54 protein-coding genes and 1 tRNA gene (1 of these 55 only partly in view) are annotated in these 57,671 nt (G+C 36.7%); 49 read left to right on the forward strand and 6 right to left on the reverse strand.

Features of this window, described 5'->3' with window-relative positions:
- From IGJ49_RS04015 to ileS, 9 genes are all read left to right on the forward strand, one after another.
- Positions 1 to 813, forward strand: partial view of a cell division protein FtsQ/DivIB gene (locus tag IGJ49_RS04015; protein ID WP_169058283.1) — the 3' portion only. 363 nt of this gene lie to the left of the window's left edge; only the last 813 of its 1,176 coding nucleotides appear in the window; its start codon lies beyond the left edge, outside the window; the stop codon is at positions 811 to 813.
- 154 nt (positions 814 to 967) lie between these two features.
- Complete coding sequence (ftsA, locus tag IGJ49_RS04020; protein WP_019723318.1) at positions 968 to 2,296, forward strand: cell division protein FtsA; 1,329 nt, start codon at positions 968 to 970, stop codon at positions 2,294 to 2,296.
- A 21-nt stretch (positions 2,297 to 2,317) separates the two neighbouring features.
- Complete coding sequence (gene ftsZ / locus IGJ49_RS04025; protein ID WP_010735977.1) at positions 2,318 to 3,565, forward strand: cell division protein FtsZ; 1,248 nt, start codon at positions 2,318 to 2,320, stop codon at positions 3,563 to 3,565.
- A gap of 15 nt (positions 3,566 to 3,580) precedes the next feature.
- The gene (locus IGJ49_RS04030) at positions 3,581 to 4,267 is read left to right on the forward strand and encodes a YggS family pyridoxal phosphate-dependent enzyme (protein WP_010735976.1); all 687 of its coding nucleotides are present in this window, start codon (positions 3,581 to 3,583) and stop codon (positions 4,265 to 4,267) included.
- Complete coding sequence (locus IGJ49_RS04035; protein ID WP_438722488.1) at positions 4,267 to 4,866, forward strand: cell division protein SepF; 600 nt, start codon at positions 4,267 to 4,269, stop codon at positions 4,864 to 4,866. Before IGJ49_RS04030 ends, IGJ49_RS04035 begins: the two co-directional genes overlap by 1 nt.
- 30 nt (positions 4,867 to 4,896) lie before the next feature.
- Positions 4,897 to 5,166 (forward strand): YggT family protein, encoded by a 270-nt coding sequence (locus tag IGJ49_RS04040; RefSeq protein ID WP_010735974.1) that lies wholly within the window; start codon positions 4,897 to 4,899, stop codon positions 5,164 to 5,166.
- 33 nt (positions 5,167 to 5,199) lie between these two features.
- A complete protein-coding gene (locus IGJ49_RS04045; protein WP_438722490.1) occupies positions 5,200 to 5,982 on the forward strand; it encodes an RNA-binding protein in 783 nt (260 codons plus the stop codon).
- 20 nt (positions 5,983 to 6,002) lie between these two features.
- The gene (locus IGJ49_RS04050) at positions 6,003 to 6,710 is read left to right on the forward strand and encodes a DivIVA domain-containing protein (protein ID WP_010735972.1); all 708 of its coding nucleotides are present in this window, start codon (positions 6,003 to 6,005) and stop codon (positions 6,708 to 6,710) included.
- Positions 6,711 to 6,954: 244 nt separating this feature from the next.
- Complete coding sequence (gene ileS / locus IGJ49_RS04055; RefSeq protein ID WP_438722492.1) at positions 6,955 to 9,747, forward strand: isoleucine--tRNA ligase; 2,793 nt, start codon at positions 6,955 to 6,957, stop codon at positions 9,745 to 9,747.
- Positions 9,748 to 9,838: 91 nt separating this feature from the next.
- Here ileS and zwf read toward each other — a convergent pair whose 3' ends face one another.
- The 3 genes from zwf to IGJ49_RS04070 all read right to left on the reverse strand — a co-directional run bounded on the left by zwf (position 9,839) and on the right by IGJ49_RS04070 (position 12,748).
- The gene (gene zwf, locus IGJ49_RS04060; RefSeq protein ID WP_194179777.1) at positions 9,839 to 11,362 is read right to left on the reverse strand and encodes a glucose-6-phosphate dehydrogenase; all 1,524 of its coding nucleotides are present in this window, start codon (positions 11,360 to 11,362) and stop codon (positions 9,839 to 9,841) included.
- A gap of 14 nt (positions 11,363 to 11,376) precedes the next feature.
- A complete protein-coding gene (locus IGJ49_RS04065) occupies positions 11,377 to 12,024 on the reverse strand; it encodes a metal-dependent transcriptional regulator (RefSeq protein WP_010735969.1) in 648 nt (215 codons plus the stop codon).
- 379 nt (positions 12,025 to 12,403) lie between these two features.
- Complete coding sequence (locus IGJ49_RS04070; RefSeq protein ID WP_010735968.1) at positions 12,404 to 12,748, reverse strand: DUF4828 domain-containing protein; 345 nt, start codon at positions 12,746 to 12,748, stop codon at positions 12,404 to 12,406.
- 173 nt (positions 12,749 to 12,921) lie between these two features.
- Between IGJ49_RS04070 and sfsA the strand changes: the two genes are divergently transcribed.
- The 12 genes from sfsA (at position 12,922) to IGJ49_RS04130 (ending at position 23,799) form a co-directional block, all read left to right on the forward strand.
- Entirely contained in the window at positions 12,922 to 13,650 is a 729-nt protein-coding gene (gene sfsA, locus IGJ49_RS04075; RefSeq protein ID WP_019722912.1) for a DNA/RNA nuclease SfsA, read from the forward strand.
- A 15-nt stretch (positions 13,651 to 13,665) separates the two neighbouring features.
- Complete coding sequence (locus IGJ49_RS04080) at positions 13,666 to 14,679, forward strand: Gfo/Idh/MocA family protein (RefSeq protein ID WP_010735966.1); 1,014 nt, start codon at positions 13,666 to 13,668, stop codon at positions 14,677 to 14,679.
- Positions 14,679 to 15,947 carry a DEAD/DEAH box helicase gene (locus IGJ49_RS04085; RefSeq protein ID WP_438722496.1) on the forward strand — a complete coding sequence of 423 codons (1,269 nt, stop codon included), beginning with the start codon at positions 14,679 to 14,681 and terminating at the stop codon, positions 15,945 to 15,947. The genes IGJ49_RS04080 and IGJ49_RS04085 overlap by 1 nt, the downstream gene beginning before the upstream one ends.
- Positions 15,948 to 16,009: 62 nt before the next feature.
- A complete protein-coding gene (locus IGJ49_RS04090) occupies positions 16,010 to 18,712 on the forward strand; it encodes a sigma 54-interacting transcriptional regulator (protein ID WP_438722498.1) in 2,703 nt (900 codons plus the stop codon).
- A gap of 151 nt (positions 18,713 to 18,863) precedes the next feature.
- Complete coding sequence (locus IGJ49_RS04095) at positions 18,864 to 19,181, forward strand: PTS sugar transporter subunit IIB (RefSeq protein ID WP_010735963.1); 318 nt, start codon at positions 18,864 to 18,866, stop codon at positions 19,179 to 19,181.
- A 26-nt stretch (positions 19,182 to 19,207) separates the two neighbouring features.
- Positions 19,208 to 19,528 (forward strand): PTS lactose/cellobiose transporter subunit IIA, encoded by a 321-nt coding sequence (locus IGJ49_RS04100; RefSeq protein WP_010735962.1) that lies wholly within the window; start codon positions 19,208 to 19,210, stop codon positions 19,526 to 19,528.
- A 109-nt stretch (positions 19,529 to 19,637) separates the two neighbouring features.
- Entirely contained in the window at positions 19,638 to 21,098 is a 1,461-nt protein-coding gene (locus IGJ49_RS04105; protein ID WP_010735961.1) for a PTS sugar transporter subunit IIC, read from the forward strand.
- 108 nt (positions 21,099 to 21,206) lie between these two features.
- On the forward strand, positions 21,207 to 21,428 hold the full coding sequence (locus IGJ49_RS04110; RefSeq protein ID WP_010735960.1) for a hypothetical protein: 222 nt from the start codon (positions 21,207 to 21,209) through the stop codon (positions 21,426 to 21,428).
- A 23-nt stretch (positions 21,429 to 21,451) separates the two neighbouring features.
- Entirely contained in the window at positions 21,452 to 21,634 is a 183-nt protein-coding gene (locus IGJ49_RS04115) for a DUF3188 domain-containing protein (RefSeq protein ID WP_010735959.1), read from the forward strand.
- Complete coding sequence (locus IGJ49_RS04120; RefSeq protein WP_010735958.1) at positions 21,634 to 22,047, forward strand: DUF3284 domain-containing protein; 414 nt, start codon at positions 21,634 to 21,636, stop codon at positions 22,045 to 22,047. The genes IGJ49_RS04115 and IGJ49_RS04120 overlap by 1 nt, the downstream gene beginning before the upstream one ends.
- 260 nt (positions 22,048 to 22,307) lie before the next feature.
- Positions 22,308 to 23,486, forward strand: coding sequence for a GNAT family N-acetyltransferase (locus tag IGJ49_RS04125; RefSeq protein ID WP_023519360.1), 1,179 nt, complete (start codon positions 22,308 to 22,310; stop codon positions 23,484 to 23,486).
- A 34-nt stretch (positions 23,487 to 23,520) separates the two neighbouring features.
- Positions 23,521 to 23,799, forward strand: coding sequence for a zinc ribbon domain-containing protein (locus tag IGJ49_RS04130; protein ID WP_438722503.1), 279 nt, complete (start codon positions 23,521 to 23,523; stop codon positions 23,797 to 23,799).
- Positions 23,800 to 24,090: 291 nt separating this feature from the next.
- Here IGJ49_RS04130 and IGJ49_RS04135 read toward each other — a convergent pair.
- A tRNA-Arg gene (locus IGJ49_RS04135) sits at positions 24,091 to 24,164 on the reverse strand.
- A 122-nt stretch (positions 24,165 to 24,286) separates the two neighbouring features.
- Between IGJ49_RS04135 and IGJ49_RS04140 the strand changes: the two genes are divergently transcribed.
- The gene (locus IGJ49_RS04140) at positions 24,287 to 24,451 is read left to right on the forward strand and encodes a hypothetical protein (RefSeq protein ID WP_010735955.1); all 165 of its coding nucleotides are present in this window, start codon (positions 24,287 to 24,289) and stop codon (positions 24,449 to 24,451) included.
- Positions 24,452 to 24,511: 60 nt separating this feature from the next.
- Here IGJ49_RS04140 and IGJ49_RS04145 read toward each other — a convergent pair whose 3' ends face one another.
- Positions 24,512 to 25,744 carry an aminopeptidase gene (locus tag IGJ49_RS04145; protein WP_438722505.1) on the reverse strand — a complete coding sequence of 411 codons (1,233 nt, stop codon included), beginning with the start codon at positions 25,742 to 25,744 and terminating at the stop codon, positions 24,512 to 24,514.
- A gap of 260 nt (positions 25,745 to 26,004) precedes the next feature.
- Here IGJ49_RS04145 and IGJ49_RS04150 point away from each other — a divergent pair, with 260 nt between their 5' ends.
- Positions 26,005 to 26,574: a TetR/AcrR family transcriptional regulator gene (locus IGJ49_RS04150; protein WP_010735953.1), complete on the forward strand. Its 570-nt coding sequence runs from the start codon at positions 26,005 to 26,007 to the stop codon at positions 26,572 to 26,574.
- Positions 26,575 to 26,687: 113 nt separating this feature from the next.
- On the opposite strand, the gene IGJ49_RS04155 is transcribed toward IGJ49_RS04150, so the two are convergent.
- Positions 26,688 to 27,131, reverse strand: a complete 444-nt coding sequence (locus tag IGJ49_RS04155; RefSeq protein WP_010735952.1) for a flavodoxin — start codon at positions 27,129 to 27,131, stop codon at positions 26,688 to 26,690.
- Between the two features lie 162 nt (positions 27,132 to 27,293).
- On the opposite strand from IGJ49_RS04155, the gene map reads away from it, so the two are divergent.
- The 26 genes from map to IGJ49_RS04285 all read left to right on the forward strand — a co-directional run bounded on the left by map (position 27,294) and on the right by IGJ49_RS04285 (position 57,595).
- Positions 27,294 to 28,058 (forward strand): type I methionyl aminopeptidase, encoded by a 765-nt coding sequence (map, locus tag IGJ49_RS04160; protein WP_019722607.1) that lies wholly within the window; start codon positions 27,294 to 27,296, stop codon positions 28,056 to 28,058.
- A 572-nt stretch (positions 28,059 to 28,630) separates the two neighbouring features.
- Entirely contained in the window at positions 28,631 to 29,554 is a 924-nt protein-coding gene (locus tag IGJ49_RS04165) for a YihY/virulence factor BrkB family protein (protein WP_010735950.1), read from the forward strand.
- A gap of 77 nt (positions 29,555 to 29,631) precedes the next feature.
- Complete coding sequence (locus IGJ49_RS04170) at positions 29,632 to 30,762, forward strand: MraY family glycosyltransferase (protein WP_010735949.1); 1,131 nt, start codon at positions 29,632 to 29,634, stop codon at positions 30,760 to 30,762.
- Positions 30,762 to 31,562 (forward strand): glycosyltransferase, encoded by an 801-nt coding sequence (locus IGJ49_RS04175; protein WP_010735948.1) that lies wholly within the window; start codon positions 30,762 to 30,764, stop codon positions 31,560 to 31,562. The genes IGJ49_RS04170 and IGJ49_RS04175 overlap by 1 nt, the downstream gene beginning before the upstream one ends.
- On the forward strand, positions 31,562 to 32,389 hold the full coding sequence (locus IGJ49_RS04180; protein ID WP_023519363.1) for a glycosyltransferase: 828 nt from the start codon (positions 31,562 to 31,564) through the stop codon (positions 32,387 to 32,389). Before IGJ49_RS04175 ends, IGJ49_RS04180 begins: the two co-directional genes overlap by 1 nt.
- Positions 32,390 to 32,393: 4 nt before the next feature.
- Positions 32,394 to 33,104, forward strand: coding sequence for a glycosyltransferase family 2 protein (locus IGJ49_RS04185; RefSeq protein WP_023519364.1), 711 nt, complete (start codon positions 32,394 to 32,396; stop codon positions 33,102 to 33,104).
- A 98-nt stretch (positions 33,105 to 33,202) separates the two neighbouring features.
- Positions 33,203 to 34,069, forward strand: a complete 867-nt coding sequence (gene rfbA, locus IGJ49_RS04190; RefSeq protein WP_010735945.1) for a glucose-1-phosphate thymidylyltransferase RfbA — start codon at positions 33,203 to 33,205, stop codon at positions 34,067 to 34,069.
- A 13-nt stretch (positions 34,070 to 34,082) separates the two neighbouring features.
- The gene (rfbC, locus tag IGJ49_RS04195) at positions 34,083 to 34,655 is read left to right on the forward strand and encodes a dTDP-4-dehydrorhamnose 3,5-epimerase (RefSeq protein WP_010735944.1); all 573 of its coding nucleotides are present in this window, start codon (positions 34,083 to 34,085) and stop codon (positions 34,653 to 34,655) included.
- Positions 34,656 to 34,678: 23 nt separating this feature from the next.
- Positions 34,679 to 35,707, forward strand: a complete 1,029-nt coding sequence (rfbB, locus tag IGJ49_RS04200; RefSeq protein ID WP_010735943.1) for a dTDP-glucose 4,6-dehydratase — start codon at positions 34,679 to 34,681, stop codon at positions 35,705 to 35,707.
- A gap of 451 nt (positions 35,708 to 36,158) precedes the next feature.
- Positions 36,159 to 37,010, forward strand: a complete 852-nt coding sequence (gene rfbD / locus IGJ49_RS04205) for a dTDP-4-dehydrorhamnose reductase (protein ID WP_023519366.1) — start codon at positions 36,159 to 36,161, stop codon at positions 37,008 to 37,010.
- Between the two features lie 46 nt (positions 37,011 to 37,056).
- Entirely contained in the window at positions 37,057 to 39,072 is a 2,016-nt protein-coding gene (locus IGJ49_RS04210) for a DUF7657 domain-containing protein (RefSeq protein WP_349520085.1), read from the forward strand.
- A 118-nt stretch (positions 39,073 to 39,190) separates the two neighbouring features.
- Positions 39,191 to 40,420, forward strand: a complete 1,230-nt coding sequence (locus tag IGJ49_RS04215) for an EpaQ family protein (RefSeq protein WP_143352709.1) — start codon at positions 39,191 to 39,193, stop codon at positions 40,418 to 40,420.
- Positions 40,421 to 40,758: 338 nt separating this feature from the next.
- On the forward strand, positions 40,759 to 41,565 hold the full coding sequence (locus tag IGJ49_RS04220; RefSeq protein ID WP_019722596.1) for an ABC transporter permease: 807 nt from the start codon (positions 40,759 to 40,761) through the stop codon (positions 41,563 to 41,565).
- An 11-nt stretch (positions 41,566 to 41,576) separates the two neighbouring features.
- Positions 41,577 to 42,797: an ABC transporter ATP-binding protein gene (locus tag IGJ49_RS04225; RefSeq protein ID WP_010735938.1), complete on the forward strand. Its 1,221-nt coding sequence runs from the start codon at positions 41,577 to 41,579 to the stop codon at positions 42,795 to 42,797.
- Entirely contained in the window at positions 42,787 to 44,373 is a 1,587-nt protein-coding gene (locus IGJ49_RS04230) for a class I SAM-dependent methyltransferase (RefSeq protein ID WP_226076859.1), read from the forward strand. Before IGJ49_RS04225 ends, IGJ49_RS04230 begins: the two co-directional genes overlap by 11 nt.
- A 31-nt stretch (positions 44,374 to 44,404) precedes the next feature.
- Positions 44,405 to 46,543, forward strand: a complete 2,139-nt coding sequence (locus IGJ49_RS04235) for a glycosyltransferase family 2 protein (RefSeq protein WP_023519370.1) — start codon at positions 44,405 to 44,407, stop codon at positions 46,541 to 46,543.
- A 212-nt stretch (positions 46,544 to 46,755) separates the two neighbouring features.
- Positions 46,756 to 48,147, forward strand: coding sequence for a sugar transferase (locus IGJ49_RS04240; RefSeq protein WP_010735935.1), 1,392 nt, complete (start codon positions 46,756 to 46,758; stop codon positions 48,145 to 48,147).
- A gap of 17 nt (positions 48,148 to 48,164) precedes the next feature.
- Positions 48,165 to 49,205: a glycosyltransferase family 2 protein gene (locus IGJ49_RS04245; protein WP_104775517.1), complete on the forward strand. Its 1,041-nt coding sequence runs from the start codon at positions 48,165 to 48,167 to the stop codon at positions 49,203 to 49,205.
- Between the two features lie 44 nt (positions 49,206 to 49,249).
- The gene (locus IGJ49_RS04250; RefSeq protein ID WP_010735933.1) at positions 49,250 to 49,966 is read left to right on the forward strand and encodes an IspD/TarI family cytidylyltransferase; all 717 of its coding nucleotides are present in this window, start codon (positions 49,250 to 49,252) and stop codon (positions 49,964 to 49,966) included.
- Between the two features lie 13 nt (positions 49,967 to 49,979).
- Positions 49,980 to 51,041 (forward strand): NAD-dependent epimerase/dehydratase family protein, encoded by a 1,062-nt coding sequence (locus IGJ49_RS04255; protein WP_438722515.1) that lies wholly within the window; start codon positions 49,980 to 49,982, stop codon positions 51,039 to 51,041.
- 62 nt (positions 51,042 to 51,103) lie between these two features.
- Positions 51,104 to 52,186 (forward strand): glycosyltransferase family 1 protein, encoded by a 1,083-nt coding sequence (locus IGJ49_RS04260; protein ID WP_034691703.1) that lies wholly within the window; start codon positions 51,104 to 51,106, stop codon positions 52,184 to 52,186.
- Between the two features lie 12 nt (positions 52,187 to 52,198).
- Entirely contained in the window at positions 52,199 to 53,014 is an 816-nt protein-coding gene (locus tag IGJ49_RS04265) for a LicD family protein (RefSeq protein WP_438722517.1), read from the forward strand.
- A gap of 11 nt (positions 53,015 to 53,025) precedes the next feature.
- On the forward strand, positions 53,026 to 54,009 hold the full coding sequence (locus IGJ49_RS04270) for a glycosyltransferase (protein ID WP_010735929.1): 984 nt from the start codon (positions 53,026 to 53,028) through the stop codon (positions 54,007 to 54,009).
- Between the two features lie 17 nt (positions 54,010 to 54,026).
- Positions 54,027 to 54,977, forward strand: coding sequence for a hypothetical protein (locus tag IGJ49_RS04275; protein ID WP_010735928.1), 951 nt, complete (start codon positions 54,027 to 54,029; stop codon positions 54,975 to 54,977).
- An 11-nt stretch (positions 54,978 to 54,988) separates the two neighbouring features.
- Positions 54,989 to 56,050 (forward strand): EpsG family protein, encoded by a 1,062-nt coding sequence (locus IGJ49_RS04280; RefSeq protein ID WP_010735927.1) that lies wholly within the window; start codon positions 54,989 to 54,991, stop codon positions 56,048 to 56,050.
- Between the two features lie 120 nt (positions 56,051 to 56,170).
- Positions 56,171 to 57,595, forward strand: coding sequence for a lipopolysaccharide biosynthesis protein (locus IGJ49_RS04285; protein WP_010735926.1), 1,425 nt, complete (start codon positions 56,171 to 56,173; stop codon positions 57,593 to 57,595).
- Positions 57,596 to 57,671 lie beyond the last annotated feature (76 nt).

The raw sequence follows: 57,671 nt of genomic DNA on the forward strand, positions 1-57,671 counted from the left end.
TTATTTTTGATTTATTATGTTTCCCCGTTGAGCAAATTAGAGGGCGTTTCTGTTTCCGGAAATGAAGTTGTTTCGAAAGAAGAAATATTGAAGGATACGCAATTAGCATTGAATCAGCATATTTGGGGACAGTATTGGCAGCGCCAAAGTTACATCGATCATTTGAAAAAAGAGCAGCCTCGAATAAAATCTGCTACGATCGGTTTTAGTAGTGTCAATACATTTGATCTGTCTGTCACTGAATATAAAGAGATTGCTTTGATTTTAACGGACGGAAAATATAGCCCTGTGATCGAAGATGGAACAGTGTTGGATGAAATAGTTGAAAGTCCAACAAAAAATCTGCCGATCCTAGAAGGATTTACTGACTCAACAAAAATCAAAGATTTAGCAAAAGAATATAATAAATTATCTCCAGAGTTACAAAAAGCCATTTCGGAAATCAAATATACGCCTCGTAATACGAATCAAAATTTGATCCAGCTGAATATGAACGATGGGAACCAAGTGATCGTCAATATTACTAACTTAGCAACGCAAATGAATTTTTATGCGCAAGTAGCTAGCGAAATGGAAGAAAATGGTGTGATCGACATGGAAGTAGGGATTTTTTCTTACCCTTACTCAAATAATAGCGAAGAAGCGCAAGAAGATGGATCAGAAGAAAGTACAGAGGCAAGTGCGCAAAGTGCGGATCAAACTTCTACTTCAGAAACGGGCGTTGATGAGCCTCAAATAAGTGAGAATCAAGGCGAAATGAATCCAACAAATGAAAATACGACCCCATCTTCGTCAAGTTTAGATGAAAATTAAGAAAACCACTGTAAAATGTGATAATCTACTTTCTAAAAACTGGTAATTTATGGTAAAATTGGAAACAGTGAATATATCTATTAAGTATATTTTTAAAACGGACGTTATTGGTTCGCATGTATATGGAATAGTTAAGTAGGAGGGAATCCCATTCATGGCAAAAACAGGAATGTACGTAGGCCTTGATATTGGAACGACATCTGTCAAAGTTGTCGTGGCTGAATATATCGACAGCCAAATGAATATTATTGGAGTAGGGAACGCAAAATCAGAAGGGATTAACCGAGGCATCATCGTTGATATCGATAAAACAGTACAAGCGATACAGCGAGCAGTGCGTCAGGCAGAAGAAAAAGCCGGCATTCAAATCAAAAGTGTAAGCGTGGGTCTACCAGCAAACATGCTTGAAGTAGAAAACTGCCAAGGGATGATTGCAGTAAACGGAGATTCAAAAGAAATCACCGATGAAGATGTCCGCAATGTGGCTTCAGCTGCACTGGTTCGTTCAATACCTCCTGAACGTCAAATCGTGTCAATTTTACCACAGGACTTTACGGTAGATGGATTCGAAGGCATCAAAGATCCTCGTGGGATGATCGGTGTCAGATTAGAAATGTATGGTCTATTATTTACTGGACCAAAAACAATCATTCATAACATTCGTAAATGTGTTGAAAATGCGGGATTGATCGTCAATGAATTAGTGATCACACCTTTAGCGTTGACTGAATCAATTCTTTCGGATGGAGAAAAAGATTTTGGTACAATCGTTATCGATATGGGTGGCGGACAAACAACAACAGCTGTCATGCATGACAAACAGTTGAAATTCACGAGCCTAGATCAAGAAGGTGGCGAATTTGTCACAAAAGATATCTCCATTGTTTTAAATACTTCCTTCAACAATGCAGAAGCATTAAAAATAAATTACGGGGATGCATATCCAGAACGTACCTCAGAGCAAGAAGAATTTCCGGTAGATGTGATCGGCCAAACAGAACCTGTTCGAGTAGATGAACATTACCTATCAGAAGTAATCTCTGCTCGAATGGAACAAATCTTCAATAAAGCAAAAGAAGCGTTAGATCAAATCGAAGCGTTAGAGCTGCCTGGCGGTATCGTCTTAACTGGTGGGGCAGCAAGCCTTCCAGGTGTCGTTGATTTGGCACAGGAAATATTTGGCGTAAATGTGAAGCTTTATGTACCAAATCAAATGGGTCTAAGAAATCCAGTATTTACAAACGTGATCAGTATCGTTGATTACTCTGCGAATTTAAGTGAAGTATACCAATTAGCTAAAATCGCTGTTATGGGGGAATCAGCACCTGTTCATTATACAACCAATGAGCCGGAAGCTCACACATCTTATGAACAATACGATGTGGCAGAAGAAACAACGTATAACGAAGAACCAGAAGAAAAAAATTCTGGCGAAAACGTAACAAGTAAAATCAAAGGATTTTTTACCAATATATTTGATTAATCATCGTGGGAGGAAAAAAACATGGAATTCTCAATTGATAATAACATCAATGACGGCGCAGTCATCAAAGTAATCGGCGTCGGTGGCGGAGGCGGAAACGCTGTAAACCGCATGATTGAAGAAAACGTTAAAGGTGTTGAATTTATCACTGCCAACACAGACGTCCAAGCATTAAAAAATTCAAAAGCTGAAACAGTGATCCAATTAGGACCTAAATACACACGTGGTTTAGGTGCAGGTTCACAACCAGAAGTTGGCCAAAAAGCAGCTGAAGAGAGTGAACAATCTCTACGTGAAGCATTAGAAGGCGCAGACATGATCTTCATCACTGCTGGTATGGGTGGTGGAACTGGTACTGGTGCTGCACCGATCGTTGCTGGAATTGCTAGAGAATTGGGTGCATTGACAGTAGGTGTTGTCACTCGTCCATTTACATTTGAAGGACCAAAACGTGGCCGTTTTGCTGCGGAAGGTATCGCACGTTTGAAAGAAAACGTAGATACATTATTGATCATCTCAAACAACCGACTTCTTGAAGTCGTTGATAAAAAGACACCAATGCTTGAAGCATTCCGCGAGGCAGATAATGTCTTACGCCAAGGTGTGCAAGGTATCTCTGATCTAATCACTGCACCAGGTTACGTAAACTTGGATTTTGCTGATGTGAAAACAGTGATGGCAAACCAAGGTACTGCTTTGATGGGTATCGGAGTAGCAAGCGGTGAAGAACGCGTGATCGAAGCAACGAAGAAAGCAATCTCTTCTCCATTATTAGAAACATCGATCGATGGGGCAGAACAAGTCCTATTGAACATCACTGGTGGCTTGGATATGACGTTATTCGAAGCACAAGATGCTTCAGATATCGTAGCAAATGCAGCAACTGGCGATGTAAATATCATCTTAGGGACATCGATCAATGAAGAAATGGGCGATGAAATCCGTGTAACGGTCATTGCTACAGGTATTGATGAAACAAAAAAGGAACGGAAGTCTAGTCGTCCAGCTAGACAAACGTCAACTCAAACGCAATCTTCTGCTCAAAGCAATCGATTAGACATGGACCAAGCAAAACCAATTACTGCTGAGGATGAAAGCAGTTTTGGTGATTGGGACATCCGCCGCGAACAAAATGTTCGTCCAAAAGTGGATGAGTCTAATTACGAAACTATTGAGAAAAAAGAATTTGATACATTCAATCGTGAAGAAACAAAAACAAAAGGTGACGACGAATTGAATACACCGCCGTTTTTCCGTCGTAAAAAATAAAAGGAGGAAGAGCACATGATTGCTGACAACTTGCAGAATATCAAGCAAGACATTCAGGATTCGTGTGCTCTTGTTCATCGTGACCCGAAAGAAGTGACATTAGTAGCTGTTACAAAATCTGTAGAGTCACTCCAAGCTGAAGAATTAATCAATGCTGGAGTCACACATTGTGCAGAAAATCGTGTCGATAAATTGTTGCAAAAAAAACAAGATTTGCTTAAATATTCTGAAGTGAAGTGGCATTTAATTGGTAATTTACAACGCAGAAAGGTAAAATTGATTGTAAATGAAATTGATTACTTTCATGCGTTAGACAGTTTGAAATTAGCAGAAGAAATCCAAAAAAGATTAGAAAAACAGCTAGCTTGTTTTGTGGAAGTCAATGTGTCTGGTGAAGTATCGAAACACGGTATCTCACCAGCGGAGCTTCTGCCTTTCTTAGAATCTTTAGCAGCCTATCCAAATATACAGGTAGTGGGACTTATGACTATGGCACCGAAGGACGCTTCTGCTGAACAAATTCATAAAGTATTTGAAACGCTGAGAGAATTGCGTGATCTTGCCCAATCAAAACAATACACACATGCACCATGTACCGAACTGAGCATGGGGATGAGCCAAGATTTTCAACTTGCAATTGAAGAAGGAGCTACATTTATCCGTGTAGGAACAGCGCTATTCAAAGACGAGGAGGAAGAATAATGCCACTTTTAAACAGGGGAGCAATTGCTAATTTTTTCGGATTAGCGGATGAAGAAGAGTACGAATACGAAGATTATCCTGAACAACAACAGGTTGCCAAGCAACCAACTAAATCAAACACACAGTATCAACAACATTCTCCAGCTGTTTCACAGCCGATTGAAAAAAAACAACGTCCAGCGACGACATCTCGTCCGGTTAGTCTTGAGAAGGCGCCGATGAACGAAACAAAAAAAGTCATTGAATTACATCAAACTTCTACAAAAAATACGCAAAAAGACCAACGACAAACGAGACCATCTGTTCAACCTAACACACAGTTAGCAGGAAAAATCACAGTGATGGAACCTCGTGCCTACTCTGAAGCGATGACGATTGCTAAAAGGATCATTGCGGGAGAAGCAACATTAGTCAATTTTCGATTAGTAGAAGAAAAGCAGGCTCGACGTATCGTGGATTTCCTAACAGGGACAGTCTATGCGTTAGACGGCGATATCAAACGAGTAGGTGATGAGATTTTCCTTTGCACACCTGCTGGTCTGGAAATCGATAGTTCAACGGCTCAATCTTTCGCAGATGGCAGTATGTTTGATCTGTAAAGAGGAGGAGTAAACATTTATATTCTTTTTATGTTACTTAATTTAATTTCACGTGCTGCATACTTTTACAGCATGATTCTAGTAGTTTATGCGTTACTATCTTGGTTTCCTGGAGGGTACCAATCTAGTCTTGGACGTATATTAGCAAAGATTTGTGAACCATATATCAGCCTATTTGATCGTTTGCCATTAAGATTTGGACCAATTGATTTTACGATCTTAGCATCGATTTTGATTTTGAATCTTGCCGTACAAGGATTGCAGCATATCGTTTTATGGATGATTACGTTCGCTATTTAGCGTAGAATAAACAGGGAGATAGGAGGGGATCAAGTGGATGCGAATGTATATCAACATTTCCGAGTAGATGAACGTTCTTTTATCGACTCTGTCGGAGATTGGATTGAACAGGTCCAGAGTCAGTATGCACCATATCTGACAGAATTTCTTGATCCGAGACAGTGCTACATCTTAGAGACCCTGATACGTCAAAATAGTGACTTGCGTTTTCAGTTATATGGTGGGTATGAGCAAGCGGAACGGAAAAGATGCTTGATTTTCCCAGACTATTATGAGCCTGTTGATGAAGATTTTGAAATGTCATTATATGAAGTCCATTATCCCAGTAAATTTGCCAGTTTAAGCCATGGGAAGATCCTAGGTACATTAGTTGGTACAGGGATAAAACGTTCATATTTTGGTGATATTATTTCAGATGATGAACGATGGCAAGTTTTCATTGCAAATGAAGTCGACCACTTTGTCGTTAATCAAGTGACTAAGATCGGAAAAGTAGCTGTACGCTTAGAGGAAATCAAGTATACAGATATGGTCTTGCCAAAAGATAGCTGGATGCAAGAAATAGGAACGGTCACTTCACTTAGACTGGACACTGTGATATCGGAAATCTATAATATATCCAGACAACGTTCGAAGCAACTGATCGAAGCAGGTAAAGTAAAAGTCAATTGGACAGAAAATACAAAACCGGACTTTCTACTTGAGTTATTGGACATTGTTTCGATCAGAGGGTATGGTAGAATACAGATCCAAGACCTTGAGGGGAAAACGAAAAAAGAGAAATGCAGGGTGTTGTTTGGTGTATTACGTAAATAAAACAAGAAGGTGGTTTACTCATGGCTTTAACTCCATTAGATATTCAAAATAAAACATTCCCAACAAAAATGCGGGGATACAATCAAGACGAAGTAGATGATTTCTTAGATTTAGTCGTTCGTGATTACGAAGAAGTAACACAAAGAAATCGTGAATTAGAAAAAGCAGTAAAGCATTCGGAAGAAAAACTTGAGTACTTCAATGAATTGAAAGATGCGTTGAATCAATCGATCATTGTGGCACAAGATACAGCTGACAAAGTAAAAACAAGTGCAAGCAAAGAATCAGAAGTGATTGTTACTTCTGCACAAAACAAAGCGGACGAAATGGTCGCAAATGCTGAAAAACGTGCGCACCAATTAACTACAGATGCTGAAGAAAAAGCACGTCGTATCTTGACAGATGCGACTGAAAAAGCAAGACAATTAGCGACAGAAACAGAGGACTTGAAGAAGAAAACTCGTGTATTCCATCAACGAATCAGCTTGATGTTGGAATCTCAACTTGAACAAGTAAAAAGTCCAGAATGGGATGAGATCCTACAACCATTTTCTAGTTATGTAACAGATAGCCATGAAGTAATCAAAGAAGTTTTGGCAAAACAGCTTGACAATGAAAATGAAAGTGATGTACACTCTGAAACAGGAGTATACGAGTCTCCAGTGACTGCTTTTGATACGCAAGCAATCGATCTTTCGATCATTCCTGGAGAATACGAAGAAGAGTAGAACAGAAAAGCATTTTGACATTCTTAAAGCGAGCCAATGACAGTGTAAGATTGGTAAGACCCTGCAAAGTGAAAGATCCTCTACTTGATTTATTTCTGAACACTAGTAAGAAATAGTGGTTGACCTCGTTATCGGTCTTTGAGAGTTACGATCGTAACTAAATTTGGGTGGTACCACGGCATGTTCGTCCCTAGGATGAGCATGCTTTTTTGCGTTCTGTAAACTATAGTTAAGGAGTGTTTGTATGAAAATGAAAGAAACCTTACAACTAGGAAAAACAAGTTTTCCTATGCGTGGGAATTTGCCAAACCGTGAAGGTGAATGGCAAAAAGAATGGGAAGAAAATCAAATCTATCAACAAAGACAAGCGTTGAATGAAGGCAAACCAAGCTTCATTCTTCATGATGGGCCTCCGTATGCAAACGGAAATATCCATTTAGGGCATTCTTTAAATAAAATTAGTAAAGATATCATCATCCGTTCAAAATCAATGTCTGGTTTTCGTGCGCCGTACGTTCCCGGTTGGGATACGCATGGCTTGCCGATTGAGCAAGTGTTGACGAACAAAGGGATCAAAAGAAAAGAAATGACGATGGCTGAATATTTGGAAAAGTGTCGTGAATACGCCCTTTCACAAGTAGACAAACAGCGAGAAGACTTTAAACGTCTAGGTGTTGCTGGTGATTGGGAAAATCCTTATGTCACTTTAGATCCTTCCTATGAAGCTGCACAGATCCGTGTGTTTGGTAAAATGGCTGAAAAAGGATATATCTATAAAGGATTAAAACCAATTTACTGGTCACCATCTAGTGAATCCTCATTAGCTGAAGCTGAAATTGAATATAAAGATGTCAAATCTCCTTCAATCTACGTCGCCTTCACTGTGAAAGATGGCAAAGGTCTTTTGGAAGAAGATACTGCTTTCGTTATTTGGACAACTACACCATGGACATTGCCAGCTAACCAAGGGATTGCTGTAAATCCAACATTTACGTATGTCTTAGTAGAAGCTGATGGTCGCAAATTTGTCGTTGCCAAAGATTTGATGGAAACGGTACAACAAGCAATTGGCTGGGAAGCAGTCCAAGTCTTAAAAGAATTTGCAGGACAAGAGATGGAATACATGACAGCGACACATCCATTCTATGATCGTGAATCTTTAGTGATATTAGGAGATCATGTGACGCTGGATGCCGGTACTGGATTAGTTCACACTGCACCTGGACACGGGGAAGATGACTATATTGCAGGAAATCGTTACAAATTACCTGTTGTTTCTCCCGTTGATTCTAAAGGTGTATTTACTGATGAAGCTCCTGGATTCGAAGGAATCTTTTATGACAAAGCAAATCCAATGATCACGGATCTATTAAAAGAAAAAGGTGCCTTGTTGAAATTGGATTTCTTCACCCATAGTTACCCACACGACTGGCGTACTAAAAAACCTGTCATTTATCGTGCAACACCACAATGGTTTGCTTCAATCAATGATTTCCGCCAAAACATTCTTGATGAAGTGGAAAAAGTTGATTGGATCATTCCATGGGGAAAAACACGTCTTTACAATATGGTACGTGATCGCGGCGATTGGGTCATCTCACGCCAACGTGCTTGGGGCGTCCCACTACCAATCTTTTATGCTGAAAATGGTGAAGCAATCATTACACCTGAGACGATTGAACATGTCGCTGAATTATTTGCGGCCCATGGCTCAATCATTTGGTTTGAAAAAGAAGCGAAGGACTTACTACCTGAAGGCTTTACGCATCCAGGATCACCAAATGGCGAATTTACTAAAGAAACAGATATCATGGACGTATGGTTTGATTCAGGTTCTTCTCATGAAGCAGTTTTACGTCAACGCCCTGAGTTATCTTTCCCAGCAGATATGTACCTTGAAGGCTCCGATCAATACCGTGGTTGGTTCAACTCAAGTATCACAACAAGTGTCGCGATCAATGGTGTTGCGCCATACAAAGCAGTTCTATCACAAGGGTTCACGTTAGATGGAGAAGGTCGAAAAATGAGTAAATCATTAGGCAATACGATCGTTCCAGATAAAGTGATCAAACAATTTGGTGCGGATATTCTACGTCTATGGGTATCTAGTGTGGACTACGAAGCAGATGTTCGTGTGTCTATGGATATTTTAGGTCAAGTTGCTGAAGTTTATCGAAAAATCCGAAATACGATGCGTTTCCTATTAGCAAATACGGATGATTTTGACCCTAAGAAAGATGCAGTAGCGTATGAAGATCGTCGTTCAGTTGATAAATATATGACAGTTCGTTTAAATCAAGTCATCAAAGAAATCCGTGAAGAAGGATATGATAAGTATAACTTTATGCAAATCTATCGCACAGTGATGAATTTCTTAACAGTTGATCTTTCTTCTTTCTATCTTGATTTTGCAAAAGATGTTGTTTATATTGAAGCAGAAAATGATCATCAACGTCGTTGTATGCAAACTGTTTTTTATGAAACAGCTGTTTCATTAACAAAATTACTGACACCGATCATTCCTCACACAACAGAGGAAATCTGGTCCTTCTTAAAAGAAGAGGAAGCTTATGTTCAATTAAGTGAGTTACCAGGATATGTTGAATATCCTAACCAAGATGAGTTATTAGATACATGGGCGGCCTTCATGGATTTCCGTGATAAAGTCTTAAAAGCACTAGAAGAAGCAAGAAATAGTAAATTGATCGGAAAATCATTAGAAGCAAAATTAACGATCTATCCAAATCAACAGGTGAATCAATTATTGACAGCAGTTGCTGCTGACATTCCTCAATTATTGATCGTCTCACCAGACTACTTTACGGTTATGCCAGAAAACATTGAAGCGCCTGAAAATACTTTAGTCTTTGATGATGTAGCGATTTTAGTCGAAAAAGCAGAAGGTGAAACATGTGATCGTTGCCGTCAAATCCGTAAAGATGTTGGAACTGATGAAAAATTACCACACTTATGCGGACGTTGCGCACAGCTTGTTGAAGAATTCTATCCAGAAGCAGTCGCAGAAGGTTTTGAATAGAAGTTAGTAAAAAACAACCAAACACATCTTGTGTTTGGTTGTTTTTATTACATCAAAGAGTATTTTTAAGCGAATAGCAAATGATTGGTCACTAATCCAATTTACCACGTTCACGGTACCAATGATCTGGTTGCCAGATCCATTCGAACCCGTCTTTTTCTAAAAGCTCGAATGCTGCTTCAGGACCCATAGAACCAGCTTTATAATTCGGGAAATCTGGTTGTACTTGATCCCAAACTTGGCGGATCACGTCAACGATATGCCAAGATTGTGCGACTTCTTCCCAATGAGAGAAGTTGGTGCTATCACCGTTCAACGCATCTAACATAAGCTTTTCATACGCTTCAGGACTATTTTCGACCATTTCAGCACTATTGCGATATTCCAGTTTGATTGGATCGGTGGCGAAGCCTTGACCAACTTTTTTTCCATTTAATGTAAATGAAAAACCTTCTGTTGGTTGAATATAGATAGTCAAAACATTTGGTGGTAACGTTGGATCACTACAAGGTTCGTCGATCGATGTTTTAAATACATTGACAGGTACTTGTTTAAAGACAATATTGATTCGTGTACCTTTTTCAGTAAGACGTTTCCCAGTACGTACATAAAACGGTACGCCAGACCAACGGAAATTATCGATCGTGAATTTTCCAGCAACAAATGTTTCAGTTGTTGATTCTGGATCAACGTTGTCTTCTTCACGATAGCCTTTGAATGTCTGATCATCTAGTTGACCTGCAGCATATTGCCCACGTACAAAATTTTCTAAGACTTCTTTTTTTTCATAAATACGAATCGCTTTTAACGCTTTGATTTTTTCTGATCGGATTTCTTTTTCGGAAAAGGCAACGGGGGGTTCCATCGCAAGTAATGCTAATACTTGAAGGATATGATTTTGGACCATATCTTTTAACGCACCACTGTGGTCATAGTAGCCGCCACGATCTTCAACACCTAAACTCTCACCAAAAGTGATTTGGATGTTGTCAATGTAACGATTGTTCCATTGAGACTCAAAAATATTATTGGCAAAGCGAATCGCAGAGATATTTTGGATCATTTCTTTACCTAAATAATGGTCAATACGGAAAATATCGTCTTCTGGAAAGACTTGTCGAATTTTTTCATTCAATTCAAAGGCTGAATGGAAATCAGAACCAAAAGGTTTTTCGATAATCAATCGATTGAAGCCAGTTTCAGTGATGATTTTCTGAGATTTCAAATGTGAAACGATCGTACCGAAAAATTGTGGAGCCATGGCTAAATAGTACATTCGATTACCATTCAAGTGGTATTTTTCATCTAAACGATCAGATAATTCTTTTAATGTTTGGTAATGAGAAGAATCATTGACATCATGAGATTGGTAATAAAAATGGCTAGCAAATCGTTCGGCTTCTTCGGCAGAAGGATTTAATGTTTCGATTGTTCCTTTAACCACTTCACGATAGTGTTCATCACTCCAAGGACGACGTGCTGTACCGATCACAGCAAAATGTTCGCTCAAGTTGCCCTTTTTGTATAAACGAAAAAGGGAAGGATACAATTTACGTTGTGCTAAATCTCCTGTACCGCCAAATATAGTAAATAATACGTTTTTTTCATTCATTATTTGGGTAATCTCCTTTACAGTTTATCAACAAAAATTGTGCTGGCGGCTTTAAAGCTGACAGGAATTTTTTTAGTTTTATTTTGGATGGTGATTGGTCCTTCATAGGCCGCTACATCAGTGATTTCATAAGTTTCATCAATATTGACATCGATTGTGACTAAATAGTCTAATAATTCCTTTTCATCAAGGACACGAGCAATCCGAATTTTGGTACCGACTGGGTAGGATTCCAGTGTTTGACGACGCTCTTCATGGACAACCTGTTCCTTTTTAGGGATAATGCCTCCATGTGGGCAATGTTTAGGATGATTTAAATAACTTTCTAAATGATCCGCAAGCTGTTCAGAAGTCACATGCTCAAGGACCTCAGCATCGTCATGAACCTCATTCCAGTTGTAATCTAAATGTTCGACTAAAAAAACTTCCCATAATCGATGTTTACGTATCAGGCTACTTGCTTTTATCAGTCCGCTATCAGTCAATTGTACACCTTGGTAAGGAGAGTGTTCGACTAGTTTTTCTTTAACGAGTTTAGAAATCATTTCGCTTACTGAAGCAGGTGACACTGCTAGGCTAGAAACGATTTGTTTATTATTGACTTTTGTTGTGTCACCGCCTAATTCCAGAATGATTTTTAAATAATCTTCTCGGTTTGGTGTCATATGCGATCATCCTTTCATGGTAAGAAACCATCACTTGTAAGTGTAACAAAAAAAACACAAATTGACTATTTTATGAGAAAAAAATAGGACGGAAATGTCGGTTTTTTTATTTTTCGTATTCCATCGTTTGTCCATCTTTCTAAGTAGTTATTTGAGATGTGTAGTGATCAAATAGCCGCTAATTGAAAAGTACTTTGCTCTTATCATAGCATAATTTGTTCGATCGTTGTGACCTAGAGGAAATTGCATGGATGAAACTTGTAAAACGAGACAAAGGGTTTAGAAAACAGCAATTTTCTAAACCCTTTGTCTCGTTTTTATAAAAAAGAAGTACGTTAATGAAGTGATTGGCAGTGTATCATCTACTAAGCTAGGATAATCATGATTTTTTTGATAATAAATAAGCGGAATCATTTGCTTCATCGTACAATAACATGTCGTTGTAAGAAAACGTTAGGTAAAAGCCATACTGATCTCTAACTATCAATTTTTCGGAGGTAACTTCGACTAATAGTGTTCCTAAAGAACGGTCATCAAGCCAAAAAGAATAATCAGAATGGATGGTCAGTTCATGGTGTGTTTGGCTGGTATCCGTAAATGACCAAGTTCCACAGTATTTATTCAAATGATCGACCTGTGCTTCTTTCTTTTTATGATCGAGTACTTTTTTTCCAGCAAGTGTTGCGATACCGGCAAGTAGGATATAGATGATTCTTTTTTTCATTTTTTTCCACTCCTTTGTCTTCATTTATGATAAAAGCATATTTTGCTTATTGTTCCTTTTCTTATAGTTTACTAAAGAAAGTGCATGATTTCTCTAAGACTTTCGACTGGTTTTTCAAGTGTTTTTAGTAAAAATATGGTAGGATACAGTAGTAGGGAGACAGGTGATGACTATTGGACTACCAAGATGTTGAAATTGCTTACTTCATTGAACGACCAAATCGCTTTATTGCTTTTTGTTTGAACAAAAAAGGAGAAGTAGTCAAAACTCATGTTAAGAATACAGGTAGAGGCAAAGAGTTGTTGCTTCCTGGTGCAGAGGTGGCGTTAGTACACATTCCTGGAACAAAACGTAAAACTGCCTATGATCTAATTGCTGTAAAAAAAGAGCAGCAGTGGTTCAATATCGATAGTCAGTTACCAAACCGATTAGCGATTGATGGAATTTTAGATGGGACGATCCACTTACCAAATTTAAATGGTGATATTGAGTTCTACAAACGTGAAGTGACCTTTGGAAAGTCTAAATTCGATATTTATTTAGAAACAAGTTGTGGTCAAAAAGCATTTGTAGAAGTCAAAGGGATGACCCTGGAAAACAAAGCAATAGGTGCTTTTCCCGATGCACCGACCATTCGTGGACTTAAACACGTCAATGAATTGATCCGCGCGCATCAAGAAGGCTATGAGACCTATATTCTTTTTATTGCACAATTTGAACACTTGCATCAAGCAACGATCCATGAACAGATGCAACCAGAATTAGCCACTGCTTTTCGTTTTGCTCAACAAGCAGGTGTTCAAGTAATCGTATATAATTGTCAAGTAACAGAAAAACAAGTGGTATTGAAACAAGCAATCCCATTTGACCTAAATACAGTTTTTGAAGATCCTAATTTATAGAAAGAAGGCGTAAAGATGATCCATTTAGGTATAATTGGCACAAATTGGATTACCCATCAATTTGTTCAAGCAGCATTAGCGACACGTAAGTATGAATTAACAGCTGTTTATTCAAGACATTTAGAAAAAGCGCAACAATTTGGCGCAGAATATGAAGGCGATATCGCATTCGCAACAGATTTAACTGTTTTTTTTGAGTTAGAACACATGGATACGGTCTATATTGCTTCGCCAAATAGTTTGCATTTTCAGCATGCGAAGCAAGCAATTTTGGCAGGGAAAAATGTGATTGTAGAAAAACCGGCATTTAGTACACCAAAAGAAATGGAAGAGATCATTCATTTGGCAAACCAAGAGAAAGTCTTTTTCTTTGAAGCCGCGCGAAATATCCATGAAGCTGGGTTTAAAAAAATTGCAGAATTTTTACCTTTGAAAGATGAGATCATTGGCGCAAATTTCAGCTATATGAAATATTCTTCTCGTTATGATCAAGTATTAGATGGGGAAGAACCGAATATTTTCTCTCCGCGTTTTTCAGGTGGAGCAATGATGGATCTCGGCGTTTACCTTGTCTACGCAGCTGTAGGTTGGTTTGGCAAGCCGCAAGAAGTCCATTATTTCCCTAGAAAAATAGCTACAGGTGTTGATGGATTAGGTTGGGGGATCTTGCGCTATGCTACTTTTGATGTAGCAATCCAACCGGGCAAAATTGGTGATTCATATCTACCTTCCGAGATTTATTTTGATAGTGGAACAGTGATCATGAATGGCGTCAATGCAATTGAGCAAGCAGAGTACCATGATCGTAACCACGAACAAATTGAAAAATTAGAGATCGTAGCTTCTGAAAATCCAATGAGTGAAGAGGCAGAAGATTTTGCGAATGTGATCATGAACCCTAAAGATCCACAATGGGGATTACAGTATGAAGAATGGGTCGAACTTGCACGAAACGTGAATCAAGTCGTTTATGATTTGCGAATCAGTGGTGGGATCGAATTCGATGCAGATAAAGAGGGAACTGAGTAATGACTGATTTTGTAAAACATTTTCCAACTAATTGGCAAAATAAATGGGAAGAAAAAGGGTTCACTGTCCCATCGTTTATCCAACAAGAAGTATTCACTGACTTAAAAGAAGGTAAAAGCTTGATTGCTGTTTCTCCAACCGGTTCAGGTAAGACCTTAGCTTATCTATGGCCTTTACTATTGAATGTGAAAAAAGGAGAGGCAAGTACCCTATTGATCCTTGCTTCTTCGCAAGAATTGGCGATCCAAGTTGCTGAGGTCACCCGTGAATGGGCAAAAGATTTAGCAATCTCTGTCCAATCTGTTGTGGGCGGTGCAAATGTCAAACGCCAAATCGAAGGACTAAAAAAGAAACCGGAAGTATTGGTAGGCACACCAGGTCGTGTATTGGAGTTGATGAAACAAAAAAAAATAAAGGCTCATCAAATCCAAACAATCGTATTTGACGAGGCAGATCAACTTTTTGATGAAGGAAATCGACCATTTATTGATCAAATCATTCATCAAGCGCCAACCGACTACCAATTAGCTTTCTTTTCAGCAACAGCCGATCGTTCCATCCAGCAAATCGAATCATTGACAAAACAATCGCTGAAAGTGGTCGACGTTACTAAAATGGATGATTCAAGGAAAGGACTTAGTCACTATTTTATCCGTGTTCCTGCTCGAAAAACAGAGGACTATCTAAGACGATTAGCCCATGTGGAAGGTTTCCAAGGTCTTGTTTTTTTCAACCAGTTGAGTGAGTTAGGCATGATGGAAGAAAAAATGAGTTATCGAGGAATCCGCGTGGCGAGTTTAGCATCTGACCAAAACAAGCTGTTACGAAAAGCGGCATTGAATCAATTCAAAGAAGGCAAAATCAGCATGTTGTTATCAACGGATGTAGCTGCTCGTGGGCTAGATATCGCGGAACTGCCTTATGTTGTCAATGTCTACGTTCCAATGACAGAAGAAACATATTTGCATCGTGCAGGTAGAACTGGTCGAATGGGGCAAGAAGGACAAGTCATCACCTTTGTGAATGAACATACACTAAGAGACTTAAAAAAAATGGCTCGACAAACAGAAACAGAACTCACTGAATTATTTATTTATGGGGGAGGCTTACAGACAGAAGCACCTGAAAAAGCCCCAACAAAAATGCTCCCAAAAAAGAAAGAATTAGGAAAAAAAGAAGCAAGTGAAACAGTTACAAAAAAAGTTGCTTCTTCTCCTAAAACAAAACACAAAAACAAGCATAAAAATAAAGGAGCAAGGCGCAAATAAGCGCCTTTTTGTGTTATTATATTGAAAATGGAAACAGGTCGTTTGGTTAAAGGAGAGTTATCATGAACGAAAGACAGGAAGAAATCTTGGATTTACTTACGGAAAATCATAAAGGATTGACAGCAACGGATGTTGCGAAGCAATTAGAGATTGATCGTAGTAATGCAAGTCGTTATCTAAGTGATTTATATAAAGCGCATTACATCGTGAAAAGCACTGGCAGACCTGTAGTTTATTCTATGCCTCCCAAAAAAACAGCTTCAGATAAAGTTCATGTGGACGCTTCTACACAAGTCACTTTTGAAACCCTAGTAGGGGAGAATGAATCATTAAAAGTAAGTATCCAACAGGCTAAAGCAGCGATTTTATATCCGCCAAGAGGATTGCATACGATTATTTTTGGGGAGACAGGAACAGGGAAATCGATGTTTGCTGAATGTATGTACCATTTTGCAATCGATTCGGAAATGCTTTCTCCAGATGCCCCATTTATTTCATTTAATTGTGCAGATTATGCGCAAAACCCACAGTTGTTGTTTGGACATATCTTCGGAATAAAAAAAGGTGCTTATACAGGTGCAACACAAGATAGCCAAGGTTTGATGGCTAAAGCAGATGGGGGGATCTTATTTTTAGATGAGATCCATCGCTTACCTCCAGAAGGGCAAGAGATGCTCTTCACGTTTATCGACAAAGGCGTTTATCGCCCATTAGGGGAGAGCGCACAAGTCCATGAGGCGTCTGTTCAGATCATCGGAGCAACGACAGAATCATCTGAAAGTTTTTTGACGACATTTAACCGCAGGATACCGATGGCAATCACTTTGCCAAATCTGGCCTCTCGTTCATTAGATGAGCGGTATGAAATCATTTCCTTGTTTATCAAGCAAGAAGCGAATCGTTTGAATCAGCGGATCGATATTGAAAAAGAAGCGATTTTAGCTTTTATGTTATACGACGCAGAGGGAAATATCGGGCAAGTGAAACGTGACCTGAAATTAGTCTGTGCTAAGTCATTCCTTCATTATCGTATGCACCAAGAAGAAAAATTAGTCATTCGAAAAGAAGAGTTATCCCTGCAAGTCCAAAAAGGATTATTACGAATCAAAGAAGTCCCTGAACGATTAGATCGCTTCATGGATAGTAAGAGTCAATATTTGACATTTGAGCCAGGATTCGCTGATGTGGTTTGGTCTCGGGACCCAGAAAGAAACATGCAAGTGTACAATGATATTGAAGAAAAGGTGATGTCACTTTCTGAAACGGGTGGCGAAAATATTGATCTTGAGACGTTGATCTCGAAAGATGTCGATGCCTATTTTCAAACGTATGTAAAAGAATTGACGAAAAGTACGATCCCTAAAGATTTACTTCCAGAAGACATCTGGCGTTTGACAAATGAGCTATACGATGTTGCTGAGAAACGACTAGACCGAATCTATAACCAAAAAGCACGCTTTGCCTTTGCCTTACATTTGCAAAGTACATTGGATCGTGTGAAAGATGGACATATGATCGTTCATCCAGACTTGAATAATATACGAAAGAAGTTCAAAAAAGAATTTCAAGTTGCAATCGATTTGTCTACGATCATTGAAGAAGATCAACAAGTAGAGATACCATTTGATGAAATTGGCTTTATCAGTATGTTTTTATCGATCAACCTCGGAGAAAGTGAACCAGTCAAAGAAAATAAAGTCGACGTGTTAGTCTTGATGCACGGGCGACAAACCGCTTCAAGTATGTTGGAGATGGCGCAAGCTTTACTCGGAACAACGATCGGTCAAGCGTTCAATATGCCATTAGAGATGGAAGTTCAATCCATGTACGAAGAAGTATTGAAATATGTAAAGAATCGTCAAAGCAATTTAACAAATGGGTTGATTTTACTGACTGATATGGGTTCACTGAATACATTCAGCGATTTGATCTATGAAGAGACGGGGATACGTACAAAAGCAATTACGATGACCAGTACCATGATCGTCATCGAAGCAATCCGGATGGCAAATGTTGGTAGAAGCTTAGAAGATATCTACCAAAGTATCCAAATGTCTTTTGAATCGATTGTCAAAGATCAATTTAAAATCGAAAAGCAGGAAATGAACGAACGGAAAAAAGCAGTGATCGTGACTTGTTTTACTGGAGAAGGGGTGGCAGCAAAACTGTATCAACGAATTGTGCCCGTTATCAATCAGGATAAAGTTGAAGTGATCCAAATGCAGTTTTTGGAACGTGAATCATTTAAACGCCACATTGATGCGTTATTGGAAGAATATGAGATCAAGGCGATTGCCGGAACTGTTGAGGTAGATTATCAAAATATCCCATTCTTCTCTGCCTATGACGTATTCGATGATGAAAAACTCAATACATTGAAACGCATCGCAGATGACGAAGTTCCGACAGCGAAAATTGTTGATTCATTAAAAGACTCATTGAATGCGATATCATCTGTTGAGCGTTTGATTCAAGCTTTGCAAAAAGCGGTCCAACAAATCCAAACAGACTTATCGATCATCGTTGAACCAGGTGTGGATACGGGTATCGTGATCCATGTTGCTTTTTTGATTGATGGTCTAATCAAACATGAAAAATTGCGTACATTTGATGATTTCCCCATTTTTGCAAAAATGTATCGCTTAGAAATGGATATTGTTCGAACGAATTTGATCGGGATCGAACGTAAATATGGTGTGAAAATCCCAGAACATGAAATTGCTTTTATCACACAAATGTTTATAGAAAATAAAATAAAAAAATGATTGAAATTACACAGTGTACACACTAACGATTAGTGTGTACACTGTGTTTGCTTGATTAGTGTTGTGAAAACGCTATTTTACCTATTTAGTGTTTGGCATGCTTCTTGCATTATAGTTATAGTGTAAAACCAAATTTAAAGGAGTGGAAAAAATGGAGAAAAAAACAATCATGTTAGTATGTTCTGCAGGAATGAGTACAAGTTTATTAGTAACAAAAATGCAAAAAGCAGCAGAAGAAAAAGGAATGGAAGCAGATATCTTTGCGGTTTCAGCTTCAGATGCTGACAATAACCTTGAATCAAAAAATGTAGATGTTCTATTATTAGGTCCACAAGTTCGCTTTATGAAAGCACAATTTGAACAAAAATTAGCGCCAAAAGGAATTCCATTGGATGTTATCAATATGCAAGATTATGGCATGATGAACGGTGCAAAAGTACTTGAACAAGCTGAAAAATTAATGAAATAATCAATCGTGAAGCTGGAGGTAGAATAGTGGAAGATCAACAAAATCTAGAAGCCATCATGGGATTGATCATGTATGGTGGAAATGCAAAAAGCGATGCAATGGAAGCGATTTCCGCGGCGAAAAAAGGAGATTTTGATTTAGCGGAGCAAAAAATCCGCGATGCTGAAGCCTCTCTGGTAGAAGCGCATCATTCACAAACTCAAATGCTCACGCAAGAAGCACAAGGAAATCATATGCAAGTAACGCTGTTGACTGTGCATAGTCAAGATCACTTGATGACATCGATCGCATTTACAGACCTTGCAAAAGAAATCATTGATTTATATCGTAGAACTTACGTTGAATAACCATAACACTTCTTTTTTGAACGGAAGAAGAAAAAAATTTTTGAACGGATTTTTTTAATTTGGTATAAGGAGTTATTCTTTATATAAAAACTTATAGGAGGAAGTAATAATGAATGGATTAACAAGTTGGATGGAAAAATACATCCTTCCAGTTGCCGGAAGAATCGGCGCGCAAAAGCACTTAGTGGCATTGCGTGACGCTTTTATCGGTACGATGCCTGCAACAATGGCTGGATCAGTAGCTGTAATGATCAACGCAATTATTCGTGATTTACCACAGCAATTTATTAGTACGTATGCTGACAGCTTAGCAGCAGACAAAGGTTTTTTTGCTGTATTGAATGTGATCATCGGCATCAATGGGTTCGTTTGGAATGGTACCTTAGCGATCGCCGGACTGATCTTTGCCTTTTCATGGGGATATAATTTAGCCCGTGCATATGGCGTGAATGATTTAGCAGGAGGGATCGTTGGTTTAGCAACACTGATCCAAGGAATCGCTTTTGGCCCGTCATTATCAGCTGCATTGAATGTCAATGTTCCACAAAATGTGGCAGATGCGATTAATGGCTCGGAAATTGGGGCAACGATTGCTGATGGCACTCTATCAGTTGGTTTGTGGGGATGGTTGAAATTAGATCATTTAAACGGTAACGCCTACTTTACAGTAATGATCATGGGTGCAATCTCTGTTATCATTTTCTGTAAATTGATGCTTGCTAATATCACGATCAAAATGCCTGACTCAGTACCACCCGCAGTTTCTAAAGCATTTGCAGCAATCCTACCAGCAACGATTTCATTATATGTCATCGCTATCATTAATTATGTTGTTGGACGTGTGGCAGATGGTCAACTGATCATTGATTTAGTACAAAAATATATTGCAGAACCTTTCTTAGGCTTATCACAAGGTATTGGTGCTGTATTAATCGTTACGATCTTCGTTCAGATTTTCTGGTTCTTTGGTATCCATGGTCCGAACGTATTAGCACCAGTATTAGAAGGTATTTGGGGTCAAGCACAATTGATCAACATCGATATCTTCCAAAAAGGTTACAATGGCAAAACAGGAACACCTGCAGTATTAGATGCGATTGAAGATGGTAAAGCTTACATGTGGGTACGTGGCTCATTTGATGCGTTTGCATGGTTTGGTGGATCAGGTGGAACAATCGTTCTATTGATCGCTATCTTACTATTATCAAAACGTGCAGACTACTTGACTGTAGCAAAACTTTCGATTGGACCTGGTATCTTCAATATCAATGAACCAGTGATGTTTGGTTTACCAATCGTCTTGAATGCGATCATGTTTATCCCATTCTTGGTTGCGCCGGTTGTTGCAACAACAATTGGTTGGGTAGCTACTTATCTAGGATTAGTCGCACCGGTATCCCAACAAGTGACTTGGGTCGTCCCACCGTTCTTGCTATCGTTCCTTGCAACAGGGGCAGACTGGCGGGCGCCGATTGTCACATTAGTATGTATGGTTGTGACCTTCCTGATCTGGGCACCATTTGTGATGTCAGCAAATAAAATGGATCCAGCAGCAGGAGAACCTAAATAATCAGTTGAAGTAGGGGCTATGGGCGATGACGATCCGTCAAATCCTTAGCCCTCGCTTCATTCGAGTGAAACTAAAAGTAATCAATAAAAAAAGAAAAGAGGAGAACAAATGATTTCAATCGCTAGTGCTATGCAACAAGATGCAATCAAAGAATTATTAGAAGGATACAACGAAGAAGGCATGACCTTTACATTCAAAGAAAAACAAGGAATCAAATTATTCTTTGAAACAAGTGCAGAAGATAAAGAAGCAGCTGCCAAAACAGCAAAAGAATTGATCAAAGCTCAACCATGGGGCACGGTATTATATTTCCAAGCAGCAGCAGTCTAAGAAACAAGATAAGGGTGGTTCAAATGATAAAAAATGGATTGTTTTTGTGTAGTATTGGTTCACTGATCATACTATATAGTTTAAATCCGGGAACACAACAATATGACATTTATAGTATGGTCACTGGGTTGTTTTTTGCAGGACTAGGGATTTACTTCTTTTTAAAAGGTAAGAAAAAAGAAGAAGCAAAGGAGAAAAAGAACTAATGGAAATAATTAAAACACTAAACATTCCGGCATCGTTTTTCTATGATAAAGTGATGGATTCTGTTCTTTTTGATGTCCGCAAAGCCACTGGGAAATCAGTGACACGCAAACAATTAAAGAATCTTGAATACGTCAAACAATTCTCTCAAAATAATCGTGCACGCATTATCATTGAGGAAGTCATTGATAACCAATCTTATAAATTTCGTACCTCAACGACTAAAAATGATTTTGTCGTTCATTATCAAATCAAACCAATTGATGAAAAATCGTGTGAAGTCCACTATACAGAACAAATGGAATCACACGGTATGTTGCAGAAAATGAATGATATGATCTTAGGAACGATGTTGATGTATTTTAAAAAGAGACGTTTTAAAAAGATGCTAGGGATGATTGAAGAATCCTATTAAAAGAGGATGGTAAATCAAATCGTCCATCCAAGAGGATAACTAATGATCAAAATAAGAATAAGTTGTGGAAACAACGTTTGGATCAAAAAAATGAAGCGCTAAAAACCAAAATCGTTTGTTCTATTTTGGCTTTTTAGCGCTATTTTTTGTAAATCATTTTTTGAGAGATACTACTTTGTGAAAGTAATGAAGGTCCGCTTGCTATTATAAAGAAAATAATAGTACAATTGGTATAGATATTTAAAGGGAGAAGGGAAAGTATGACGAATGTTATAAAGGAATTAGGGAACCAAGCGCTAGAAGAAATGTACGCTTTAGCAACCTATGCTTTTAATTCACAAGATACAGACGAACGACGTGAACGATTTAAAATGATTGTTGAGAATTCATGGAACTACGGCTTTTTAGATCCAGAGGGCCATTTGACAAGTCAAGTAATGGCCACACCTTTTTCAGTGGATTTCTATGGAAAAAATTACTTGATGGCTGGGATTGGATACGTTGCTTCCTATCCTGAAGCGCGAGGACAGGGCGGTATCAATCGGATCATGGAAAAAATCCTTGAAGACTGTCGAGAAAGAAATGTCACGCTGTCTTATCTAGCACCATTTTCTTATCCTTTTTATCGTCGCTATGGCTACGAACAATTATTTGATCGAATCAGCTATGAGTTGGCGAGCCGTGATATGCCAGCTGTAAAGAAAACAACTGGTTATATGAAACGGACAAGTTTTGAAGAATCAGTGGATGCCATACGATCCATTTATACAAATATGCCGGAGAGTACGCGAGGCGGTTTGGTCCGAGAAGAATGGTGGTATTCCTACAAGTTTAAACAACGAAAAGAGAATCAATATGCACTGTATTACGACCGTGAGGGGAATGCTACAGGATATGTCGTTTATAAATTAGCCGCCCCTACATTTATCATCGTCGAAATGGGTTATCTGAATCATGAAGCATTGAAAGGATTGATGCGTTTCATTGGTTCGCATAGTGGCGCATTTGATTCGTTTGAGTATACATGTGGTTTTTCTGGCTACAGTAAAAATTATTTATTGGATAATCCATTTGCTAAAACCACGATCACGCCTTATATGATGGGAAGAATCGTAGATGTTGAGAAATTTATGCAGACTTATCCATTCCGACATGCAATCAACTTTTCTATCCATGTGACAGAAGATCCGTATGCAAAATGGAACGAAGGATTTTTTGATATTTCTTATGTCAATGGAGTACTTGAAGTAAAGAAAGTCCAACAGACAGAATTACCTGTGGTCAGTGGAACGATTCAAAGCTTGACACAATTATTGTTAGGATATCAAACAGTTGAAGAGCTTGATTTCCATGAAAAAATCAAAGTAGAAGGCGCATTGGTGGCTGAACTTAGTCAATCACTGCCTAATCAACAACCAATTCTCAATGATTATTTCTGAGTGAAGACAATCAGATGATAGGAGGAACATAGAAATGGAAGCAATGACGAATTGTCAAAGTTGTGGAATGTCACTTGATTCAGTTGAGATTTTAGGGACAAACAAAAACAATAGCAAGAGTGAAGAATATTGCATTTACTGCTACAAAGATGGCGCATTTTTAACTGATTGTACAATGGATGAAATGATTGAAGAGAGTGTCCAGCACATGAATGAATCAGGCATGCTGAAAGAACAAGGCAAGCCAAAGGAAGAAGCACGTGAATTCATGCATCAATTTTTCCCAGATTTAAAAAGGTGGAAACAACAATAAAGTTTATTCCAATAGCAAAAAATGGATGCTACCTCATTATCGAATAAAATGACTTCACATAATGTATTTGGTAATAAGTAAAAAATGGAATTTTATTTTTGTCGCTATTTTTTAAAGAGCAGAAATATAATAGGGGATTGTGACTTGAGGGATCTCATGATTATTAAAACTGAATAAACAGTGTCCATAAGAAATAAGCCCGTCCCCCAAAATACAAGAACAAATTTCTGGGGAGCGGGCTTATTTCTCGGAGCTGAACATCACTATCACAAACTCATGATAAGTTTAAGACGTTCCTGACTGGAATCGAACCAGCGACCTATCGCTTAGGAGGCGATCGCTCTATCCTACTGAGCTACAGGAACAAGCATCAATACTATTATTTTAGCGCTTTGAAGGCATACATGCAAGCTGATTTTTAGAGCAAAACGTTTCCAATAAAGGAATCCTGAGTGGTAGAATGAGGGTGATAAAGGGGGTTTTGATTATGTCTGATAAGCCAAAAGAAGAAGTAATTGCAGAACGTTTAGATGAAGCAAAAAGAGAACGTGAAGAAATTACGAAAGAGGCAATCCAAAAACACGAAGAAGAAAAACCTGTAGAAAAAGAAAGTCGCAAATTTACGTTTACTAAAAAAGAAGATTTATTATAAACATATCTATGGAAAAACAAAAAAAGTTCTGGGATTTCCAGATCTTTTTTTGTTTTATTATTACGCCCAGTCGCCATTTCTGAAGATCGGCACGCGTGAGCCATCTTCGCGGATACCATCAATATCCATTTTATCTGAACCAACCATGAAATCCACATGCGTCTGGCTTCGATTCAAGCCTGCAGCTGCCAATTCTTCATCGGTCATTTCTGTTCCACCTTGCACACTAAACGCATAGGCTGAACCAAGTGCTAAATGGTTTGAAGCATTTTCGTCGAATAATGTGTTATAGAAAATGATACCAGATTGTGAAATCGGTGAAGGATCAGGAACTAGAGCAACTTCGCCTAAACGACGTGCACCTTCATCGGTATCTAGTAGTTTTGCCAAGACTTCTTGTCCTTGTTCCGCTGAAAAATCAACGACTTTACCGTCTTTAAATGTAAATTTCATTCCAGTAATGGTCGTTCCTGCATAACTTAAAGGTTTCGTACTTGAGATATACCCATCCACGCGATGACTATCAGGTGCGGTGAAGACTTCTTCTGTTGGCATGTTTGCCATGAATTTTTCATCACGAGCATTATAGCTTCCAGCGCCTTCCCACAAGTGATTTTTCGGCAAGCCAATTACGATATCTGTCCCTGGGGCAGTATAATGTAAAGCTGTAAATTGTTCTTTGTTCAATTCTTCTGCTTTTGTCGCTAGTTTTTCATCGTGATTTTTCCAAGCAATTACAGGATCAGATTCATAAATGCGAGTCGTTTTGAAAATCTCATCCCATAATGCGTCGACTTGTTCTTCCCCTGGTAGATCAGGGAATACTTTTACTGCCCACTGTTTCCCAGCAGCTGCGACAACTGTCCAACTTACTTTATTTGATTGTGTCGCTTTTCTTAGATTCATCAATGCTTTTCCAACTGCTGATTGATAAGTGGCTACACGATCATTGTCAACTCCTGCGAATGCATCTGGATCAGAAGAAACAACGCTGATTCTGCTCGCACCTTTTTCAATCCAATCATCTGCTTGATCGATTTTATATTGTGGAACTGTAGAGATTCGATCATCTGCAGCGTGAGTCAAGAATTCTTTTTGAATGATATCATCTGTCCATTGAACGATCACCTCAGCTGCACCTAATTGGTAAGCCTCTTTCGTGATCAATCGGGCTAATTCCGCTTGCTCTACATTGATTTGTAAGACTACTGTGTGCCCTTTCGATACATTGACCCCTGTTTCTGCAATTAAACGGGCGTATTTTTTTAAATTAACATTAAAATCAGCTAACATAATTAAATTCCTCCTCATCGTATTTTTTGTAATTCCTCATTGTATGATAACATTTTATTAGAAGTGAAACAAATAAACATCTGATAAAATAATCATTTGTTTTTAATTAGAAAACACAAAAAAGCGTTGATATCCGAGTATAATGACAGAAAAATTTGTAAAAAATAAAAAAACAAGTTTTGCTTATTGAAAAAAAATGGTACAATAGTATTAATCAATGGTGGAAGCGCTATAAAAAATTTCAAGGAGATTAGAAAATTATGGCAAGAAAAAAAACGATAACAAAGGAGCAGATTTTGGCAGCCGCCTATGAAGTTGCTGCCAATGAAGGATTTTCAAAATTCACTGCGAGAAACATTGCAAATAAAATGAACTGTTCTACTCAACCAATCTATCTAGAGTTTAAAAATATGGATGATTTGAAACACGCGCTATTTGAGCAAATCTACGATTATCTAAAATACGAAGTCTTTCCTGTAGAACATACCGGCAATACGATTGTCGATCTAGCGTTGAATTACATCCATTTCGCAAATCGTGAAAAGAAATTATATAGCTCACTTTACTTGGAAGAGTATGGCGGCGGAAGAGAGATGCAAAATTTCTCCTATAATTACTTTATGGACGTAGTGAAAGAAGATCCAAAATACATGGACTTGTCAGATGATAAACTAGTCTCGCTTCACAATGGGACTTGGATCATTGCAACAGGTATCGCAGCTTTGATGTCATCGAATATCATCCATCCGACGGATACACAAATCGAGAAGATGATCCAAGATAGCATCAATGCCATTTTAAGCTTAAAAGATCCGATTGAAGTAGACTGATCTGCTTATTTGAAAAATTGATCGACCCCATTTGATAGTAATGCCTTGATTTACAAAACGTAATGCTTCTAAATAAAAAGAAGGATGTGGTAAACACATCCTTCTTTTTGTGATTAAGATAACATGGATACAAGAGATTTTGCGAACGCTTCAAGATTTTCAATATCTTCTTCCTCAGCGTTTAAATCAACTTTCACGCTTTCGGCACCTTTAACAGCACCAGTTTTTGCAAAGGCAGCATCAAAATCGTCCACTGACTTACAAAACTCATCATAGAAAGTATCTCCAGAGCCACACACACCGTAGATTTTTCCAGGTAATTCAAGTTCTTGTAAATCTTCATAAAAATCAACGATTTCGTCCGGTAGATCACCGTCATCGTATGTATAAGTAGCAACTACGCAAATATCTGCTTCTTGAAAGTCTTCTGCATCTACTTGTGTGCATTCATTGATTTCAACATCGATATCCATATTTTCCAGAGCCTCTGCAACAATATCGGCGATTTCTTCCGTGTTACCAGTCATACTTGCATAAACGATTTTTGCTAAAGCCATAAGGCGCCTCCTAAATTTTAATGAATAGCATTTCAACAACTACCAATTATACCAAAAGTTTGAGAAAAAGGAAGCGAGATTTATAAAGGTACTATGGGATTTGGCTAAATACTTCCTACTATGTTAAAATAAAAAGGATTTGTAAAAAGGAGACGAGAATAGATGATAACATTAAAATCAGCACGTGAGATCGAAGCAATGGCAGAGTCTGGTGCATTATTAGCAGATGTCCATAAAAATCTGCGAGACTTCATTAAACCAGGAGTAACTAGTTGGGATATCGAAGTATTTGTACGTAATTATATCGAAAGTCATGGCGGAGTCGCTGCCCAAATTGGATTTGAAGGATATGAATATGCGACGTGTATCAGTATCAATGATGAGATCTGTCATGGTTTTCCTCGGAAAAAACCACTTAAAAGTGGCGACTTAGTGAAAGTGGATATGTGTATTGACTTAAAAGGCGGAATCTCTGATTCTTGCTGGGCATATGTGGTGGGTGAATCCACACCTGAAATTGATCGATTGATGGAAGTGACAAAAAAAGCACTATATATCGGCATTGAGCAAGCGCAAGTTGGTAATCGTATTGGGGATATTGGTCATGCGATCCAAACGTACGTCGAAGGAGAAAATCTAGGAATCGTACGAGACTTTGTTGGACATGGAGTAGGACCAACGATCCATGAAGAACCAACTATTCCTCACTATGGTGAACCAGGTAAAGGATTACGTTTAAAAGAAGGTATGGTCATTACGATCGAGCCAATGGTCAATACAGGAACATGGAAAATGAAAATGGACCCAAATGGTTGGACAGCTTATACCAGAGATGGTGGATTATCTTGCCAATATGAACACACATTGGCTATCACCAAAGATGGTCCAAGAATCTTGACTTCTCAAGGTGAAGAAGGAACTTATTAAGTTCTTCTTTCAACGAACAGTTTGCAAACTGTTTAATCAAATGGAGAAAGTTGTGGATGACCTTCTTCTTCAAATAATGGATAAAAGTTGTAGGAAAGCTAGTAACTAAGATAGTAGGGTGACAATTGGAAAAATATGTCTATTATTTTCTGGTTTGCCACCCTTTTCCTCAGTGTTATTAGCTTTTTTTACAACCTAGATAAACGGTGTTCGAAAAGCTGACCTTCAACACTAAGATAAAAAATCAAAAAATATGGAGAGCTATTTTCTGATTTTCTATCTTACTGCTCAGGTCAAAGCGCTTTTCTCACAACCTATGATAAACGGTGTTCGAAAGCCAGCTCCTTCCATATCAAGGCAAAATTTGAAAAAATATGGAGAGCTATTTTCTCAAATTATGCCTTAATACTTGGAGCTAAGCAGCTTTTTCACAACCTATGATAAACGGTGTTCAAGAAGCAACACTTCAATAATAAGGCAAAAAAATCCAAAATGAAAAAGCCATTTTCGATTTTTCTGCCTTATTACTCAGTGTAGACCGCTTCTTTCACAACCTTGAACAGGAGATTACTATGAATATTTTGAATAAAATAAAACAACATAAGAATTTAATGCGTTTTATTGAGACGACGCAAAAGAGGATCGTTGATTCTGAAATGGGAACGACTTCAGTAGTTGTGGCTTATTATTTACTCTTATCTTTGTTTCCATTGATTATTGCGCTTGGAAATATTCTACCGTATCTTCAAATCGATCAAGAAACTGTCTTGACTTATATTCGCCAAGTGATTCCTGAAACGATCTATCAGTTTATTGGACCGGCGGTAAAAAATTTGTTGACACAAAGTTCTGGTAGTTTGTTGTCATTGTCAGCTATTGCAGCTTTATGGTCAGCTAGTCAGAGTATCAATGCATTACAGATTGCCATGAATAAAGCGTATGGAGTTGAAAATAGAGAAAATTTCATCATTGTCCGTTTCTTTTCCTTAATAGTTATCATCTTGTTCATGATTGCGATTAGTGGTGTCACTTTAGTGCTTGGATTAGGACAAATGATTTTAGAGGCGATTCAACCGATCTTTAAAATACCTGTAAACTTTATTGACCAATTCCAAACATTGAAATGGCCGATTACTTTGGTGGCTTTATTTGTGATCATGTTTATGATTTATTGGATTGTACCAAACGCGCAATTGAAATTTAAAGCAGTGATTCCTGGTGCTGTATTTGCAACGACTGGTTGGATGTTGTTGTCACAAGTTTTTGGAATTTATGCTCGTTATTTTGCAACGCGTGTGAGCGGTTATCAAATCATCGGAAGTTTTATCGTTTTGATGCTTTGGTTAAACTTTGCTGCGACGATCATTATTCTTGGTGGAATCATCAATGCTGTTGTGCAAGAGTACATAACAGGAAACGAAATAAAAGAACGAAGAAGCATCACATCAACATGGCTTGGTAAACTAAAAAATAAATTTTCTCAAAAAAAGAATTAGAAACACGAGTTCTTATTGTAAAATAGCGACAGTGTTTTATAATTATTAATGACTCTTTAAATAAAGTAGGTGCCCGTATGCTGGTTTCTTTTAGTATTGTAATAAAGATTTTTTTGACAATTTTATTGTCTTTGATATTGACCCCCATTTTTAAAATAATTTCAGTTCAAACTGGAATGGTCGATAAACCGAATGAACGACGAATAAACAAAGTGCCGATGCCTTCAGCTGGTGGCTTACCTATCTTTGTTTCCTTCGTGATATCTAGTTTGTTTTTATTCAAAGATATCATCCCTAAATTTTATATTCTACCTATATTATTGGCTGCGTCCGTCATCGTATTGACCGGATTACTTGATGACAAATATGAACTTTCACCTAAGCAAAAAAGTATTGGTATTTTATTAGCGGCTTTGATCATCTATTTTGTCGCTGATATCAGGATCGATTCTTTTACCTTACCGTTCTTAGGATATATCCAATTAGGTTGGCTTAGTTTTCCTGTCACCATTTTTTGGATTTTTGGGATCACTAATGCAGTCAATTTGATTGATGGTTTAGATGGCTTAGCAGCAGGGATATCTTTGATTGGCTTGATGACCATTGGTATTATTGGTTACTTTTTTTTACATGCCTCAACAGTTTATATACCTATAGTTATTTTTTGTTTAGTCGCAAGTATCATCGGCTTTTTTCCTTACAATTTTTATCCTGCCAAAATTTATTTAGGGGATACAGGTGCACTTTTCTTAGGCTTTATGATGGCGGTTTTATCATTGCAAGGATTAAAGAATGTTACTTTCGTTTCATCGATTTCTTTGTTGATCATCATGGGGGTACCTGTTACAGATACTTTTTTTGCAATCATTCGTAGAAAAGCGAATCGAGTATCATTTTCTACGGCAGATAAGAAGCATTTGCATCATCGATTGCTCGCTTTAGGCTTTACCCATAAAGGAGCTGTTTTGACGATCTACTCCATCGCTTTGATGTTTTCATTTACTGCAATGATCATGAATTATACGGGAAGTCTTGGAACGATTGCTTTGTTCTTAGTGATGCTATTTGCTGCTATTTTATTATTTGAATTGATCGGATTGATCAATGAAAAATACCAATTCATTCTAAAAACATTACGGTTTTTAGGGAATAAAGAATACCGTACACAAGTGATGCAGAAATACTTTAAGAAATGGAAAAGACCTTAATGGAGAACAATAAAAAAAAGCCGATTTTAATTAGCATTGTGACAGCAAATAGTAAAAAAATATTCCAGACATTAGATACGATCATTGCGACGATCGGTGAAGAACCGGCAATTGAATTTCAAATTTTTGATAATAACTCGACACCTGAATACCAAGAACGATTACGCGAATATTTAAAATATCCGTTCATGAATATTTATTTCAATAATGAAAACCGAGGCTTTGGATTTGGTCATAACCATACCTTGCTCCAAAGCGCTGCAAAATATGCGGTGATTTTTAATCCAGATATTTTAGTAGATGAGCAGACGGTGATCGACCTGGTTGCGCTCTTAGAAACGCATCCTGAATGTGCGATGTTGGCACCTAAAATCTTGAATGAAGATGGGACGACTCAATACTTGATTAGACAGCGTTTAGCTCTATTCGACTATGTACTACGTTTCATTCCTTTCAAATTTGTCAAAAAAATGTTTGATCGGCGATTGAATCGCTTTGAATGTCGTGATTTGCCAGAGGATCGTGATTCTTATGTGCGCATGATTTCTGGTAGTTTTATGGTAGTAGATGTTGCGAAATTTAAATCAATCAATGGGTTTGATACTCGCTACTTTATGTATTTTGAAGATAATGATCTTTGTTTAAGTTTTGAAAAAGCAAACGAAAAGATCCTTTATACGCCACGTTATAGTGCCATCCATCTATATGGAAAAGGGGCGCATCGTAACTTCAAACTTTTTCGAATATTTTTAAATTCAATGATGAAATTCTTCCATAAGTGGGGGTGGACTTTCTTCTAATGACACCAGAAATAGCAGTAGTGATCGTATTGTATCACCAAAAAATCAACCAATCGCCTTCTTACGATTATTTAAAAGCAGCTATCCAAGCTGGGACAGTGGAGTTAGTTATTTTTGATAATAGTCCTGTTGCACATGCTGATGTGCTTTATTCAGAAAAGAACGTCCATTATCATCATGATCCAGCAAATCCAGGCCTAGCGGTTGCTTACAATTATGCAATTGACCACATTTCAGATACGGTACAGACACTTATAACATTAGATCAGGACACTCAGTTAGGTACTGATTATTTGGAAACTGTAGCCGAACTCACTTGGACAAAGGAGCGAGTAGCTGCGGTCCCCTTAGTATTTTCTGGTACAAAACAAATCTCTCCGGTGTGGGCAGACCACTATATCAATCGCCACTTCGAAGTGATCGAAGAGCCAGTAGTAACACGTCAACGGATTATGGCAATCAATTCTGGCGCGGCATTCTCGCTCACATTTTTAAGAGAGATCAATGGCTATAATACAGTGTTCCCACTCGATTTTTTAGATCATTGGCTTTTTTGGCAAATCAAACAATTAAACAAAGAAATTGTAGTTTTAGCCACTAGCATGACTCATGATCTCTCAGTATTAGATTATAAAAAAGTTAACGTAACACGCTATCAGTCGATATTGGCTGCTGAGTCGATCTTTTACCAAGAATACGACCGTCAGCATTTAATGCAACATCGGAAGCAGTTAGTATTAAGAATGACAAAGCAATTTTTGACTGTCAAGAATCGTCAAATCTGGCGAATGACTTTACGTTCGTTTGTTGATAATTGGAAGGTGTGAAATGATGCGATCGGTTTGTATAGCAACCTTTAATGGTGGCGCGTATTTAAAAGAACAATTGGATAGTATCTTAAAGCAACTTTCTCCAGAAGATGAAGTGATTATTTCGGATGATGGTTCAGTCGATGATACTTGGTCGATCTTAACAGAATATGCACATAATGATCCACGTATCAAACTTTTTGAAGGTCCCAAACAAGGTTTGATCAAAAATTTTGGCTTTGCGATTGAACAAGCTCAGGGAGACCTGATATTTTTAGCAGATCAAGATGATGTATGGTTAGATGGGAAAGTAGAGAAAATCACACAATACTTTAGCCTTCATCCAAAACAACTAGTAGTTATTTCAGATTTAGTGATCGTAGATAGCCAGTTGAATGAGATCCATTCCTCATACTTTACCTTTAGGAGATCCAAAGAAGGCTGGTTGACGAATTTGATTCGTAGTAACTATATCGGTGCAGGGATGGCTTTTCGCTCTTCATTAAAAGAGACGATCTTACCGATACCTGACAATGTACCGATGCATGATATGTGGATCGGTTTGCTGGCGGGGAATCATGCGGGCTTTATTCGAGAACCGCTGACTCTTTATCGGCGACACGATTTTAATGCAAGTGAAATTGAAACGAAGAGTAGTTGGCGCCAGAAAATCACTTGGCGGATTCATTTGATCCAAGCACTCATTCAGCGGAAATGGAAAAAATATCCCTAAAAGATATTGTTAAATTCTCAAGAAATCCATGACAAATAGTAGGATTGATGAGATAATAACGAAAGTGAAAATTTAAAGAAAAAGGAGCGCTTATATTCATGAAAGGAATCATCCTTGCGGGAGGAAGCGGAACACGCTTGTATCCACTAACAAAGGCAACCTCGAAACAGTTGATGCCAGTCTACGATAAACCAATGATCTATTATCCAATGTCTATTTTGATGTTGGCAGGTATCAAGGAGATATTGATTATTTCAACACCTCAAGATACCCCACGCTTTAAAGAATTATTTGGAAATGGGCATGATCTAGGTATTCACCTTGAATATGCGGTTCAAGAGAGTCCCGATGGCCTAGCTCAAGCTTTTATCATTGGGGAAGAATTTATTGGCGATGATAGTGTTTGTCTTGTTTTAGGAGATAATATCTACTATGGTGGCGGACTATCAAAAATGTTGCAACGTGCTGCCTCTAGAGAAAGTGGAGCGACTGTTTTCGGGTATCATGTTAATGATCCGGAACGTTTTGGTGTGGTCGAATTTGATGAAAATATGCAAGCTCTCTCTATTGAAGAGAAACCAACAGAACCAAAATCAAATTATGCTGTCACAGGACTTTATTTCTACGACAACGATGTGATTTCAATTGCAAAAGAAATCAAACCATCTGAGCGTGGCGAACTAGAGATCACTGACGTCAACAAAGCATATTTAGAAAGAGGAAAACTTTCTGTAGAGATTATGGGACGTGGTTTTGCTTGGTTAGATACAGGCACGCATGAATCTTTACTTGAAGCCTCTACATTTATTGAAACGATTGAAAAGCGTCAAAACTTAAAAGTTGCTTGTTTAGAAGAGGTGGCTTATCGAATGGGCTATATCGACAAACAACAATTAGCTGTTTTGGCAGAACCACTGAAAAAAAATCAATATGGTCAATATTTATTAAGATTGGCTGCTGAATAAGGAGTTTTTAGTGATGAAAGTGACGGATACTAAATTAACAGATGTTAAAATTATCGAAATGGATGTTTTTGGGGACCATCGTGGTTTCTTTACAGAAAGCTATTCAAAAGCAAAATTTGCGGAACATGGATTAGATTTTGATTTTGTCCAAGACAATCACTCTCTATCTGCTGAAGCCGGAGTGATTCGTGGTTTGCATTTTCAAAAAGGGGCATCCGCTCAAACAAAATTGATCCGTGTCACTTCAGGAGCAGTCTTAGATGTGATCGTCGATATTCGTAAAGGTAGTCCAACCTATGGACAGTGGGAAAGTTATATCTTATCTGAACATAATCATCGTCAATTACTTGTACCCAAGGGATACGCACATGGGTTCGTGACATTGACACCAAATGTGAATTTCCTTTATAAATGCGATAATTATTATGATGCCGCAGCAGACGGTGGGATCGCATTTGACGATCCAGAGTTAGCGATTGATTGGCCAATCGATCTTTCAAAAGCGATCATGTCTGAAAAAGATCATAATCATCCTACACTGAAAGAATTTGAAGCAGAAAACCCATTTGTTTATGGTGAAATCTAACATTTGATGAGGAGAAATATTAAATGAAAAATATCATTGTTACTGGTGGAGCAGGCTTCATTGGATCAAATTTTGTACATTATGTTGTACAAAACCACCCAGAAGTACATGTGACAGTCTTAGATAAATTAACTTATGCAGGAAACAAAGAAAATCTAGCAGGATTGCCAACTGATCGTGTGGAGCTAGTTGTCGGAGATATTGCAGATGCAGAATTAGTCGATCGATTAGTGGAAAAAGCAGATGCAGTGGTTCATTATGCTGCTGAATCACATAATGATAATTCTCTTAAAGATCCGTTTCCGTTTGTACACACGAACATCATTGGTACGTATACATTGCTAGAAGCTTGCCGTAAGTACGATGTTCGTTATCATCATGTTTCTACGGATGAAGTCTATGGTGACCTACCATTACGTGAAGATTTACCAGGTCATGGAGAGGGTGAAGGTGAGAAGTTCACTGCGGAAACACCTTACAACCCGTCCAGCCCCTATTCTTCAACAAAAGCTGGTTCTGATTTATTAGTGAAAGCTTGGGTTCGTTCATTTGGACTAAAGGCGACAATCTCAAATTGTTCCAATAACTATGGACCTTATCAACACATTGAAAAATTCATTCCACGTCAAATCACCAATATTTTAAGTGGTATCCAACCTAAGTTATACGGAGAAGGAAAAAATGTTCGTGATTGGATCCATACGAATGACCACTCTTCTGCCGTATGGTTGATCCTAACCAAAGGGAATATTGGGGAAACCTATTTGATTGGCGCTGATGGCGAGGAAGACAACAAAACCGTATTGGAAATGATCTTAGAAATGATGGGTCAGCCTAAAGATGCCTATGAACATGTCAAAGATCGTGCTGGCCATGATTTGCGTTATGCGATCGACTCAACCAAGCTTCGACAAGAACTTGGTTGGCAACCAGAGTTCACTAATTTCCGTGATGGTTTAGCAGAAACTATCAAGTGGTACGAAGAGAACCAAGAATGGTGGCAAAAAGAGAAAGAAGCAGTTGAAGCAGCTTACGCTAAAAATGGACAATAAGAGGCGAGAAATCGAATTCCCTCGAACAAGCTGCGTAGATAAGAGTCAGAGACTTCCTCTTATCAGATGTTTTTCTTGCTTGAATAGATAGCTTGAGAGACTCAACCTCTTTTTAAATAGTCATTGAAGGGGCACTGCGTTTAACTGACGCTGCCCCTTTTTTCATGAAAAATTTTTTAAGAACGCTGGATGGATGCTCATCCTCTCGAAAAGCGAGAACCGATATGGTAGAATAAGCTTGGTTCTTAGAACGTGGTTGGCACATAAGTGTTCTGCCGTTGTTTGGGGATAAGGGGAAATAATGAGACCGTTATTTTTGTCCAATACTCCGAACAAACAGTTGAATGAATCGAACTTCAAAGATAAAGCGTTCATTAAAGACAACATGATAGCTAATGATATTTTTACAAAAAAAAGTTTAAAAATAAATAAATCAAGGAGCGATTGCGTTATGTTTTTATTAACAGGTGGAAATGGTCAACTTGGTACCGAGTTACGTCATTTATTAGATGAGAAAGGGTTAGATTATGTTTCGACTGACGCCCAAGAACTGGATATCACGGATGCAGAAAAAACAATGGCTTATATCACAGACTTAAAGCCTGAAGTCATCTTCCATTGTGCAGCCTATACTGCTGTCGATAAAGCAGAAGACGAAGGAAAAGAATTAGATGAAAAAATCAATGTAGACGGAACGAGAAATGTTGCATTGGCAGCGAAAGCAGTGAATGCAACATTGATTTATATCAGTACCGATTATGTCTTTGATGGTAAAAAAGAAGATGAAGAATATCTAGAAGATGATGCAACGAATCCATTGAATGAATATGGTCGTACAAAACTACTAGGCGAACAAGCAGTGCAGGAAATTTTAGAAGATTATTATATTATTCGTACGTCATGGGTATTTGGTGTATATGGTCATAACTTTGTTTATACGATGCAACGTTTGGCACAAACCCACGATCGATTAACAGTGGTCAATGACCAATTTGGACGTCCGACATGGACACGCACACTGGCTGAATTTATGGTTTATGTAATCGAAGAAAAAGTACCATATGGTGTCTATCATCTATCAAACGAGAATAGTTGTTCATGGTATGAATTCGCAAAAGAAATCTTAAAAGATACAGCAGTAGAAGTAGCTCCTGTTACTTCAGCCGAATATCCACAAAAAGCAACACGTCCACAATATTCAGTGATGAGCCTGAAGAAAACGGAAGATCTTGGTTTTGTTATTCCAACGTGGCAAGAAGCACTTGAACAAATGTTACAAGCTTCTGAAAAATTAAACAAATAAGGTTTTTCCTTAGAAAAAAGAAACAACGAAGAAATTGGAGAATTTTATGGAAAAACAAACAAGAAGTGCAAGGCGAGATAAATCACGAGAACCGGAGACAGAACAGACGAATCTATTTTTAGATATCCTATTGAAATTACGTTATGTGATTGGCTTATTGGTGATCGTTATCGTTGTGACCTTCAACTTGAATGGTAGCTCGATCGGTAGCTGGGATAACTATGTATCCCAAAGAGATGACGGGAAAAAGACGGATGTTATTTTTGGTCAAAATCGAGAAGTTCGTTCAGATGAATGGCTAGTCCAAACGCCTTTTTATTTCTCTCAAGCAGAATCGGGTTATCCGGTCATCAACGAAGATTATTCGTTGAATGGTCAAAATATGATTATTGCCTACAATTCACCAGTAAAAGATATCACTGTTATCGGTAAACCATTTAACTGGGGATTCTTCTTTTTGGGAAGGGATCGAGGATTGTCCTTTTATTGGGCAATGAAACTGGTAGTCATGGTCCTGTTAGGATTTGAACTCCTGATGATCTTAACGAAAAGAAACAAGCCACTTTCGTTGATTGGGTCATTTGCATTGACCTTCTCACCAGCTGTTCAATGGTGGTTCATGCAACACGTTGGCGATTTGATTTTCTTTACAATTGGTTTAATGGTCGCCTTTTATCATTATTTTTATCAACATGAAAAAAAGTGGCTGCGTGCATTGATGATGTTATTAGTGGTCATATTCGGTCTCGGATTTATCTTAGTTATCTATCCGGCCCATCAAGTGATGCTCGCCTATCTATTAGTTTTTTATTTTGTCGGTTTACTGATCTATTACCGCAAAAAAATACAATGGGATTGGTTTGACGCTGTATTGATTACTGCTGCGTTGTTGTTTATTGGTATTGTCATGTGGCATTTTTGGTCAATTTCTAAAGATGCGTTACTCGCCTCTTTGAATACGTTGTATCCTGGGAATCGAGTAAGTACAGGTGGTAAATGGAAATTTAGTGAATTTTTCTATTTCTTAACGAACTGGAAAATCCCATTCGAGGATATCAGTTTCTCAAATAATTCAGAAGTAGCACTATTTTACCATTTCTTCCCAACTGTCTTTTTAGCAAGTCCATTTGTCTTGTTTGGAAAAAAAGACGACGATCAAAAAAATATTGGTCGGATCTTAATGCTCTTTTGTCTCTTCGCGATTTTTTGGATCACCATTGGCTTACCTAGAACGATGGCTCAATTGACCTTGTTATCATTTGTCCCACCATTTCGTGCGATCTTAACTTTCAGCTTTGCTGCCTTTCTATTATCGATTTGGTTTATCGCGTACATTTGGAAACACGATGTCATCCCAACGTGGTATAAATTCGTCTTATTGATTGCTAATGCAGGTATCTATTACTATGCGTTACAAGGTTCCAAGATGGAAGGCTATTTCTCTGGCTTTGAGTTAATCAGTGTGATTGTTTTGGGAACACTCCTTTTAGCATTTGCACTGTTTCGACAACGCGTCTTTTTCTACCTTTCATTTAGTGCATTGATCATTGCTTCTGGTTTCTTTGTGAATCCAGTTGTCCAAGGAACAGGTGCGATTTTTGAAAAAACGTTAGCCAAGGAAATCCAAAAAATCGATCAACAGGATCCAGGTCAAGTATGGTTAACCGAAGATGAGCTCTATAATTTCACACCGGCTTTAGGGGTAAAGGCATTCAATACGGTCCGCTTTTATCCAGACAAAGCTGCATGGCAATTGATTGATCCAGAAGGGGAATATGAGCGTTTCTACAATCGTTATGCCCATACTAGAGCTTTTATTGCCAAAGAAGATACAGCCTTCAAGCTAGATCGTCCAGACATGTTCTCAGTGACTTTGAATTTTGATGATGCTGAAAAGTTAGGCATCAAATATGTCGTAACCAAGCGTCCATTAGATGACTATAATCAGCGTAATGAAGCGCAGTTCACTAAATTATATGGACCAGACGACGATGGGTACATGATCTATGAAGTAGCGTATCCAAACTATGCTACTTGGCAAACACAGTCTACTGGTCAATAAAAAACTTTTAGTTTGAAGAAGATGTGTGCAAAAAAAGAGGATATTGGATCAGTTAGAAATCATCGTGATAACGCTGATCCAATGATCCGTTTTTAAAAAGTATTATTTGGAAGAGGAGGTGGAAACCATTCAAACATTTGTCGAAAAATTCATAAATAAAATGAGTACTGGGATCTTGTTAATGATGCTAATCGCTCTTTTTTCTGTCTGGACGATCGGTATAGGCACACCAGCTACTTTATTTTTATATGAACATAGCGCACAGTTCGTCACTTTTGGTGTATTTGTCTTAACAGGACTGAATATCTATAAAGCAAGAGGATTTGACTTTTTTTATCTAGGAGCAGCAGTTGTAATCTTCGGTTTCTATACGTATTTCAGTGGAATACGAGAAGGTTCTTTGGCAGGTAATCTGTTGATCCCGATTTTGATTCTGATTGGATTGAGTGTAAAGTGGATCGAATTTGACAAAGTAGATCGGGGAATTTATTTGCTTGTCTTCTCATTTTTCCTTGCTGTGACGGTATATCGAGTATTTACAGAGATTCAAGTACCTGAAGGACAAAGTATATGGAACCAAGATAATAAATTATCCGATATTTGGATCAATACAAATACGATTGGCAGCTCGTTGATGATGCTTGGACTACTGATCAGTGGTTTCGCCAGTTCATTTGAACGTTGGTATATTCGGATCCTTGGAGTACCAGCGATCATTGCTGCATTTTTAGGAATCTGGGTATGTCAATCACGCTCGGCATTGATTGCGATCATCATTTTTGCTTTATTGGATATCTGGCCTAAAAGATTCTTTAAATTTATTCGTGCCCCTTTTATCGGCTATTTAGCTATTTTTAGCTTGGCGCTACCGATATCCTATTTAGCTGCCACTTCTGAAGAGATCAATCTCTTCACTGGAAGAGAGGGCATATGGCTGAAATTTTATCAAACGATTTCCGAGAGTACAGAGCAACTACTGGTTGGAATGAAGCCTTTTCTTTATTTTCGTGGGAATGAGGTTTTAGGTAATCACAATAGTTATAATTCTATTTTGAATTTATATGGATTGATAGGAATCGCAATTGTAGGGATTTTATTACTTGTTTTTGTTGGAAGACTAACACTGAAAGCTGATTATTCGAATGGACAGCTTACGTTCTTATGGGCATTCATGGCAGTAATGATCCAATCGTTTATGGAAGATACATTGACTTCTTTCCCTTGGGTACCTATCGGCTACTTGTTGTTAGCGATGGCAAGTCATCGTTACGATCAGCCACCAGGTAAGCAAATAAAAATACAAGAGGAAAATCAACTGTCAACTTCAAGACTTGCACGCTATCACTGAATTTGAAAATAAGGGGTGTGAGACAACAGCAACAATTATTTTGTCTGTCACCTTAGAATCGAATAAATGGTGGAAACAGGAGCAAGCACTTCGGAAATAAGGCTATACACTTCTGTCCCAATCTCAATCAAAAAAATAAAAACGTGGGTAAGCCTTTTTTGGCAGGCCCACGTTTTTTGCTTCATTGCAATTAAGTATCATCTTTTGTAAAATAGTAACGTTGACAAAAAGTTTGCTTAATAGAAAATTAAGAAACAACGAATATCGCAGTCCTTGGCTCAATATGTGGTAAAATGGCTGTTGACTGTAATTAATTGAAACTGCTTGGAGGAACACAAATGTTGAAAGATTTGTTTTTATTTATGAAGGATATCTATCAAAATCGAAAGCTATTACTTCAATTCTCGTTAAACGATTTTAAATCGCGTTTTGCGGGTTCATTTTTAGGGATTTTATGGGCGTTCATCAATCCCGTGTTTACGGTTCTCATTTACTGGTTAGTCTTTGGCTTCGGCTTGAAAGCGGCAATGACTGACGGGAAGTATCCGTTTATCGTCTATCTGATCACAGGGATGGTCCCATGGTTCTTTTTCTCAGATGCGTTTACCTCTACAACACTTGTTTTCCGAGAATACACCTATTTAGTGAAAAAAGTGGTATTCAATATCCGTATCTTACCAACAACTAAAATCCTTTCAAACTTGTACTCACATATGTTCTTTATCTTGATTGGTTTAGTCGTAACAATGGGACATGGTATTTTTCCAACGGTCATGTCTTTACAATTGATTTATTATCTATTTTGTATGGTTGCTTTTTTGACCGGATTGACGTGGTTGACCGCATCGATTCAACCTTTTATACCAGATATCATGCAATTTATCACAATTTTGCTACAGCTGATTATGTGGACATTGCCGATTCTTTGGAGTCCTAGTCAATTTAATCCAGCAATCATAAAGATTCTAAAATTAAACCCACTGTATTATGTTGTTCAAGGTTACCGTGAATCATTTTTAAGTCAAGCTTGGTTCTGGGAACATGGTACTTATACAATCTATTTTTGGGTAGTTACATTAATCATGTTCGTAATCGGTTCCTTAGTGTTCCGTAGATTGAAACCACATTTTTCAGATGTGCTGTAAGGAGTATAGTTATGACAGAATACGCAATTAAATTAAACAACATCACTAAATCATACAATATGTATGCGAAACCGACGGATCGTTTTAGAGAAGCTTTGAATCCTTTCAAGAAATCGTACCATGATGTGTTCTATGCATTGAAAAATATTGATGTAGAGATTAAAAAAGGTGAAATGATTGGTTTTGTCGGTGAAAATGGTTCTGGTAAATCAACGATGCTCAAAATCATTACAGGCGTTTTGACTCCAACAAGTGGAACCATGGAGATCGAAGGAAAGATTTCTGCCTTACTTGAATTGGGTTCAGGTTTTAATCCAGAATATTCTGGGTATGAAAATATTTATTTAAATGGAATGGTTCTTGGCTTTTCACGTGAAGAAGTCGATGCGATGGTGGATGACATCATTGATTTCGCAGATATCGGAGACCACGTTTATCAACCAGTTAAAACTTACTCAAGTGGGATGTTCGTACGCTTAGCTTTTGCGGTAGCGATCAATGTCAATCCAGATATTCTGATTGTTGATGAGGCACTCGCAGTAGGTGACTTGGAGTTCCAATTGAAATGTATGGAAAAATTTACGGAAATCAAAAATTCTGGGAAGACGATTTTATTTGTTTCCCATGATATCAGCTCGATCCGTCGTTTCTGCGACCGTTCTTACTGGCTAAAAAATGGTGAAGTTGTAGAATTTGGTGATACGATGGATGTGACAACCAATTACGAAAACTTCTTAAAGAAAAAATCAGTAAAAACAGTAGATCGTAACAAAAATCAAGTGGAGCGTTTTGCTGCCCCAGATATCGTCGATGTGTTAAGTGCTGAGTTACTAGATGAAAACAAGCAACCAATCGATATGTTAGAACAAGGGGAAGATCTTTATGTCAAGGTTACTTATGAAGTGAAAGATGATACCATCAAAAAACCTGTATTAGGGATTGCCCTACGAACGGTCGATAATTTCTATGTCTGTGGCTTGAATACCTTACTGGACGATATCACGATTCCTTGGGAAAAAGGAAAAAACGTCTTTTATCTCAAGTATAAGAAGTTAGGCTTACTTGCTGGCGAATACTATTTCGATGTGGCGGTTTTTGAAGAAAATGCCACTGTTCCATTAGTTTATAAAACGAAGTATATGAACTTATTTGTGACGGGTTCTTATATTGGTGAAGGGATCGTGGTCTTGGATCACCAGTGGAAAGAAGGAGATCAAAACAATGAAGTATGATTTCGAAATGGATTTAGATGAACAAAGTAGCGTAGGTAAGATTGTCGGACAAATTAAACCAGGAAGTAAAGTCTTGGAATTTGGTCCAGGCAATGGACGCATGACGAAACATTTGATCGGTGCAAAAAACTGTGAAGTAAGCATCGTTGAACTGGACAAAGAACTATTTGATTACGTCAATGAAATTGCACAAGATGGTTTTTATGGCGATATTGAAAGTTTTGAATGGGCAAAATATTATGCTGGTCAAACGTTTGATTATATATTATTTGCAGATGTCTTGGAACATTTAGTGGATCCTTTGAAGACATTAAAAAAAGTCAGAGAGTTTCTAAATGAAGAAGGCGAGATTTTGATTACTTTTCCTAATCTCGTGCATAACTCTGTATTGATCCACCTCTTTAATAACGAATTGCCGTGGGCTTCGTTTGGGCTACTAGATGAAACACATAATTCATTTTATACCCACGAAGGCTTTCAAAAAGTATTTGCAAACGCTGATCTGCACATCAACATTGAAGATTATTTATATCTAGCAGTAGGGGATACTGAATTGAAGTCGGCATATACTGACTTACCAGAAGCAGTTCGTTATGATTTCAAAATGCGCCCATTTGGCGAAGTGTATCAATACTTCTTTTCATTGAAAAAACACCCAAATGTGGAAGCTAAAATCAATTCACCGCAAAATTCAAATTATGTCAAAATGATGGAAATCATCAAAAAGAGTACGCAAGAAGAAACATTACAGATCCCGTTCAATAATTATACGGGAGAAAACCAAGTATTGACTTTTCCACTGACAGAAGAACCGGTAAGTTTTATTTTTCAATTTGAAAAGCAACCAAGTTATCTTGAGTTCAGTGTTGAAGTAGACGGAGTAAAGCTTGATTTTATCGCATCGAATGCGGTCATCAAAACAGCGACAGACTGTTATATCTTTGATGGATCAGAAGCACCAAGTCTAGAATTGACCGATATAAGTGGAGAAACGATCAAAATCTCTTGCCATTATCGATTCATTGGTGAATTACCAGCAACGATGACTGAAGTCCTTAGAGAAATCAAACCTATGGCTGCTGTTCAAAAAGAACTATCTGCTGAAAACGAGAGATTAACAAAAGAAAACCAGCACTTGCAAATAGAGAATAAAGAGCTGACGAAAGTCTTGAAGACTACGGCTGATCGATATTTTGACTTGTTGCAGCCTAACAATTGGGCAATAAAGCCAAAAGGACGATTAGGGAGACCAAAAGAAACGGCAAAAAAAATCCAAGCCAAAGATCTTTCTCTTTGTATCGACGAAAAAAATTGGGATCCAGAAACAAAATTACTCAAAATCATTGGATGGGGAATTTCAAATGCGGAACGTAAACCTTTATCTTATAAGTTGTCTGTAGATCAATCACCATTCTTCGAGGTTCAGCAGATTGAGCGAGCCGAAGTGAATGAAGCCGAAAAACTTCCTCCCCATACAAAAGCTGGTTTTGAGATCCAGATAGCGTGTGAACAAGAAAAATCATTTTTGATTGAATTGATTGCAGAAAATGGGCAGTCTTGGCTAGTTGAAATATAAATAACTTATTAGGTAAAGGAGTACCAAACCAGTGCAAAAAAAAGAAATTGCTGTATTTATCGATAAAATCACTCGTGAGCGGGCGACCGGCGATTTATTGATCGTTGGTTGGGCAATCGATGAAGTAACGAAAGAAATACCGACGATCCAAGTTGAAAAAGAAAATATTATAGCAAAAAATACACCAGTCGTGCGTTTAGATATCAATCATCTTTATGATTTGGATGTAAAAACGCAAAGTGGTTTTAATCTTCGATTATCTGGAAAGATGAAGGGAAAAGCAATTTTAGATTTTCAAACGAAAGATCATCAAAATGGGATAGCCGTCAAATTGAATGGACGCTATCCTTATGATGATGGCATCGAGTCGAGTTTGGAAAAGAAAAAACGATTGTTAAAAAAAGGCTTGAACTATGCTCGAACGCATGGCCTAAAAAAGGCTGTACGTCGTGTGAAAATGGAATTGAAACCAGGTTCGATCGACTATGCACAATGGATCGCTAAGCATGAACAAATCGACGTTGCAGCACAAAAAACAAAAGCGCAAGCCTTTGCCTATCGTCCGTTGATTTCTGTCGTGATGCCAGTTTATAACGTAGAAATCAAATGGCTAGAAAAATGTATCGATTCTGTGATTGCTCAAACATATGACCATTGGGAATTATGTATCAGTGATGATGCCTCTACCGATCCTAAAATCCATAAATGTTTAGAACGTTATCAGCAAAAAGACTCACGGATCAAAGTTGTCTTTCGTGAGGAAAACGGACATATCAGTTTAGCCACGAACTCTGCACTTGAGATCGCTGAAGGGGAATTCATGGCATTACTTGATAATGACGACGAACTTCCTGTCAATGCATTGTTTGAAGTAGTCAATGTCTTGAATGATCGGCCAGAACTTGATTTGATTTATAGTGATGAAGATAAGATCGATGCTGATGGCAATCGCTTCGATCCTCATTTTAAAGCAGACTGGTCACCCAATACTTTGATGGGAAATAACTATATTTCTCATTTAGGCGTCTATCGATTAAGTATCGTCAAAGAACTAGGTGGGTTCCGAAAAGGCTATGAAGGTTCACAAGATTATGACCTAGTTCTTCGTTTTACAGAAAAGATCCCAGCAGATCATATTTATCATATCGATCGTGTCCTTTACCATTGGCGTACGATTCCAGGATCAACAGCTAGTAGTGGAGAAGCTAAAAGTTATATTTACGATTCTGGTGTGAAAGCTTTGACGGATGCATTAGCTCGCAGGAATATCAAAGGCCAAGTGCGTCCAGGAAGAATCTCAGGGTTTTATGAGATCAATTATGATGTCTTACAAGAGGATCTAGTCAGCGTCATCATCCCAACCAAAAATGGGTATGACGATTTGAAAATGTGTATTGATTCGATCATCGAAAAAACGACTTATCCTAACTACGAGATCATTGTAGCTGATAATGGTAGTACTGATCCGAAGATGCAAAATCTTTTCGACTCATATAAGGAACAACTAAAAGAACGCTTTATTGTCGAATTGATCGATATCCCATTCAACTATTCTCGTATCAATAACCTTGCGGCTGAAAAAGCTAGTGGAAAGTATTATTTATTCTTGAACAATGATACGGAAGTGATCGCTCCTAATTGGATGACAACGATGGTCTCATATGCTCAGTTTGATTCAATTGGCTGTGTGGGTGCAAAACTTTACTATCCAGATGATACGACGCAACATGCGGGTGTACTCGTTGGCATCGGTGGCGTCGCTGGTCACGCGTTGAATAATTATGACCGCACACATTGTGGCTATTTCGGACGATTAGTGATCGACGTCGATTATTTAGCAGTGACCGCCGCTTGTATGATGGTCAAAGCGGATGATTTCAAAGCGGTGGATGGCTTCGATGAGACATTACAAGTTGCCTTCAATGATGTAGACTTATGTCTTAAAGTCTATGAACTGGGCAGAAACAATGTGTATGCTCATCAGGTTGAACTATATCACTTTGAGTCAAAATCTCGCGGGTACGAAGATACGCCAGAAAAGCAGAAACGCTTTGCGGGTGAAATCAAAAAAATGCAAGATAAATGGCCCAAATATATCGCACATGATCCTTTCTATAATGACAATTTGACCAAACAAGGAATTGGCGATTTTTCATTACGGCCAGATTAAAGAGTAGTTGATATACCTTAGGAAAGACTTGGAGAATATTCAAGTTTTACTTAAGGTATATTTTTGTATGCCCCATTTTTATAGCAGAATCAAGCACATAAATCTGTCGTGAAAAACTTTGAATTTAGGTTACAATTTGGTTATTCACTATGTTTTTAAAGTGTGCTATGGTAAGATGATAGAGGTATTATTTTGTGGTTAGGAGTGTATACATGAATAAAAATGGAGAATGGAATGTTGCTCGTCGGATATTCATTATCATGCTGGATGTCTTAGTTTACAATGCAGCGATATATATAAGTTTTTTATTGAAATTTCAAGGAGAAATTCCCACACGGAATTTTGAGACCTTTCAACATTCTGCAGTGTTTATATCTATCATCTTTATCGTCTTGAATATTTTATTAGGGGCATACGTCTTCTATAATCGGATGATCAGTGACATTATATTTGTGACTGTAATAGGGCAAGTATTGATGTCTTTAGGTGTAATGGTGGTGACTTTCGCTGGTAGATGGTTTGCCTTTCCACGGGCAGTTATTCTTTTATCTTTGGTAGTAGGAACAGTTTTACTGAGCTTATACCGCATCTTGGTCTACAAATTATATTTGAAAGTCAGTAGAGACAAGAAAGTAGTGATCGTTGGACTTGAAAAAGATGTTGCTCCAGCAATCCAAAATTTCCAATCTAAAAAAAATAATAAACATAAAGTTGAAGCGGTCGTTATCGATAACTATTATGAAAACATCAAGAAGATGATCGATACAATCGATATCGTCTACTTGTCATCACATATTGAAGAAAATGAAAAAATCAAGATTTATCAATTAGTTACTAAGAAGGAAAAAAAATTATTTTTGAATACGACTTTTGAGAATTTAACAATGATCAATCCAAACATTATGAACTTTGAAGATGAAAGTATCATTGAAGCTTCTGGTTTCAAGATACAACCAGAAGATGAATTGTTCAAACGCTTATTCGACATTATCATTTCTTTTATCTTACTGATCCTTGCATCACCTTTCATGTTGCTTACAGCAATACTAGTCAAAGTGACTTCACCAGGACCAGTGATCTATAAACAAGTCCGTATCACTAAAAATCAAAAAGAATTTTCAATCTATAAATTCCGGTCAATGACAGCGACAGCGGAAGCAAAATCAGGACCTGTCTTAGCGAAAAGTAATGATGCTCGAGTAACACCAGTCGGTAAATTTATCCGTGCTGTACGTTTTGATGAATTGCCACAGATTTTTAATGTGTTAAAAGGCGATATGTCGATCGTCGGTCCACGCCCAGAAAGACCTTTCTTTGTGGATCAATTCAATGCAGAAAATCCTTATTATTATTTGAGACATAATGTCCGTGCAGGCATCACCGGCTATGCTCAAGTATATGGGAAATATGTTTCTGACTATAACAGCAAGTTACGCTTTGATTTGTTGTATATCAAAAAATATTCGTTAATGATGGATCTAAAGATCTTATTGCAAACGATCAAGATCCTTTTTGATAAAATGTCTTCCCAAGGGTTAGAAGAGGATGAAAATGCCAGCTCATTAAAAGAAATAGATTTTCCCCAAGAAAAAATTTATAGTTGAGTTGGAGGAGCTGAAAAATGAAAAAACCGATTTTCAGTATTATCGTTCCTGTCTATAATGCCGAAGATACGATCGAGCGTTCGATTAATAGATTGCAATCGTTAGAATTTAATGATTATGAAGTGATATTAGTGAATGATGGCTCTACGGATAAAACAGAACAGTTGATCCATCAATTAGTCGACAAAAATCCTAAGTTTCAATGGGTGACAACTAAAAACCAAGGACCAGGATTTGCACGTAATGAGGGGCTCAATCGTGCGAGGGGGGAATACATCCTCTTTTTTGATGCAGATGACACTCCGAATCGAGCAGTATTAAAAGAATATGAACAACTTTTGAAAAAACAACCGAATGCTGATTTGATTGTGAGTTCCTTCATATTTCGAACTATTGATGATGAAAAAGTAATCTCTGAAAAGATAAATCAGGTCACCGAACATCGATATACGAAACGAGAAGAATTTTTGCAAGACATGTACACATTGATGAATCAGCAACTGATGTATGTTGTTTGGAATAAATGCTACCGTAAAGATTTGTTAGAAAAATATAGTGTTCGATTCAAAAATTATAGTAGTTGTGAAGATCGAATTTTTAATTTAGATTATTTTGAATACTGTGATGAGGTCCTAATGAATCCTAGTATTGTTTATACCTATGAATTCCAAGGTGGCAAAGGAATAACAAATAAATATAATAAAAATAAGTTTCAAACATTTGAAGACTTTTATTTACGAGCAAATGAAGTGACAAATAATAATAATAAAGCAGGAATGGCTTCCCTTTTATTAAAAGGAACAACGTCAGTTCTTTTATCGATTGCTGAAACGTATCAGTTAACTAATATTGAAAAGAGACATGCAATAAAAGAAATTTTAAATAGTGATGTAATAAGAGAAGCGCGCTCGATTGCGTGTACTGATTCGATCATTAAAAAATTGACAAAGTTTTATTTCAACCTACCAAGTACAATCGCTTATCATACTATTATTTTTGCAAATAAGATCCAGCGAATTAGCCCGCGATTAATCGCTTTATTAAAAAGAAAATATTAAGTTCTTACAGTTAGTTAAGATCACGAAAAGGAGAAAAACATTTTATGAATATTGCTTTATTAACTGCTTCAGGTACTGGAACTAGAACAGGACAAGATATTCCAAAGCAATTCATCCATGTGAATAATATTCCAATCCTAGTTTATACACTGAAAGCTTTTGAAGAACATCCAGAGATTGATGAAATTTGTGTGGTTATTTTAAAAGGTTGGGAAGAAATGCTGACTGCTTATGCTAAGCAATTCAATATCACAAAACTAAAGTATATTGTTGAAGGTGGTAATTCTGGACAAGAATCAATTTATAATGGATTGAAAGAAATCTACAAAAAAAGAGCAAAAGATGATGTTGTATTGATCCATGATGGTAATCGACCTATGGTCAGTGAAAAAATCATCAGTGAGAGTATTGCAGTTTATAAAGAAAATGGAAATGCTGTAGCTGTTATTCCTTGTACAGAAGTTGTTTTCACATTAGAAGAAAAAGGAGAGACAAGTTCAGTAAATTCATTGAATCGAGATCTTTTAGTTCGTACACAAACACCGCACACGTATCAATTGGGTGAAATTATCGAAACCTACCAATTAGCAGAAGAAAAGGGAATTAATGATATGGCAGCTTCATGTCAGTTGATGCAAGTTTTAGGAAAAAAATCTTACTTTTCACCTGGATCAGAGAAAAATTTAAAAATCACTACTTTAGAAGATTTAGAAATTTTTAAAGCATTATTGAATTCAACAAATGATGACTGGATCAAGTAAGGAAGGTAAGAAAATGAATCTATTAGAAAACGAAACTTATCTTTCAAATCTAAAAATGTGTGTTCAAAAAACTACTGATATATTTCAAAAATTTAAAGATAAATCTGTCATGATCACAGGAGCAAGCGGATTGATTTGTTCTGCGGTGGTCGATTTATTGATTATCGCTAATCAAGAACTTGATTTGCAGATGACAGTATATACTCTTGGAAGAAATATCGAAAGATTAAAAACACGTTTTTCTACTTATTCGGCAAGTAAATGCATTGTACCAGTATTGTATGATGCGACGAAAGAGTTCACTTTTACTAATAAAGTAGATTATATTATTCATGGCGCGAGTCATGCGAGTCCTGAACTTTATTCAGAAAAACCTGTAGAGACAATGCAAGGCAATATTTTTGGGCTGAATTCATTATTGGAATTTTCAAAGAAAGAACAAGTTGATAGACTGTTATATGTATCATCAAGTGAAGTCTACGGAGAATTTAGTACAGATAGACCTTTACTTGAATCTGATTATGGTTATATTGACCTATTGAATCCACGATCTTCTTATTCTATGGGGAAACGTGCAGCTGAAACATTATGTGTTAGTTATTTAAAAGAATACTCAGTCAAGAGTGTAATTGTTCGTCCAGGACATATTTATGGTCCTTCAGCAAAACAAGAAGATAAACGTGTTTCCTCAGCATTTGTTTTAGATGCTTTGAAAGGTAAAAAAATTATTATGAAAAGCACAGGTAGCCAAATAAGATCCTATACTTATAGTCTGGATTGTGCTACTGCCATGCTATATGCACTTGTTAAAGGAAATCCTGGAGAAGCCTACAATATATCCAATCCATGTTCAATTATCAGTATTGCAGAGATGGCTAAAAAGATTGCGGAAATTGGGAATGTTGATTTGGAGTTTGATTTGCCTACTGCAGGTGAAGCAAAACAATTCAATCCTATGAATAACTCCAGTTTGAATAGCGAAAAGCTGAGTGCTTTAGGATGGAAAGCATTTTTTGATGCAAAAGATGGATTTAAGAATACTTTGGATATCTTATCAGAAAGTATCTTAAAATAATTCTATACTTTTAACCGTTATAGAGTATTAAATATAGAAAAATAGGTGATCAAGTGAACAAAGTGAAAAGAGTGTTACATTTTCAGGGGAGAATGGGCAAAGGTGGAGCCGAATCCTTCATGATGAATCTATATAGAAGAATCGACCGTCGTAAAGTACAGTTCGATTTTTTGATTTATGATGATTTTGCACATGTGACAGATTATCATGAAGAGATAAAAAAACTGGGTGGAAGAATATTTGTAGTGACTAATCCTAAAAAAAACATCATAAAGTATTGGTTTGAGGTTAGAAAACTTTTAGCAGAACAGCATTTCGATATCGTTCATAATGAAGTGTATTTTGGCGGAGGTATCAACCTGGTATTAGCTAGAAAACGAGGAATAACACAACGAATAGCACATAGTCATGCCACTAGTGACGGAAAATCGTCTAATTTTTTAATGAATTTACTAAGGAAATATTTACATCATTTACTTATTAAAGAAGCAACTGATTTTTTAGCTGTTAGTAAAGAAGCTGGAGATAGCTTATTTCAAGGTCATCCTTATGAGATTATTCATAATGGTATTGATTTATCATTGTATAAGACGGATGAAGATGTACGTGCGGAGAAAAGAGCGGAGCTGGGACTTTCCCCAAATGATTTTGTTATCGGGAATATTGGACGTCTCGAAAAGCAAAAAAATCAAACCTATCTCATTGATATCGTTAGCGAACTATTACAAAAGAAACCAGATGCAAAATTGTTGATTGTTGGAGCGGGTTCGTTGCAAAAAAGTTTAGAGAAACAAATAACTGAATTGAGCCTATCAAAAAATGTGTACTTGCTAGGTGAAAGAAACGACATTCCAGAGTTGTTTCAAGCTATGGATGTATTTTGTATGACATCTTTGTACGAAGGTCTTCCAATGGTCGGCTTAGAGGCTCAGGCAAGTAGAAAAAAACTCGTATTATCGAGTACGATTTCTCCAGACACGAAATTGACTCCAAACGTTACTTTTATTGGTCTTGATGAAGCTAAGGCAACTTGGTGTGAAGCAATTTTAAGTCAGCCTTTGAATAATGAAATAACACAAGAATTAATGGAATATGATGTTAGCCATACATTACAACAAATGTTAAAGGTATATAAGGTTTATTAGAGGGAGTAAACAATGTCTGATTATTTAAGTACAAAAGAAATCCATGAAGGTTTGCTAGATTTATTAAAATTTTTTGATCAGTTTTGTCAAGAACACGATATGACATATTTTTTAGCTGGAGGAACCTTACTAGGGGCCATTAGACATAAAGGTTTTATTCCATGGGATGATGATGCAGACATCATTATGCCAAGAAAAGATTACAATAAACTTATCAGCTTAGCACATAAATTGCCAGATTTTCTAGAATTAAAAGCTTTAGAAATCGATAATAAATGGGAATATGCTTTTACAAAAATAAACGATAAACGAACGTATATCGATGATGATTATCGAGTTGCCCAGCATGGATTATTTTTAGATATTTTTCCGATTGATTCTGTACCAGAAAAAACTTTTAGCCAAAAATTTTTAGTAAAAAGAATGAAGTTATTAGATGTTTTTAGAGGTGCAGAGAGTAAGAAAAAGTTTAAACCAGAAGAAAAATTTATTTTTATCAAAAAAATGATTGCTAAGTATGCTAGACGTAAGGGTGCGAATCACTTTGCTAGGAAGATGGATCAACTCGCTAAAATTACGAATGAGCGACAGATTGATTCTAGTTTAAAAGGAGTAAGTGTATCAACAATTTATGGAGTGAGAGAATTTTTGCCATCTAGTACTTTTTCTGAAGCTATCTATGTAGAGTTTGAAGACGCGAAGTTATCGATCCCAAAAAATTACAAAGTTTATTTAGAGAGTCTATATGGAGATTACATGCAATTGCCACCTTTAGAAAAGCAAAAAGGAGATCACTATAAAATAAAAAGACATAAGAAAGAAAAGTAGGTAATATAAATATGAGAGATAAATCTTTTACAGTTTCAGTGATTATGCCGACTTATAATGGTGAAAAAAATATCATTGAACAATTAGAATCAATCAAAAATCAAGAACGTATGCCTGATGAAGTATTATTATGTGATGATGGTTCAACCGATCGCACGGTTGAGATCGTAACTAATTTTATAGAAGAAAACCAATTATCTGGATGGCAGTTGTTGATCAATGAGGTAAACATCGGTTGGAGAGAAAATTTCATCCGCTTGATTCACCAAGCAAAGGGGGATGTGATTTTTTTTAGTGACCAAGATGATATTTGGTACCCGCACAAAATTAAACATATGTCTGAAAAGATTATGTCGGACCCGGAAAATATAAAAGTACTAGTTTCTAATTATGATGAGCTACTTGAAGAAAATGGTGTCTCTTATCCATGTGAAAAGAGAAAGATACCGACAAAACAACCAAATGATTATATTTATTTTTCTAAAAAAAATGTATTTTTAAATCGACCAGGATGGGTTTATGCTTTTCAAAAAGACTTTATTCCGACTTTCGATGAGTTTCTCGAAACATCACTTTATCCAGTTCATGATATGGCGATGTGGTCTACAGGTGTTTTAACAGACAAGTTATATCTACTAGATGAAAAAACAGGATTATGGCGAAAACATGGAAGTAGTGCCATGCAAATTGAAAATGAAGAAACAGAAAAAACTGCAGAAACTAAGAAAAATATACGTTTAGGAAAACTGGAGTTATTAAAAATTCTAACAGAATCAAATTTGAATTTTGTTCAACGAGTTGATGTGCCAAATAAAGAGTATAAAATAAAAACATTGAAAGCTTTATTAAAGGAATTAGAAACAAGATTAAAGATTATCGAAGAAGATAAACCAATGGCTGTGTTGACATCTTGGAACTCTTATACAGTTTTGCATTCTTTTCTAGCTGATATCTTATACTTTACAAAAAGCAGAGTGAATAAAAAATACCGGTAATAAATGGAGGAAAATACATGTCCAATAATAGTCTGTCGCCTAAAGATATATATTCTTTTTTTAGAGATCATTTAAAAGTATATGTTGTTTCATTTATAGTAAGTTTACTTCTTGTAGGTGGATTATTCTTCTATTCAAATTATTCTCAAAGTAAGATTGAAAATAATAATCAAATAAATCGTCCATTATTCTCATTTATTTTAGAAAATAGTCAAGGTAACATCATGACTGCTTCAGGGGCTGTAAAACAAGTATTTTTAACTAGTTTACAGGAAAAAAATCAATTTTCAGATGAGACACTTGAAAAATTAAGTGTAGGATACAATGATATCCAAAACACGATTGATGTTCAGTTTACAGATGATGTCCCAGAGCAAGAACAAAAACAAATATCTGAATTATTGCAAAAGGAAATGACTAATAACGAGTTACCATTTTTTGATAATAAAACGTTCTATTATATCAACAAAGATATCCAATATAATAAAACATTGCCAGCACAAGTGAGTGAAGGAATTAGTACAAAAAAAATCATTTTATTAGTATTAGTAATGATAGTTATTACATTGGGTCTAGGAACTCTTTTAGTAAGTTGGAAAGAGTACAGAACCAAAGTTATCACGCAAAAATTCACACTGGGAAATGATGTTCAAGCGATTGATATCAATTCCTTAGACTTATCAACAGTAGAAGAAAAACTAAATATTATCAATTCACTATTGAATGGCACATCTGAAAATAAATTTTTGGTTTTAGAAGAAAATAATACCATTGATAAAAATAAAATTTTCAAGCACGATGATACAAATATTTATTCAAATTTGAATCATATTATTGAGCCTGTGTCGTTTAAACCAGATGAAATTTTAATTGTTTGTTTTAAGAAAAATACGACAAAAAAATGGTATAGAGAACAATTAGAGATTGCAAAAGCTTTAACTAATATCATTAAAATAATCTATATATAAGGAGAACAGCATTGTACATTTATGTAGGAACATTCGCACTGCTAGCGGTATTGTCAGTTTTGGAATATTTTACTAGAAAAAAAATATTTTTTTATGCTGGTATCGTATTTTTAACGTGTTTAGCAGGTTTTAGATTTTCTACGGGATATGATTTTTCTTCCTATAACAATTTTTTTGATAGGTTAATTAATTGGGATAAAATATTCGATGGTAGTATTGATGCAGAACCTGGGTATCTTTTATTAAATTATATCGTACGTGAGCTAGGAATGAATTTTTCAACTTTTATCTTATTATTTTCTATAATAAGCATGTTATTGCTCGCTTATGCACTTAATAATTATTTTCCGGTTCCATCAATTGCACTACTCTATTACTACTCTAGATTTTTTCTAGTACGTGATATGGGGCAAATAAGATCTTCTATTGTGGCTATCATATTCTTATTGGCTTTACCAGCGTTCAAAAAAAGAAATTTAAGAAATATTATTCTACTTTCGTTAGTAGGTTCATTATTTCATATTGTTTCTATTTTTATTATTCCTGCGTATCTTTTCGTACAGATTGTTAAAGAGATCAACGTCCCTAAAGAAATATTTCTGATTTCATCTAGCGCATTTGTAGGAATCATTTTCTTTTTCCCAAATTTATTTAGGTTTATGATTCCAGATCGTTACTATGGTTACTTATCTGGGTACTATGCACAAGGTAGTTGGATTTTTAATCCGGTATTCATAATGCAATTAGTCATACTGATTGGCGCAACTATTTTCGTAAAAAACAACAATACAGTTTTTACAGAAAACTTTAATATAATATTGTCTTTATATTGCTTATCGACGATTCTGTTAGTGTGTTTCGGACCTTTAGCAACAATTGGTGGAAGAATCAGTACAATATTTTCAACAGTAGAAATTTTTATCGTACCCATTGTATTGGAGAAACTTTTTAAAAATAAATTTCTATTTTTAATAACTTTTATTTTGTTCAGCTTCTGTATATTTATTTTGATTTTTATTGTTTCTGGAGCATATAATTCATATGTCCCATACAATACGATATTCTTTAAATAATTAATAGTATTCAATAGATTAGCTTAAATACTACTAAGGTTAATTTGTAAGAAATATAGAGGCACAAGCACTATATATAAGATGGTTTTATTAAATAGTATGACAAAGTAGGTATTAATAATGAATGATAAAGCAAGAAACGTAATGAAAAACTTATACTATACTGTAGCTGCAAATTTTGCTACTTTAGGAATATCAGTGCTATTAAATCTATTTGTGCCAAAACTTTTAGGTGTTACTGAATATAGCTATTGGCAACTTTATGTTTTTTATTCGTCTTATGTAGGTTTTCTACATTTTGGTTGGATTGATGGCATCTACTTAAAAATTGGCGGAGAAGAATATGATCAGTTGAATAAACGAGATTTGGGTACACAGTTTTGGTATCTAATGATCTTTGAACTATTCTTATCTTTCTTTGTAGCTATATGGGCCTGGTTGTTTCTTCCTCATTCTGAGCAATCAGTCATACTTATCTTAACAGCAATAGTGTCAGTCGTGACGATTATAAAAACATTTGTTTTATATATTTTACAATCGACGAATCGAATCAAAGAGTATGCACAACTATCAAGAAATGATCGATATCTATATGTTTTATTTATTGCTATTTACTTTTCTTTAGGTGGTAGAAATTTTTTCTGGTTGATTTTATTAGATATCCTTTCTAAATTGTTGGTAACATTATGGGGAATGTCTTTGATTAAAGATATGTTAAATGTCAAATTAATCAATTTACGAGTTTTATTCCCAGAAATATTAGATAATATCAATATTGGTAGTAAATTAATGATTAGTAATATTGCGAGTATGCTGATTATTGGAACAATCCGTTTTTTTGTGCAACAAAAATGGACAATCGAAACATTTGGTAAGTTGTCATTCACACTAAGCCTTTCAAATATGTTTTTGACGTTCATCAATGCCATTGGCATTGTTATGTTTCCTTTATTAAGAAGGACGAATAAAGAGAGATTGCCTGAATTGTTTCGAATTCTTAGAGGATTATTTGTCCCATTAACGTACGGATTACTAATATTTTATATTCCTGCAAAAATCATTTTAAGTTTATGGTTACCGGAATATGCAGAAAGTCTTAGGTTTATGGGGATTTTATTCCCAATTGTCATTTATGAAGGAAGAATGTCATTACTGATCAATACGTATCTAAAAACTTTGAGAAAAGAAAAAACGATTTTATTTGTAAATATCATTACGTTAGGAGTAACATTACTTGCGTCTTTATTTGTGATTTTCATTGTTGGAAATTTAGATTTGACTGTTTTACTCATTTTAATTAGTTTGGCCCTACGTTGTAATCTGGCTGAATTTTTCTTATACAAAGATTTGCGATTAACAATAGGTTGGAAGCATGTTATTGAAACATTATTAACTGTGCTATTTATTTTAAGTAACGTACTATTCAATGCATCCTTCGCAAGCATGGTTGTATACGTCGTTATTTATATTGTATATCTTGCTTTTATACATCGATCAATTATTGCTAGCTATAAAGATTTTCGTATTTTACTAAAAGAACGTTAATCTAAATTTCTGTATAAAATCATTCATAAAAACGTCTCGTAAAAAATATTTTATTTTCTACGAGACGTTTTCGATT

Origin of the sequence: Enterococcus sp. AZ171, from assembly GCF_051714005.1 — a bacterium.
Lineage (GTDB): Bacteria > Bacillota > Bacilli > Lactobacillales > Enterococcaceae > Enterococcus_B > Enterococcus_B pernyi.

Excerpts from the sequence above, each read along its gene's own strand:
- rfbB (WP_010735943.1), top strand. The coding sequence starts at position 34,679 with ATGAAAAATATCATTGTTACTGGTGGAGCAGGCTTCATTGGATCAAAT.
- IGJ49_RS04130 (WP_438722503.1), top strand. The coding sequence starts at position 23,521 with ATGGAAGCAATGACGAATTGTCAAAGTTGTGGAATGTCACTTGATTCA.
- IGJ49_RS04165 (WP_010735950.1), top strand. The coding sequence starts at position 28,631 with ATGAATATTTTGAATAAAATAAAACAACATAAGAATTTAATGCGTTTT.
- map (WP_019722607.1), top strand. The coding sequence starts at position 27,294 with ATGATAACATTAAAATCAGCACGTGAGATCGAAGCAATGGCAGAGTCT.
- IGJ49_RS04270 (WP_010735929.1), top strand. The coding sequence starts at position 53,026 with ATGAGAGATAAATCTTTTACAGTTTCAGTGATTATGCCGACTTATAAT.
- IGJ49_RS04120 (WP_010735958.1), top strand. The coding sequence starts at position 21,634 with ATGGAAATAATTAAAACACTAAACATTCCGGCATCGTTTTTCTATGAT.
- IGJ49_RS04180 (WP_023519363.1), top strand. The coding sequence starts at position 31,562 with ATGACACCAGAAATAGCAGTAGTGATCGTATTGTATCACCAAAAAATC.
- IGJ49_RS04175 (WP_010735948.1), top strand. The coding sequence starts at position 30,762 with ATGGAGAACAATAAAAAAAAGCCGATTTTAATTAGCATTGTGACAGCA.
- IGJ49_RS04225 (WP_010735938.1), top strand. The coding sequence starts at position 41,577 with ATGACAGAATACGCAATTAAATTAAACAACATCACTAAATCATACAAT.
- IGJ49_RS04080 (WP_010735966.1), top strand. The coding sequence starts at position 13,666 with ATGATCCATTTAGGTATAATTGGCACAAATTGGATTACCCATCAATTT.
- rfbA (WP_010735945.1), top strand. The coding sequence starts at position 33,203 with ATGAAAGGAATCATCCTTGCGGGAGGAAGCGGAACACGCTTGTATCCA.
- IGJ49_RS04030 (WP_010735976.1), top strand. The coding sequence starts at position 3,581 with ATGATTGCTGACAACTTGCAGAATATCAAGCAAGACATTCAGGATTCG.
- IGJ49_RS04230 (WP_226076859.1), top strand. The coding sequence starts at position 42,787 with ATGAAGTATGATTTCGAAATGGATTTAGATGAACAAAGTAGCGTAGGT.
- IGJ49_RS04125 (WP_023519360.1), top strand. The coding sequence starts at position 22,308 with ATGACGAATGTTATAAAGGAATTAGGGAACCAAGCGCTAGAAGAAATG.
- ileS (WP_438722492.1), top strand. The coding sequence starts at position 6,955 with ATGAAAATGAAAGAAACCTTACAACTAGGAAAAACAAGTTTTCCTATG.
- IGJ49_RS04065 (WP_010735969.1), bottom strand. The coding sequence starts at position 12,024 with ATGACACCAAACCGAGAAGATTATTTAAAAATCATTCTGGAATTAGGC.
- rfbD (WP_023519366.1), top strand. The coding sequence starts at position 36,159 with ATGTTTTTATTAACAGGTGGAAATGGTCAACTTGGTACCGAGTTACGT.
- rfbC (WP_010735944.1), top strand. The coding sequence starts at position 34,083 with ATGAAAGTGACGGATACTAAATTAACAGATGTTAAAATTATCGAAATG.
- IGJ49_RS04050 (WP_010735972.1), top strand. The coding sequence starts at position 6,003 with ATGGCTTTAACTCCATTAGATATTCAAAATAAAACATTCCCAACAAAA.
- IGJ49_RS04170 (WP_010735949.1), top strand. The coding sequence starts at position 29,632 with ATGCTGGTTTCTTTTAGTATTGTAATAAAGATTTTTTTGACAATTTTA.
- IGJ49_RS04035 (WP_438722488.1), top strand. The coding sequence starts at position 4,267 with ATGCCACTTTTAAACAGGGGAGCAATTGCTAATTTTTTCGGATTAGCG.
- IGJ49_RS04155 (WP_010735952.1), bottom strand. The coding sequence starts at position 27,131 with ATGGCTTTAGCAAAAATCGTTTATGCAAGTATGACTGGTAACACGGAA.
- IGJ49_RS04115 (WP_010735959.1), top strand. The coding sequence starts at position 21,452 with ATGATAAAAAATGGATTGTTTTTGTGTAGTATTGGTTCACTGATCATA.
- IGJ49_RS04070 (WP_010735968.1), bottom strand. The coding sequence starts at position 12,748 with ATGAAAAAAAGAATCATCTATATCCTACTTGCCGGTATCGCAACACTT.
- IGJ49_RS04095 (WP_010735963.1), top strand. The coding sequence starts at position 18,864 with ATGGAGAAAAAAACAATCATGTTAGTATGTTCTGCAGGAATGAGTACA.
- IGJ49_RS04250 (WP_010735933.1), top strand. The coding sequence starts at position 49,250 with ATGAATATTGCTTTATTAACTGCTTCAGGTACTGGAACTAGAACAGGA.
- IGJ49_RS04150 (WP_010735953.1), top strand. The coding sequence starts at position 26,005 with ATGGCAAGAAAAAAAACGATAACAAAGGAGCAGATTTTGGCAGCCGCC.
- IGJ49_RS04265 (WP_438722517.1), top strand. The coding sequence starts at position 52,199 with ATGTCTGATTATTTAAGTACAAAAGAAATCCATGAAGGTTTGCTAGAT.
- IGJ49_RS04245 (WP_104775517.1), top strand. The coding sequence starts at position 48,165 with ATGAAAAAACCGATTTTCAGTATTATCGTTCCTGTCTATAATGCCGAA.
- IGJ49_RS04085 (WP_438722496.1), top strand. The coding sequence starts at position 14,679 with ATGACTGATTTTGTAAAACATTTTCCAACTAATTGGCAAAATAAATGG.
- IGJ49_RS04220 (WP_019722596.1), top strand. The coding sequence starts at position 40,759 with ATGTTGAAAGATTTGTTTTTATTTATGAAGGATATCTATCAAAATCGA.
- IGJ49_RS04090 (WP_438722498.1), top strand. The coding sequence starts at position 16,010 with ATGAACGAAAGACAGGAAGAAATCTTGGATTTACTTACGGAAAATCAT.
- IGJ49_RS04140 (WP_010735955.1), top strand. The coding sequence starts at position 24,287 with ATGTCTGATAAGCCAAAAGAAGAAGTAATTGCAGAACGTTTAGATGAA.
- IGJ49_RS04110 (WP_010735960.1), top strand. The coding sequence starts at position 21,207 with ATGATTTCAATCGCTAGTGCTATGCAACAAGATGCAATCAAAGAATTA.
- IGJ49_RS04275 (WP_010735928.1), top strand. The coding sequence starts at position 54,027 with ATGTCCAATAATAGTCTGTCGCCTAAAGATATATATTCTTTTTTTAGA.
- IGJ49_RS04145 (WP_438722505.1), bottom strand. The coding sequence starts at position 25,744 with ATGTTAGCTGATTTTAATGTTAATTTAAAAAAATACGCCCGTTTAATT.
- IGJ49_RS04185 (WP_023519364.1), top strand. The coding sequence starts at position 32,394 with ATGCGATCGGTTTGTATAGCAACCTTTAATGGTGGCGCGTATTTAAAA.
- IGJ49_RS04285 (WP_010735926.1), top strand. The coding sequence starts at position 56,171 with ATGAATGATAAAGCAAGAAACGTAATGAAAAACTTATACTATACTGTA.
- IGJ49_RS04040 (WP_010735974.1), top strand. The coding sequence starts at position 4,897 with ATGTTACTTAATTTAATTTCACGTGCTGCATACTTTTACAGCATGATT.
- ftsZ (WP_010735977.1), top strand. The coding sequence starts at position 2,318 with ATGGAATTCTCAATTGATAATAACATCAATGACGGCGCAGTCATCAAA.
- IGJ49_RS04255 (WP_438722515.1), top strand. The coding sequence starts at position 49,980 with ATGAATCTATTAGAAAACGAAACTTATCTTTCAAATCTAAAAATGTGT.
- IGJ49_RS04240 (WP_010735935.1), top strand. The coding sequence starts at position 46,756 with ATGAATAAAAATGGAGAATGGAATGTTGCTCGTCGGATATTCATTATC.
- IGJ49_RS04210 (WP_349520085.1), top strand. The coding sequence starts at position 37,057 with ATGGAAAAACAAACAAGAAGTGCAAGGCGAGATAAATCACGAGAACCG.
- ftsA (WP_019723318.1), top strand. The coding sequence starts at position 968 with ATGGCAAAAACAGGAATGTACGTAGGCCTTGATATTGGAACGACATCT.
- IGJ49_RS04105 (WP_010735961.1), top strand. The coding sequence starts at position 19,638 with ATGAATGGATTAACAAGTTGGATGGAAAAATACATCCTTCCAGTTGCC.